This window comes from Priestia sp. BR_2 (assembly GCF_041954005.1).
Classification (GTDB): Bacteria; Bacillota; Bacilli; order Paenibacillales; family Paenibacillaceae; genus Paenibacillus_AQ; species Paenibacillus_AQ lautus_A.
On record NZ_JAVFHM010000305.1, the window covers coordinates 1 to 57,671 of the forward strand.

Annotated in this window: 55 protein-coding genes (1 of these 55 running past the window's edge); 18 read left to right on the forward strand and 37 right to left on the reverse strand. The window is 52.6% G+C overall.

What is annotated here, in order from left to right:
• Window positions 1–852: 852 nt before the first annotated feature.
• Together nfsA and RB298_RS25665 are read right to left on the reverse strand one after the other, a co-directional pair.
• Window positions 853–1,593 (reverse strand): oxygen-insensitive NADPH nitroreductase, encoded by a 741-nt coding sequence (gene nfsA, locus RB298_RS25660; protein WP_375121182.1) that lies wholly within the window; start codon window positions 1,591–1,593, stop codon window positions 853–855.
• Window positions 1,594–1,778: 185 nt separating this feature from the next.
• Window positions 1,779–1,982 carry a cation transporter gene (locus tag RB298_RS25665; RefSeq protein ID WP_009594149.1) on the reverse strand — a complete coding sequence of 68 codons (204 nt, stop codon included), beginning with the start codon at window positions 1,980–1,982 and terminating at the stop codon, window positions 1,779–1,781.
• Window positions 1,983–2,279: 297 nt separating this feature from the next.
• Here RB298_RS25665 and RB298_RS25670 point away from each other — a divergent pair, with 297 nt between their 5' ends.
• The 8 genes from RB298_RS25670 to RB298_RS25705 all read left to right on the forward strand — a co-directional run bounded on the left by RB298_RS25670 (window position 2,280) and on the right by RB298_RS25705 (window position 10,226).
• Entirely contained in the window at window positions 2,280–2,900 is a 621-nt protein-coding gene (locus RB298_RS25670; protein WP_009594161.1) for a DUF5317 domain-containing protein, read from the forward strand.
• A 264-nt stretch (window positions 2,901–3,164) separates the two neighbouring features.
• Complete coding sequence (locus RB298_RS25675; protein ID WP_096774673.1) at window positions 3,165–5,021, forward strand: bifunctional diguanylate cyclase/phosphohydrolase; 1,857 nt, start codon at window positions 3,165–3,167, stop codon at window positions 5,019–5,021.
• Window positions 5,022–5,118: 97 nt separating this feature from the next.
• Window positions 5,119–5,349: a hypothetical protein gene (locus tag RB298_RS25680; protein ID WP_486049175.1), complete on the forward strand. Its 231-nt coding sequence runs from the start codon at window positions 5,119–5,121 to the stop codon at window positions 5,347–5,349.
• Window positions 5,350–5,491: 142 nt separating this feature from the next.
• Complete coding sequence (locus RB298_RS25685) at window positions 5,492–6,628, forward strand: ArnT family glycosyltransferase (RefSeq protein WP_404563605.1); 1,137 nt, start codon at window positions 5,492–5,494, stop codon at window positions 6,626–6,628.
• A gap of 168 nt (window positions 6,629–6,796) precedes the next feature.
• Window positions 6,797–7,423 (forward strand): hypothetical protein, encoded by a 627-nt coding sequence (locus RB298_RS25690; protein WP_486049177.1) that lies wholly within the window; start codon window positions 6,797–6,799, stop codon window positions 7,421–7,423.
• Between the two features lie 55 nt (window positions 7,424–7,478).
• Window positions 7,479–8,240, forward strand: a complete 762-nt coding sequence (locus RB298_RS25695) for a stalk domain-containing protein (RefSeq protein ID WP_096774931.1) — start codon at window positions 7,479–7,481, stop codon at window positions 8,238–8,240.
• A gap of 241 nt (window positions 8,241–8,481) precedes the next feature.
• A complete protein-coding gene (locus RB298_RS25700) occupies window positions 8,482–8,982 on the forward strand; it encodes a sigma-70 family RNA polymerase sigma factor (protein ID WP_096774676.1) in 501 nt (166 codons plus the stop codon).
• Complete coding sequence (locus RB298_RS25705) at window positions 8,979–10,226, forward strand: anti-sigma factor (RefSeq protein WP_486049180.1); 1,248 nt, start codon at window positions 8,979–8,981, stop codon at window positions 10,224–10,226. The genes RB298_RS25700 and RB298_RS25705 overlap by 4 nt, the downstream gene beginning before the upstream one ends.
• A 206-nt stretch (window positions 10,227–10,432) precedes the next feature.
• On the opposite strand, the gene RB298_RS25710 is transcribed toward RB298_RS25705, so the two are convergent.
• Window positions 10,433–10,630 (reverse strand): hypothetical protein, encoded by a 198-nt coding sequence (locus tag RB298_RS25710; RefSeq protein ID WP_486049182.1) that lies wholly within the window; start codon window positions 10,628–10,630, stop codon window positions 10,433–10,435.
• A 243-nt stretch (window positions 10,631–10,873) separates the two neighbouring features.
• Here RB298_RS25710 and RB298_RS25715 point away from each other — a divergent pair, with 243 nt between their 5' ends.
• The 4 genes from RB298_RS25715 (at window position 10,874) to RB298_RS25730 (ending at window position 16,610) form a co-directional block, all read left to right on the forward strand.
• Window positions 10,874–13,342, forward strand: coding sequence for a UvrD-helicase domain-containing protein (locus RB298_RS25715; protein ID WP_486049183.1), 2,469 nt, complete (start codon window positions 10,874–10,876; stop codon window positions 13,340–13,342).
• Between the two features lie 384 nt (window positions 13,343–13,726).
• Window positions 13,727–14,134 carry a VOC family protein gene (locus RB298_RS25720; RefSeq protein WP_192569872.1) on the forward strand — a complete coding sequence of 136 codons (408 nt, stop codon included), beginning with the start codon at window positions 13,727–13,729 and terminating at the stop codon, window positions 14,132–14,134.
• Window positions 14,135–14,509: 375 nt separating this feature from the next.
• Window positions 14,510–16,024, forward strand: a complete 1,515-nt coding sequence (locus tag RB298_RS25725; RefSeq protein ID WP_096774682.1) for an MDR family MFS transporter — start codon at window positions 14,510–14,512, stop codon at window positions 16,022–16,024.
• A gap of 4 nt (window positions 16,025–16,028) precedes the next feature.
• Complete coding sequence (locus tag RB298_RS25730; protein WP_486049186.1) at window positions 16,029–16,610, forward strand: PadR family transcriptional regulator; 582 nt, start codon at window positions 16,029–16,031, stop codon at window positions 16,608–16,610.
• 97 nt (window positions 16,611–16,707) lie between these two features.
• Here the strand turns inward: RB298_RS25730 and RB298_RS25735 are convergent, their stop codons facing one another.
• The 3 genes from RB298_RS25735 to RB298_RS25745 form a co-directional block, all read right to left on the reverse strand.
• A complete protein-coding gene (locus RB298_RS25735; RefSeq protein ID WP_375121196.1) occupies window positions 16,708–17,538 on the reverse strand; it encodes an aldo/keto reductase in 831 nt (276 codons plus the stop codon).
• 224 nt (window positions 17,539–17,762) lie between these two features.
• Window positions 17,763–18,134 carry a hypothetical protein gene (locus tag RB298_RS25740; protein ID WP_012818768.1) on the reverse strand — a complete coding sequence of 124 codons (372 nt, stop codon included), beginning with the start codon at window positions 18,132–18,134 and terminating at the stop codon, window positions 17,763–17,765.
• A gap of 97 nt (window positions 18,135–18,231) precedes the next feature.
• A complete protein-coding gene (locus RB298_RS25745) occupies window positions 18,232–18,816 on the reverse strand; it encodes a nitroreductase family protein (RefSeq protein ID WP_012818767.1) in 585 nt (194 codons plus the stop codon).
• A gap of 328 nt (window positions 18,817–19,144) precedes the next feature.
• Here RB298_RS25745 and RB298_RS25750 point away from each other — a divergent pair, with 328 nt between their 5' ends.
• Entirely contained in the window at window positions 19,145–21,145 is a 2,001-nt protein-coding gene (locus tag RB298_RS25750; RefSeq protein ID WP_486049188.1) for a S9 family peptidase, read from the forward strand.
• 76 nt (window positions 21,146–21,221) lie between these two features.
• Here RB298_RS25750 and RB298_RS25755 read toward each other — a convergent pair whose 3' ends face one another.
• The 15 genes from RB298_RS25755 to RB298_RS25825 form a co-directional block, all read right to left on the reverse strand.
• On the reverse strand, window positions 21,222–21,410 hold the full coding sequence (locus tag RB298_RS25755; RefSeq protein WP_486049334.1) for an amidohydrolase family protein: 189 nt from the start codon (window positions 21,408–21,410) through the stop codon (window positions 21,222–21,224).
• Window positions 21,411–21,511: 101 nt separating this feature from the next.
• A complete protein-coding gene (locus RB298_RS25760) occupies window positions 21,512–22,375 on the reverse strand; it encodes an N-acetylglucosamine-6-phosphate deacetylase (protein WP_486049190.1) in 864 nt (287 codons plus the stop codon).
• Between the two features lie 13 nt (window positions 22,376–22,388).
• A complete protein-coding gene (locus tag RB298_RS25765; RefSeq protein ID WP_486049192.1) occupies window positions 22,389–23,126 on the reverse strand; it encodes a glucosamine-6-phosphate deaminase in 738 nt (245 codons plus the stop codon).
• Between the two features lie 46 nt (window positions 23,127–23,172).
• A complete protein-coding gene (locus RB298_RS25770) occupies window positions 23,173–24,447 on the reverse strand; it encodes a Gfo/Idh/MocA family protein (protein WP_486049194.1) in 1,275 nt (424 codons plus the stop codon).
• The gene (locus tag RB298_RS25775) at window positions 24,440–26,560 is read right to left on the reverse strand and encodes an alpha/beta hydrolase family protein (protein WP_486049196.1); all 2,121 of its coding nucleotides are present in this window, start codon (window positions 26,558–26,560) and stop codon (window positions 24,440–24,442) included. The genes RB298_RS25770 and RB298_RS25775 overlap by 8 nt, the downstream gene beginning before the upstream one ends.
• Window positions 26,557–27,798: a Gfo/Idh/MocA family protein gene (locus RB298_RS25780; protein WP_486049198.1), complete on the reverse strand. Its 1,242-nt coding sequence runs from the start codon at window positions 27,796–27,798 to the stop codon at window positions 26,557–26,559. The genes RB298_RS25775 and RB298_RS25780 overlap by 4 nt, the downstream gene beginning before the upstream one ends.
• Window positions 27,799–27,814: 16 nt before the next feature.
• Window positions 27,815–28,645 carry a carbohydrate ABC transporter permease gene (locus RB298_RS25785; RefSeq protein WP_486049200.1) on the reverse strand — a complete coding sequence of 277 codons (831 nt, stop codon included), beginning with the start codon at window positions 28,643–28,645 and terminating at the stop codon, window positions 27,815–27,817.
• Window positions 28,638–29,519 carry a carbohydrate ABC transporter permease gene (locus RB298_RS25790; protein ID WP_486049202.1) on the reverse strand — a complete coding sequence of 294 codons (882 nt, stop codon included), beginning with the start codon at window positions 29,517–29,519 and terminating at the stop codon, window positions 28,638–28,640. The genes RB298_RS25785 and RB298_RS25790 overlap by 8 nt, the downstream gene beginning before the upstream one ends.
• 81 nt (window positions 29,520–29,600) lie before the next feature.
• Window positions 29,601–30,914 (reverse strand): ABC transporter substrate-binding protein, encoded by a 1,314-nt coding sequence (locus RB298_RS25795; protein WP_213580096.1) that lies wholly within the window; start codon window positions 30,912–30,914, stop codon window positions 29,601–29,603.
• A gap of 334 nt (window positions 30,915–31,248) precedes the next feature.
• The gene (locus RB298_RS25800; protein ID WP_096774691.1) at window positions 31,249–32,286 is read right to left on the reverse strand and encodes a LacI family DNA-binding transcriptional regulator; all 1,038 of its coding nucleotides are present in this window, start codon (window positions 32,284–32,286) and stop codon (window positions 31,249–31,251) included.
• A gap of 314 nt (window positions 32,287–32,600) precedes the next feature.
• The gene (locus RB298_RS25805) at window positions 32,601–33,821 is read right to left on the reverse strand and encodes an asparaginase (protein WP_375121206.1); all 1,221 of its coding nucleotides are present in this window, start codon (window positions 33,819–33,821) and stop codon (window positions 32,601–32,603) included.
• 386 nt (window positions 33,822–34,207) lie between these two features.
• Window positions 34,208–34,846: a hypothetical protein gene (locus RB298_RS25810; RefSeq protein ID WP_486049205.1), complete on the reverse strand. Its 639-nt coding sequence runs from the start codon at window positions 34,844–34,846 to the stop codon at window positions 34,208–34,210.
• 6 nt (window positions 34,847–34,852) lie between these two features.
• The gene (locus tag RB298_RS25815; protein WP_096774694.1) at window positions 34,853–35,668 is read right to left on the reverse strand and encodes a hypothetical protein; all 816 of its coding nucleotides are present in this window, start codon (window positions 35,666–35,668) and stop codon (window positions 34,853–34,855) included.
• Complete coding sequence (locus tag RB298_RS25820; protein WP_096774695.1) at window positions 35,658–36,200, reverse strand: RNA polymerase sigma factor; 543 nt, start codon at window positions 36,198–36,200, stop codon at window positions 35,658–35,660. The genes RB298_RS25815 and RB298_RS25820 overlap by 11 nt, the downstream gene beginning before the upstream one ends.
• Window positions 36,201–36,353: 153 nt before the next feature.
• Window positions 36,354–37,745, reverse strand: coding sequence for an MATE family efflux transporter (locus tag RB298_RS25825; RefSeq protein WP_486049208.1), 1,392 nt, complete (start codon window positions 37,743–37,745; stop codon window positions 36,354–36,356).
• Between the two features lie 156 nt (window positions 37,746–37,901).
• Between RB298_RS25825 and RB298_RS25830 the strand changes: the two genes are divergently transcribed.
• Window positions 37,902–38,771, forward strand: coding sequence for an AraC family transcriptional regulator (locus tag RB298_RS25830; protein WP_096774697.1), 870 nt, complete (start codon window positions 37,902–37,904; stop codon window positions 38,769–38,771).
• 187 nt (window positions 38,772–38,958) lie between these two features.
• Entirely contained in the window at window positions 38,959–39,111 is a 153-nt protein-coding gene (locus tag RB298_RS25835; RefSeq protein ID WP_009591875.1) for a hypothetical protein, read from the forward strand.
• 135 nt (window positions 39,112–39,246) lie between these two features.
• Here the strand turns inward: RB298_RS25835 and RB298_RS25840 are convergent, their stop codons facing one another.
• The 5 genes from RB298_RS25840 to RB298_RS25860 form a co-directional block, all read right to left on the reverse strand.
• On the reverse strand, window positions 39,247–39,798 hold the full coding sequence (locus tag RB298_RS25840) for a hypothetical protein (RefSeq protein WP_096774698.1): 552 nt from the start codon (window positions 39,796–39,798) through the stop codon (window positions 39,247–39,249).
• Between the two features lie 115 nt (window positions 39,799–39,913).
• Window positions 39,914–40,318 (reverse strand): ester cyclase, encoded by a 405-nt coding sequence (locus RB298_RS25845; protein WP_375121210.1) that lies wholly within the window; start codon window positions 40,316–40,318, stop codon window positions 39,914–39,916.
• A gap of 56 nt (window positions 40,319–40,374) precedes the next feature.
• Window positions 40,375–40,722, reverse strand: a complete 348-nt coding sequence (locus RB298_RS25850; protein ID WP_486049210.1) for an ester cyclase — start codon at window positions 40,720–40,722, stop codon at window positions 40,375–40,377.
• 50 nt (window positions 40,723–40,772) lie between these two features.
• Window positions 40,773–41,969 carry an SGNH/GDSL hydrolase family protein gene (locus tag RB298_RS25855; protein ID WP_486049212.1) on the reverse strand — a complete coding sequence of 399 codons (1,197 nt, stop codon included), beginning with the start codon at window positions 41,967–41,969 and terminating at the stop codon, window positions 40,773–40,775.
• A gap of 127 nt (window positions 41,970–42,096) precedes the next feature.
• Window positions 42,097–42,648 (reverse strand): NADPH-dependent FMN reductase, encoded by a 552-nt coding sequence (locus RB298_RS25860; protein ID WP_486049214.1) that lies wholly within the window; start codon window positions 42,646–42,648, stop codon window positions 42,097–42,099.
• Window positions 42,649–42,900: 252 nt separating this feature from the next.
• On the opposite strand from RB298_RS25860, the gene RB298_RS25865 reads away from it, so the two are divergent.
• Complete coding sequence (locus RB298_RS25865) at window positions 42,901–43,668, forward strand: ArsR/SmtB family transcription factor (RefSeq protein WP_486049216.1); 768 nt, start codon at window positions 42,901–42,903, stop codon at window positions 43,666–43,668.
• A 146-nt stretch (window positions 43,669–43,814) separates the two neighbouring features.
• Here the strand turns inward: RB298_RS25865 and RB298_RS25870 are convergent, their stop codons facing one another.
• From RB298_RS25870 to RB298_RS25920, 11 genes are all read right to left on the reverse strand, one after another.
• On the reverse strand, window positions 43,815–45,398 hold the full coding sequence (locus RB298_RS25870) for a response regulator (RefSeq protein WP_486049218.1): 1,584 nt from the start codon (window positions 45,396–45,398) through the stop codon (window positions 43,815–43,817).
• Complete coding sequence (locus RB298_RS25875) at window positions 45,373–47,376, reverse strand: cache domain-containing sensor histidine kinase (RefSeq protein ID WP_486049220.1); 2,004 nt, start codon at window positions 47,374–47,376, stop codon at window positions 45,373–45,375. The genes RB298_RS25870 and RB298_RS25875 overlap by 26 nt, the downstream gene beginning before the upstream one ends.
• 105 nt (window positions 47,377–47,481) lie before the next feature.
• A complete protein-coding gene (locus RB298_RS25880) occupies window positions 47,482–49,152 on the reverse strand; it encodes an extracellular solute-binding protein (RefSeq protein ID WP_486049222.1) in 1,671 nt (556 codons plus the stop codon).
• Between the two features lie 140 nt (window positions 49,153–49,292).
• Window positions 49,293–50,174: a carbohydrate ABC transporter permease gene (locus tag RB298_RS25885; protein WP_096774705.1), complete on the reverse strand. Its 882-nt coding sequence runs from the start codon at window positions 50,172–50,174 to the stop codon at window positions 49,293–49,295.
• A 22-nt stretch (window positions 50,175–50,196) separates the two neighbouring features.
• A complete protein-coding gene (locus tag RB298_RS25890) occupies window positions 50,197–51,192 on the reverse strand; it encodes an ABC transporter permease (protein WP_192569890.1) in 996 nt (331 codons plus the stop codon).
• Between the two features lie 333 nt (window positions 51,193–51,525).
• Window positions 51,526–51,699, reverse strand: coding sequence for a hypothetical protein (locus tag RB298_RS25895; RefSeq protein ID WP_176502456.1), 174 nt, complete (start codon window positions 51,697–51,699; stop codon window positions 51,526–51,528).
• 188 nt (window positions 51,700–51,887) lie between these two features.
• Window positions 51,888–52,124, reverse strand: coding sequence for a cold-shock protein (locus tag RB298_RS25900; protein WP_012818739.1), 237 nt, complete (start codon window positions 52,122–52,124; stop codon window positions 51,888–51,890).
• Window positions 52,125–52,220: 96 nt separating this feature from the next.
• Window positions 52,221–52,421, reverse strand: coding sequence for a cold-shock protein CspD (cspD, locus tag RB298_RS25905; protein ID WP_006207896.1), 201 nt, complete (start codon window positions 52,419–52,421; stop codon window positions 52,221–52,223).
• 304 nt (window positions 52,422–52,725) lie between these two features.
• Window positions 52,726–53,190: a pyridoxamine 5'-phosphate oxidase family protein gene (locus RB298_RS25910; RefSeq protein ID WP_096774707.1), complete on the reverse strand. Its 465-nt coding sequence runs from the start codon at window positions 53,188–53,190 to the stop codon at window positions 52,726–52,728.
• A 19-nt stretch (window positions 53,191–53,209) separates the two neighbouring features.
• Window positions 53,210–54,862 (reverse strand): glycoside hydrolase family 5 protein, encoded by a 1,653-nt coding sequence (locus RB298_RS25915; RefSeq protein ID WP_375121217.1) that lies wholly within the window; start codon window positions 54,860–54,862, stop codon window positions 53,210–53,212.
• 226 nt (window positions 54,863–55,088) lie between these two features.
• The gene (locus RB298_RS25920) at window positions 55,089–56,270 is read right to left on the reverse strand and encodes an acyltransferase (RefSeq protein ID WP_375121218.1); all 1,182 of its coding nucleotides are present in this window, start codon (window positions 56,268–56,270) and stop codon (window positions 55,089–55,091) included.
• Window positions 56,271–56,417: 147 nt separating this feature from the next.
• Between RB298_RS25920 and RB298_RS25925 the strand changes: the two genes are divergently transcribed.
• Window positions 56,418–57,191 carry an amino acid ABC transporter ATP-binding protein gene (locus tag RB298_RS25925; protein ID WP_096774710.1) on the forward strand — a complete coding sequence of 258 codons (774 nt, stop codon included), beginning with the start codon at window positions 56,418–56,420 and terminating at the stop codon, window positions 57,189–57,191.
• Window positions 57,192–57,305: 114 nt separating this feature from the next.
• Window positions 57,306–57,671 carry the beginning of a transporter substrate-binding domain-containing protein gene (locus RB298_RS25930; protein WP_486049226.1) on the forward strand. The gene runs 444 nt beyond the window's last position, so the window shows 366 of its 810 coding nt (coding positions 1–366); it begins with the start codon at window positions 57,306–57,308; the stop codon falls past the right edge of the window.

A 57,671-nucleotide genomic window follows, 5' to 3' on the forward strand; every position in this document is an offset into this window, starting at 1 on the left:
TGTGGACTCTGACTGACCGCTACATACTTTACTTTCTTCGTGGCGTGGGTGAGATGTGATTACGGGTAGGCTTCTTTTGTTGTTCTTCGGTTCAGGGGTCGTACTTGGCGGCCACGCTTAGCTTGTTTTGATTTACTTTTAGGCGTTGTACATTGCGCCACGTTTAGCGTGTTGTGCGTTACGTGCGGGAGTTGTACATTGTGGAACGCTTCCTGTGTTGTGCTTACGTTCAGGAGTCGTACATTGCGGCCACGCTTAGCGTGTTGTGACTTACGTTCAGGCGTTGTACATTACGCCACGCTTCCCGTGTTGCGACTTACGTTCAGGCGTTGTACATTGCGCCACGTTTCCTGTTTTGCGACTTACGTTCAGGCGTTGTACATTGTGGCACGCTTCCTGTGTTGTGCTTACGTTCAGGAGTCGTACATTGCGGCCACGCTTAGCGTGTTGTGACTTACGTTCAGGCTTAGCGCCGACCAGCCATCCAAGCATGCCCCGAACCACGCATCGTGTTCACAGGGAGCACGATGTACAAAATAACTGCACATTAGCGGACTCAGCGGACCTTATTTTGATCAAAAGCGCCATTTTTCGAATATTGGCGGACATGAGGTCCGCTATTCACCGAATTAGGCTCTCATTTTTCGGATTATACGCTGCTTAACGGATCATGTGTCCGATAGATCCGGCAAACACGAGCCCATAGCGAAAATAACGGATCTGAGGTCCGATAGATACTGCTGCTGCCGTCCGTAACTCGTTCCGGCTTGCGGCTTGGAAGCTAAGGCAAGCTTTCGAAGCACGGCGTCTCCCACGCCACCGGTCCGTACCCGCTCCTCTCTCTACTCATGTCTAACGCCCCATAAACCCCTTCCCCTTCAGGAAGTCCTTCATGTGCAGCCTGACCGGCTCCGCCAGTCGTTTGGCCATAAGCTCCGACCAAGGAGCGCTGTTCTTGCCATGGGTGCGTTTGGACAAATAATCGGAAGAGATTCGGTCGTAGTTCTTCACTTCTTCCAGGGCCGCCGGATCATAGCTGTCACGGTGCAGGACAGCCTCCACCGGAAGCCGGGGACGCAGCCCCGGCTCCTGATCCGGGTACCCGAGGCACATGCCGAATACCGGATAAACCAAATCCGGGAGCTCCAATGCCTCGGAGAACTCCGCAATGGAGTTGCGGACTCCGCCGATATACACAATGCCAAGACCGAGCGATTCCGCCGCGATCGCGGCATTCTGCGCAGCCAAAGCGGCATCCACCGTGGCCACGATGAAATTCTCGGTCGAATCTTCGTACGTCTCTTGATCCGCCACATGCGCCTCTGCGCTTTTTTTCAAACGATACAGGTCCGCGCACCATACCAGAAATACCGGGCATTCCACGATATACGCCTGATTGCCCGCCAAAGCGGCCAACCGCTGCTTTTTCTCTGGTGAGGTCACGGCAATCACGCTGTATGCCTGGACGTTGCTTGAGGTCGATGCCATCTGGCCTGCTGCCACGACAGCCCTCAGCTGTTCCTCGGACACGGGCCGATCCGAATATTTACGAATCGATCGATGGTTCATCAGCAGTGAAATCGTGTCATTCATCGGGTATCCACTCCTTAGGCTCTTAAGAATCGCTCCATTTATTATGAAACTTCGGCTTGGGCAGTGCAAGCTTGATTGCCTGCAACCGCAGCGCAAAAAAGCCGGCATGCTGTCGATCGCCTTCAGCAGCCGGCTCTTATTTCAGCCAAAGTTCGCGGCTAGGGAATATGGCAGGAAGTCTGTCGTTAAGACACGATATCGTAGCCCTGCTCTTCAATCGCTTCCTTCAATGCGTCAAGGCTGACTTTGGTTTCGTCGTATTCGACGGCTACCGTGTTGGATGCAAGATCGACTTTGCCAGAAGCTCCCGCACTCTTCAGCGCGCCTTCCACCGAGTTTACGCAATGATTGCAGGACATGCCTTCCACCGTCAATGTCACTTGTTTCATGCTGTCGCCCTCCTATCGTAAAATGTCGTACATTATCACTTTACTATACCCCCCGTAGGTATGTAAAGTTGGCGAATTTGCTCCTTTCTGCAACAGAAACACGAAAAAAGTAGGAAGATTTATCCTTTTGATCTGTTATAATGTACATGAATCATAAGATTTATACAGGATGGGACAAGCTTTTTACTCCCCTCCGAAATTTTTCCATAAATTTTGATTATTGTTGCAGGAATTACCAATTCGCTGTCGAACTATCTTATTACAGAGATAACGAACTATGAAAGTAGGAACTCTATCATGGTATTTGACGGCATTATACTAGGGTTAATTGTCGGACTGATACGCGGCGGTTTCCGTCACGGACTGCAGCAATTCAGCAAGATCCGCCTGAAGGGCGGCCTCATCTTCCCAATTCTCCTGATCGTACAGCTGCTCATATTCCGTTTTCAAGCGAATTCCGACTGGCTGGCATCCGCAAGCAGCTACGTGTTTATGTTCATCTACGTCGCCGGCATGATCTTCCTTTGGATGAACCGGGACCAGAAGGGCTTTGGCAGCATCTTGGCCGGCGTCTTTCTCAATTTCCTCGTCATGGCGGTTAACGGCGGCAGAATGCCCGTATCGATGAGCGCCGCTTCCGTTCTGGATCCTTATTACGTGGACATGCTGAGCAACAGCACCGTTATCACCAAGCATTATCTGATGGACGCTTCTACCCGCCTTCCGTTCCTGGGTGACATTATACCGTTATCCCCGCCGTATCCAAGAACACAGGTGATCAGTATCGGAGATATCATCATGAACGTCGGCATCTTTCTCTACATTTTCAACCTGATGACCGTGGGGAAGAATACCGCCAACGTGCAAGCATTAGGACCGAAATCCGATACCAATGAACGTGTTGAACCACAAAATTGATCATACATCATACCACCTGGAAAGGAGGGAGAACTGTGAAGAAAACTGATAAAATCAAGTATTCCCGCATCGTATTGAATGCCATCATCGTTGCTTCTGTTGTTGTCGCTCTGACTTCCGGTTACAGATTCGGATAATCGACTTCCATAAGAAACAGGCTGGAAAATTCAGCCTGTTTTTTTACATCTTTTTCGTTGTTTTGCATCGCAATATACCTTAAAATGTGGAGAATACACCATTGATTTTATTGAGGAGAAATCATTTATGTCCATATTTAAGCGTCCTAGGTTCTCTCAAGGCTTTGCGGGACAGCTGTATTTTGTTTTTCTTTCTCTTCTGGGCTGTTCCACCTTCCTGCTGGTGCATCAAGGGGAAATCTTCCAATATACTCCTTCCCAGTGGGTATGGGTCTATGCGATGTTAGGCGCCGCCCTCATCTTAAACTACTTCACCTTCCAGCTGCCGCCAGAGGGTAATTTACAGTCCATGGATTCCTCTGTTTACCTGGCATGCATCTTTATCTATGGAGCACCGTTTGCGCTGTCCGTCATCCTGTTCGTCTCCCTTGCCATGGCGCTTTACGACAGAAAAATCCCCTTCTGGAAGCATTTTGTTAATTTCTCCGTGTATACCGTGATGATTGTCGGGTCCTCCTTCATTTTCAAAATGGCGGGCGGACAAGCAGGCCCTATTCACAATGATCAATTTGGTGCGTATGTTGCAGCGTTGGTTGTTTATTTTGTTATCAACGTATTCCTTGTCGGCTTCTACTATTACCTGTTATACAAGGGATCGTTATATGATATTTTGAAAACCTTCATGAAAGATACACTGCTTGTTTACCTCAGCACGCTCATTCTTTCGCTGGTTCTCTCCATACTCATCGTACATAACGGCGTTTTCGGGCTGACCCTGTTTATAGGTCTCAGCGTGATGCTGTCCTATTCCTTCAAGCAGCTCTTCACGATGTATAAACAGGTACAAGAAAAAGCCATCAAGGATCAACGAACCGGATTATACAATCACAGCTATTTCGAAAATTTGCTGGAAGACGAAATCAAGAAGGCCAAAACCAATGAAACGCCGTTGTCGCTGGCCATGATCGATATCGATGATTTCAAAAAATACAATGATCAATTCGGACACCTGAAAGGCGACATGCTGCTCGGATTTCTCGGCAATTACCTCAAGGTGGAATCCGAAACGGCCGAGGTGGTGGCCTCCCGCTTCGGCGGCGAGGAATTCACGATCCTGATGCCGGGTTATGATGACCATAGGGCACGTTCCTTCATTAACAGGCTCCGCAAAAAGCTGAACGATACCTATTTCGACGGCGTCGAGATTTTTCCGTCCGGCTGTCTCTCCTTCTCTGCCGGCGTTGCCTCGTACCGGATTGATATTCATGACAAGTCGCAGCTTGTCGAGCTTGCCGACCAAGCGCTGTATTATGCCAAGAAGCAGGGCAAAAACAACGTGCATGTATATGGAAGCGGCGCCGAAAAGGAATCCGAGATCGACTTTGCGGAGGACGTCCGCGACATCGAGCAGCAGCTGAAGCTGTTCCTGTATAAAGACGTGGATACGTTCAAGCACTCCAAACGGGTCTTCCGCTACGCCATGGACATCAGCGAAGTGCTTGGGCTTGACAGCGTGGAGCGCCGCAATTTTGTGCTCGGGGCGCTCATTCACGATATCGGCAAGCTGGAGATTCCTTGGGGAATCTTGAACAAACGGGACAAGCTGACAGCCGGCGAATGGGAAACCGTCAAACGGCATGTCAGCTGGGGCAAGCGCATCGCGGAAACGAACGAGAAGTTCAAGGAACTGGTTCCTTACATCGAACTGCATCATGAACGGTATGACGGCGGCGGCTATCCTCACGGCTTCAAGGGCAGCCAAATCCCCAAGCTGTGCCGGATGCTGACCATTATCGATTCCTTCGACGCGATGACAACCGAGCGGCCTTACCAGAAAACGAAAACCTTCGAGGAAGGGATTGAAGAGCTGCTCCGCTGCTCGGGCACGCAGTTCGATCCGGAGCTCGTTGAGCTGTTTATCCGTTATTTAAGGCTCAAAGCCGAAGCGCAGCAGCAGCCTGCAGCCGGCCTGGAGACCTCTTAAAGACCACCTCCCCTCTGCCTTTCTCATCTCTTGGGATGTTTGATACTTCCTCAAATAAGGTATAAAGGTAGTATCCAACTTAAATGAGGTGAGATCGGTGGCTGACAAGAAAAAGGATCTTCCGCTTCACAATGGTCCCGGCAACATGGATCACCCTGAACAATATCCGACGGAACAAGAAAGCCTGTTCGACAAATTCGAGAGCGAGCAGCATGTGGACCCGATTCCGATGGAAGACGCCAGGCTGGAGAGCCAGGAAGAAAAGCAGCGGGATGGCACGTCGAAGAAGCGTTCATCCAGCGACGATAAGTATCACAGCGGCTTTTAAAAATGGGACTGGCCTTATCACTGCAGCGTAACTTGAACTTATGGGCTCCGTTTTGGCGGAGCCTTTTTATTTCCCCGTTTTTTCTTTAATATAGAAGGGTATGTATTCTGAGCTAAACCCTAGAGATTATATAAAGAGTGGAGTGGACCCTTTGTTTTCCATATGGACTTTAAACCGTGTGCAGCGAAGGATGCTGTTGGTACTGATAGCAGCGGTTCTGGTGATGTCATGTTTGCTGGTGCTGACCGGTCTTCATGAACGTTCCCCCAGCATCAGCAGCGTGATCGAAGAACGGTATATCCAAAGTGCGGCCATGATCAGCCACCCCGGTGGAGACCTGGAAGAGCATGCCACCAGCGTCATGCCCGGTGTGCCGCTTATGATTGCCGGACTTACCGCCATATTCGGAAGCATGGAAGCTGCCCTGATCGGCTATCAGCTGCTCCAATGCTTCTTTCATGCATTTTCCGTCTACTTGGTGTTTGTGCTGTCCCGCTACATGTTCAATACGCGGATCGCTTTTCTCTCTTGCATGATTTATGCGCTATTCTGGCCGGCTTATGGCGCCGTTCGCCTGATCCTGCCGGATACGACCATGCAGACTTTGATGCTTCTTCTTGTCTGCGCCATCATCGGAGCGCTTGAATTGAAGCAGGCGGGATGGTACGCGGCTGCCGGCGCGCTTACGGCGCTTATGGCCTGCTACAATCTCCAGGCGCTGCTATATCCTGTATTGTTCATTGCCTTCTGGATCAAATACCGCAGTCCGGTCAAGATCGTAACCGGGGGGATCCTTCTCATTAGCGCGGGATACCTGCTCATCTTGTCTCCATGGTGGCTGAACATCCCACTGTTCAATAAATTGAGGTATATGTCCGGTCCGTGGAATCTCGCCGCGCTGTGGCTGGAATCCAGATACATCGAGGGCAATCCGTTGGTTCATCTGTTCCGAAGCATATTTGCGGGCCGCACCTCCAAATATGCGGCTGCCATCGGAAACGAGGAAGCAAGAAAAATCGTGCAATCCGCATTGGATGCAGTCCGTCTGGTCATGCTGTTTGCCGGGGTCGCCGGCATCATCTGGTCCGTCTGGAAATACCGTCTGAAGCGGCAGCTGCCGGTGCTGCTGACGCTGCTGTATTTCATTGCCGCCGAATGGCTCGTTCCGAGCCTGGACGGCACCGGATTTCCCTATGCGGTCTTCCTGCTGCTCTACGCGGCATTTCTCGCGGACAAAGCGATCATTTACGCGCATAGAACTCGCCTGCTTCGCAAATAAGCATCGCTCCCGAAGCCGGTCCGATCACGGTGGCCGCCTGCGCCTGAAAGCACTTTGATGTTGTGCTTTCAGGCGTTTTTTTCATATTTTTGTTGAACCTTTCAGATTGATAAAACGTCTATATTAGTATCGAAGCTTCCATACCTTCATGCCAGGAGGAATGACTGCATGAAATTAAACCGTAAATTCATGGCCATCCTTAGCATCGCCATAGCAAGCGTCCTGACGATAAGCACCATCCTGTACTTTACCGATGCTTCCGATCGCTCAGGCGGGAAGCACCGCATGAACGACAGCCTGAACGGTCAGGCGCTGATTCAAGTCGGCGCCACCTACATCACGCGTACACATTTAACCGCCTACAAGGATAACCTCACTAAGAGTGACACCCCCCTACCTGATGACTCCGCGATCCTTAGAGAAATGGCAGCAAAGGAATTGATGCTTCAGCTGGCTGACGAAGAGGGCGTTGCGGCAAGCCTGGAGGATGGGGCTCAGAGGGCAAGGCAGCTTCGAGAAACGCTCGAGCGCCAGCCGCGACAAGTGCAAGAGCAGCACTTGAGCATGCTGGATGCGATGGGCATCAGCGAAGATCAGTACTGGGAAGATTACTCCCCGCCGGAATATCGGGACATGCTATCGATCGAACGTTTCATGAATAAACGGACGACGGAAATGAAGACAAACCAGCCTGACGTCATAACCAGTACGAAGCAGCTGAAGGAAGATCTGCTGAAAAAGGCTGTCGATGAGCAGAGAATCGTCCTATTGGATCCGGATATTCAATGGAGATAACGCCGCATTGGTATATAATGGAGTAAAAGTCCATATGCGATCATGGGAGGATATTATGAAAAAACGTTTCTCTTCTGTTCCTGCTTTTGCACTCGGCGCGATCTTCGGCGTGGCGCTGACAGCCGGTACGGCCGTTGGTGCCGCCGTTTATCTGAAGGCATTTCCATCCCAATCCAAAATTGTGGTCAACGGATCGGAAGCCCGGCTGTCGGATTCTCCGGTAGTCATACAAAACAAGCTGTATGTCCCCGTGCGGGACTTCTCGGAAGCGCTTGGATATCGGGTCGGCTCCGTCGGTCCCGAGGGAATCGGAATTATTCCCCAATCCTCGAATGGAGAGGCGATCCCGGTCGGCCCGACTGCGCCTTCCGAGTCCGAAGGAGCGCCTGCTCACGAGCGTCATTTGGTGAAGAACCTCGGCAAGCTGATCGAAGTCAACGGCGAATTGAATATGCAAAAGATTTATATCGTTATCGCTGCCGGTGAAGCGAGGCTGTATTCGCAAGATGAAGCCACCGGCAACGGGCTGCTGCATTATTTGATTCTAGACGGCGATTCTTCCCTTTACGCCCCGTTTGTACAGATGGACGGCCAAGCCGGCGAGCTTGATTACAACCTGCCGAATTTCGAAGGTCAGACGCCGCTTCATCTGGCGGTCATCCACAAGAATGACTTCTACATCGACAAGCTGCTGAACCAGCACAAGGCAGATGCCTCCCTTCAAGACGCTTCCGGAAAGACGGCGCTGGACTATGCCGAAAAAGACAGCAAGCAGTACAAATTGCTTACGGCCTACATCAACAAGAACAGCCAGTGATGTCCGAATCTGCAGAGGCGTCGTGAGCCCCACCGTTTACGGCAGCCTCCTTCTCTATGCAGCCCTTCATATGCTATCGGAAGCCCGCTCATTTGGCGGGCTTTTGCCTTTTCTTTTGTTTTTTGCTTTTGCTTTTTGCTTTTGCTTTTGCGATTTACGGGTTAAAGCCCCGTGTCATTTTTTCACAGCCTAACTGTAACTTTATGCCCTGGTTATACGTGTGTTACATAGAGGGGAGGACATGAAACTGAACAGTCTGGAATCGATTTATCAATATTACGTGAAAGACGTGTATCGTTACTTGTACTCCCTCTCTTACGATCACCATACGGCCGAGGACCTGGTGCAGGAAACCTTTTACCGGGCTTATTTGTATCTCGAGGATTGTAAGGAAGAACGAATCAAGCCATGGCTGTTTCGGGTTGCCCATAACGCTTACGTGGACTATCAGCGCAAGGCGAGCCGCAGCATCGTCCGGGACGCAGAATTTTTCGATCAGATGATAGACCGGAATACGCCCGAGAACATCCTGCTCCAGCAAGAAGTCCACAGAGAAATCGGACGGATGCTGGCCGATATTCCGGAGAAGCAGCGGCAAGCGGTGCTCCTGGTCGATTTTCATCAATTCACCTACCAGGAGGCGGCGGATATTATGGGCATCACCTTATCCCATATCAAGATCACGTTATTTCGGGCCAGGCAGCGGCTGCGGGACATGAAACGAAAGGACGGGAATTTATGAGCGAAGAATTCAAGCAGCGGCTGAAGGACTATGCGGATGGCAAGCTGAATGACGAGGAAAAAAACGTAGTCGAACGGGAAATGGAGAAGCTGGAGGAATACCAGGCTTACGTGAACGAGATGATGGATAACGAGCGTTCGAGCGATGCCGGACCCCCGCATGCCGCTGACGGTCAGACCGGCCTCTCGCCCAAGAAAGAAAAGCGAATCGTTCGCCGGGGCAAATGGCGGGCCCGAATCTCCAATACGTTGACGGTGATATCGGCGTTTCTGGCGATATTCGTCATCAGCTCGATCATTACGGCGCTGTTTTACGGGGTCGGCGATCCCAGCCGCAACGATAAATATCGGGATGCCATCGCTTCCGCCATCTCGATCTCGAAACCTAATATCGATGTCCCGCTAAGCAGTCAGGGTAAAGCCTTCTTCATGCAGGAAATGTACGGGGATATGGTCAAGCAAGTCGGGAGTGAACGCGTGACCGTCGGCGAATACACCGTCAACTTCCTGTTCGGACTGCCCTCCGTCGATACGGATTGGAAGAATGGCAGCTCGGGTTCATCCCAGATTTTCTACCGGCCGGATAGCTCTGCGGAGACTTCTTCCGCGAATCAAGAAGAACCCAACGAACAATCAAAAGAGCAGAACGCTAGCGCCTCCTCCGCAAAGAGCGGTGATTGGTCCAGGCTTGAAAAGCTTCCCGAAGGCACCGTGGCCGAGGCTTATGTATCGTTTAACCGTTTCTTCACGACCGACGAACTGCTGAAGCAGTTCGAGAACCGGAATATGGAGGCCGTCTGGTTTGCCGTCGATACCGGGCCGGATGATCGATTCGGCGACGGAGACGGCGTAATCTCTCATCCTGCCGGCTTTCCTTCTTATCCCGTCTGGCATCATGACGATTTGACAGTGACCTCTTATCAGGAGCAAAAAACCGGATGGTTTAGCAAGACCACCCTCAGCGGGGGACAGTACCCTTCTGTAGACACCTACTGGGACGGGGAGCTGCGGAACGAGCACTTCCTCAAATCGCTGCGGCTTCTGCAGGAGTATGACCTGATTGCCGAACGGGTGGCTCCCTTCATTGACGTGGACGCTTCCGTAGCTTACGTGGAACAGAACGGCGTTCGCCTCTACGGTGCCGTCATTACCGGCCCTGTCAAAGAGCTGCTGACCTTGCGCGAGGTATCCTGGGTCCACGATCTGCGGGTCGGGGAAGTGCGGCTGTGGAATTGGATCGAGTGATGGTCGATGGCGAGTGCCCTATACTGCAACTGGCTGACGAACATGAAATGAGGGTCGACAGCCATCCAAGCATGCCCCGGCCACGCTCCGTGCGTACAGGGATCGATGCGCACGTTATACAAGATGACTATTAGGGCGCAGATATCCCGGACTTCTTCCTTCATGGCAAGTCCGGGATTTTTCCTTAGTCATATAAAAGATTCAGTTCATGAATGATCCCTGCTGCCTGCGCTTGCCTCGTGGTGTGACCATTGCTCCATCTGCTGCTTCTTCTCCCGCTCCTCCCGGACTCGGCGGTCCCTCTCCATCGCGTCAGCAATATAATCGCGCGGTTTCAGCTTGCTGTTGATGTTCAGCAAAATGCCGATCATGATGAGCTGCAGCAAAGCAATAACAACCAGCATGACATCCCTCCTCCTACATGGATTATGGATACTCTTGAACATTCCTACTTAATATAACACCTTCTCCCTCTATCAAGTTGGGAGTGAAGCTTATTGCTCATAGCCCTCATGAACGATGATTCATGCCATGAATCATAAGAGCTTCGCCCATGCGTTTACCCATATCCTGCACTTTGCCAGACTTCCGAGAATCCGTTAAACTGGTAAGACGATAAACGAAATACGAAATGATTGGTGAATTTCATGACATCCATACCCTTTTATAAACGCCCGTACGGCGGTGAGCGTCAGGATATTCCGTTTGCGAAGCTGGCTTCCTTCGAGAACAGCCGGGACCTGATCCGCGATGACGCGCCGGATGCGGCTTTTTTTCGCGGCTTGGAATCCCAGGGACTGCTGCTGAACCGCGCCCAGATCCAAGCCGTACGACATACGCAAGGACCGCTGCTTACGCTTGCCGGCGCAGGCTCCGGCAAAACCTCCGTGCTGGTCAGCCGGACAGGCTACCTCATTGCCGCCAAGAGCGTCGACCCTTCTTCCATCCTGCTTGTCACCTTCTCCTCCAAGGCGGCGGCCGAGATGAAGGAACGCATCATGGCGCTTCCCGGCTTGAGGTCCAGCGAAACCGCCAAGGTAACGGCCAGAACCTTCCATTCCTTCTTCCTGTACTTGCTGCGAACCCGCGGCTACAAGCAGGAAATCCTGAGCAACGCCAGGCATCAGCAATTTATCATGAAGCGCATCCTGCGGGAAATGGGCTTGCAAGATAGCTACGAAGCCGAGACGCTGCTATCGCTGTGGTCCGCCCACCGGATGAGTATGACCGGACTTGACGAGCTGCCTGTCAAAACGCCTGCCGAGGTTGAGCAGCGGCAGATTTTTGCCCGGTATGAAGCATGGAAGGAAGAGCATGGCCAGATGGATTTCGACGACATTCTGGTCTTGTCCTATCGTCTGCTGTCCCATGATTCCGGACTGCTCGCCTCCCTTCAGAGGCGGTACCGTTATGTCATGGTCGACGAGTTTCAGGATACGGGACTGCTGCCTTATGAGCTGCTCAAAAAAATCGTCGCCCCGCACCGCAATTTAATGGTTGTGGGTGACGATGACCAGACCATATACGGCTTCAACGGGGCGCGCAACGAATTCATCCTGGAATTCGACCAGACGTTTCCCGGGGCCAAGGTCGTGACGCTCGATATTAATTACCGCTCCCTCTCCTCGATCGTCGGGCTGGGGAACGAAATTATCCGCGTCAATGAACGGCGGCGCCCCAAGCAGCTGCGGTCGACCCGCAAGAGCAGCAGCGTGCCGCTCTACCTTCGACCCGGCGATCCCGATCAAGAAGCGGAGCTGCTGCTGACCCATATCACCGAGCAGGTCCGGGAGCACGGGAAGCAGTACCGCGACCATGCCATTCTCTATCGCACCGCAAACAACAGCCGGGCGATCTTCGAGCAGCTCGTGATGCGGGAAATCCCGTTCATACATTATGAGAATGGGGATCTGTTCTACGAGCAGTGGATCGTCAAACCGCTCATGGATCATCTGCGGCTGTCGCTGGACCGGCGCAATTTCACGGCGATGGAGGGCATGCTTCATACGCTGTACATCAACCGCGACAAGGGCATGGCTTTCATCCGGCAGCAGGATGCTCCGCGGCCCAAGAAAGGGCCTCTGTCGCACCTCCTCTCCTTCCCCGGGCTGAAGGATTTCCAGATCGAGAATATAAGGGAACGCTCCAAGCTCATCAAGAGCCTGAAGGCGATGGAGCCCCTTCAGGCCGTGCAGGAAATGAGACGCCAATTCTACGACAAATTCCTGGAGGCCGACGAGCGGCAGGAGATCACCCTCCATAAGGAATTCATTCAAGAAGGGCTGGATGAACTGGAGGCTTCCGCGAAGCGCTTTGGCGATATCGCTGAATTCGTCGGATTTGTCGACCGGCTGATCATCATCCATAAGGAAATGGCGGCCATGAAACGGGATGAGCATGCCGATGCCGTCCGCTTAATGACCATCCATAAATCCAAGGGGCTGGAATTTCCCTCCGTGTGCCTGATCGGAGCTAGCGAGGGCATTCTGCCGCATACGTCCGCTTTGGACGCTGAGCGCAGGGACGATCAGCGCCCGCTGTCTGACAAAGAGGATAAGGCCTTGGATGCGCTGGAAGAGGAACGCAGATTGGCTTATGTAGCCATCACCAGAGCACGGGATGAACTGGTGATCAGCTCCCCGGGCTTTTATCGCGGACGGAAAGCGGAGGTTTCCCGCTTCTTCCGGGACGTGTTCCTCACGGATGAACAGAGCAAACAGGGCAACAGCATACCGAACAAGGGCGCAGGGTCAGCGGCCCGCACAGCCTTTACGGCGCAACGTACGATCCGCATAGAAACCTCGGCCAAGCCTTCATCGCCTTCCGCTTCTGCCGGACGAAGGACCGGGAGCGCCGTTAACCAGACGAGCCAACGTTTCGGTTCAGGTTCACGGTCAGGGTCGAGCTCTGCTCCCGAGCCGCAGTCTCCGGCTGCTCCCGCAGCGACGGAAATCGTCGACGTATGGCTGTGCACCAGCCCTAATTGCAAGGGCTGGCAGCGAGTCAACGCACGTATCCCTGTTAACACAAGGGATCGGGAGAGCAAGTCCTGTCCATTATGCCAGGCACCCATGAAACAGGGTCGCAAAGAAGTCCCGGTGCATCACAGGCGCTAGGGGCAATTCGTTCTACTAAATAGCTCGATTTACAAAGCGGTTAGGTGAAACATAGCGGTTTCTGGAATCATGAATACAACGATTATCGCAGCTTTTGCCATTCCTACGCAGCATGATACCCGCCTGAATGAATTGTCGTGCCGCAAGCGCACGTCGATGTCCCCAAACCCGAAGCCTGTTATCGCAGGCCTCGGGTTTTTGACATTCCAAGACGGCATAACGATAGTAGGCTTTCCATTGCATAACGGATCGGCTCAGTCAGGATTCCGGTTTTATTTTTCCGATGCCGCAAATAAATATGGAAGCGTATACAGAATGCGTTACAATGGACATAAGAGATCATCTTATTTCATGTTTTGATACATACCGAGGAGGAATGCCGTCATGATTAAAGGAATTGCCCATCTGGCGTTCGATGTTGCCGATATGGAGAAATCCCTGCATTTTTACTGTGATGTGCTTGGTTTTACCCGTGCTTTTGATATTCCCAATGATCAGGGCGAACCGTGGATCGAGTACATTAAGGTGCGTGATGGACAGTTTATCGAGCTGTTTTACGGCGGACAAAATAAACCGGCCCGTGTAGAGCGGCCCGTCGGATTCTCCCATCTCTGCCTTGAGGTGGAAGACATCGAGCGCATCGCGGAGCATCTTCGCAAGCAGGGCGTGAAGCTGGACGTTGAGCCGGTTCAAGGAAAAGACTTCAACTGGCAGTGCTGGGCCAGGGACCCGGACGGCAACCGGATCGAATTCATGCAGCTGGATCCGAAATCGCCCCAGATGAACTGTTAGTCGCTGCCATCGCCAGCCGTATCTCTGTCATACCTCACCCGAGGCCCCTGTCGATACAAGCCTCCGCTTGATCGTTGTGCACTACCACACGAAACATGCAGAGCTGAAAAATTTCCGCACCACGCAGCCGCTTCCCGAAACGAATCTGCCGACAAAGGCCTTGACTGCAACGGCATTCCGGCGGTTGTCGCCCGATAATATCAAGGTCATCCCGTATACAGGGTTGACCTTGTTTTTTCTTGTGCAAAATGTAGAGACAGGCCTTGCATTCAACATCTTGCCAACTTCTGTTAATCCGGCTACAATATAACCACCGAATTATTCAAATTTGAATAATATGTACATAGTTGAATAAGGAAAAGGAGTATCCTTAACATGAATGCACAACAAAGCAACATCAAATTGGTCGTGGCCGGATTGCTGCTCGGCATCTTCATGGCCGCCATCGATAACACGATTGTAGCGACCGCGTTATCGACGATTATCCGCGATCTTCAAGGCTTCGACCAAGTCGTCTGGGTAACCTCGATCTACATGGTTGCCGTTATGGCCGGCACGCCGATATTCGGCAAGCTGTCCGATATGTACGGACGGAAGCGGTTCTTTATCTTCGGACTGGTTGTCTTCCTGATTGGTTCTGCCCTCTGCGGGATGGCAAACAATATGACAGAGCTTATTATTTACCGGGCGATTCAAGGAATCGGCGGCGGTGCTCTTATGCCGATTGCCTTTACCATCGTGTTTGACCTGTTCCCGCCGGAGAAGCGCGGCAAGATGACAGGTCTGCTCGGCGCCGTATTCGGCACCTCCAGCATCATGGGACCGCTGCTGGGTGCTTTTATCACCGACAGCATCGGCTGGGAATGGATATTCTATGTCAACGTTCCGATCGGAATCGTGTCCTTTATCTTCATTATGACGTCTTACAAGGAATCGCGTTCCCATGCCAAACAGAAGATCGATTGGACCGGGGCAGCGACGCTTGTTGGCGCGATCATCTGCTTGATGTTCGGTCTGGAGCTGGGCGGGCAAACCTATGCATGGGATTCCCCGCAAATTCTGGGCTTGTTCGGGGGATTCATTGCTTTGTTTATCGTGTTTCTGTTCGCAGAGACCCGAGCAGCCGAACCCATTATTTCGTTCCAAATGTTCCGTAAACGCCTGTTTGCTTCAAGCAATATCGTTGCCTTGTTCTATGGAGCAACGTTTATCGTGGCAACCATCTACATCCCGATCTTCGTCAGCGGAGTGTACGGTGGATCGGCAACCAATTCGGGCCTCATTCTGATGCCGATGATGCTCGGCAGCGTATTCGGGAGCCAAGGTGGCGGTATGCTGACGACCCGGACTTCGTTTAGAAACATCATGATTCTGTCCGTCTTGTGCTTTATCACAGGCATTTTCTGCCTGAGCACGATCAGCCCGGATACGCCGCGCTACCTGTTAACGCTCTTCATGGTCCTGACCGGCTTTGGCGTCGGGTTCTCGTTCTCCACGCTCAGCATGGCCTCCATCCATAACTTTGATGCCAGACAGCGGGGCGCGGCAACATCGACGAACTCCTTCCTTCGTTCCTTCGGCATGACGGTGGGGATTACAATCTTCGGGATCATCCAGCGCAACGGCCTGAACAACCGGCTCGCGGAAGCCGGAGGTAACGCGCCGGCCGGTGCCGAGTTAAACGCGGATGCCGTCCTTTCGCCTGAAGTGATGGGGCAGCTCCCACCGAACGTGCGCGAACAGATCACGGCTTCATTGGCCGATTCCATCGCGAACACGTTCATGTGGGCGCTTGTGCCGGCGGTGCTGGCGCTTGTGTTCGTCCTTATGATGGGCAACGAACGGGTGACCGTTCCCGCCAAAGCCCCCGCCAAAGCCAAGGGAGCCTGATGGCATGTCCATGAAGCTGGCCATCCTGGGCTTGCTGCTGGAAGGAGACCATCATCCGTACGAGATCCGGATCAAGATGAAAGACCGGGGCATGGATCAATATACCAAGCTCCAGATGGGCTCCCTTTATTACGCGGTGGACCGGCTCGCCAAGGAAGGATATATCGAGGCCGTGGAAACCATCCAAAGCGACAGCCGTCCGGATAAAACCATCTACCGGATCACGGAATCCGGACGCAAGCTTTTTGAACAGCTGCTGTTCAAGAAATTCAGGGACATCGAGCCCGTGCACCACCCGCTGTATATGGCGCTGCCCTTCTCGCGCCACGCAGACCCCGCCGTTCTGGCCCCGATCCTGCAGACCCGGATCCGGGAAGCCGAACACCGGGTGAACCAGGCGTACCAACTATACGTGGAGCATCAGCATATCGTCCCCCGCAGCACGCAGCACCTGATGATCGGGATGTATGAGCACGCCAAGACCGACCTGAACTGGTTAAGACGGCTGCATGAGGACCTGGTGCATGGGAAACTCGGCACGATCGGCGAGCCGTTGTTTCCCGAGGACGACCAGGAAGGACGATAATGCCAAGGGGGCTTTCCACCTGCTATTGAATACGCAAAAAAAGCGAACACTTCCCTCACTCAGGGTTGGTGCTCGCTTTTTTATATGAAAACGAAATTTAGAACAGGAACTCATCCGGGTTGGAGCCGAAACGTTTGTTTTGGTTCAAGCCGTCAATGGCCGCCATATCTTCTGCGGAAAGCTCGAAATCGAAGATGCCGGCGTTTTCACGGATCCGATGATCTTTAATCGATTTCGGAATGACGATGACGCCGTTCTGAATGTCCCAGCGCAGAATGACTTGCGCCGTGGTTTTTCCGTATTTCTCCGCGATCTTAGCCAGCGCCGGTTGATCGAGGTTGCCCTGCATCAACGGGCTCCAAGCTTCCAGAACGATATGATTCTCGCGTGCATAGCCCAGCAGCTCCTTCTGGGAAAGCAGCGGATGCAATTCCACTTGGTTGACGACAGGTACCACGCCGGTATCCTCAATGATATGCTGCAGGTGGCGGATTTGGAAATTGCTGACGCCAATGGAACGAACGAGGCCTTCTTTTTGCAGATGAATCAATGCCTTCCACGTCTCGAGGTATTTATCTTTACCCGGCCAGTGCACGAGATATAAATCAACGATATCCAGCCCCAGCTTCTTGCGGCTCGTCTCAAAAGCTTGCAGCGTCTTCTCATAACCCTGGTCATCGTTCCATACCTTGGTGGTGATGAACAGCTCGTCCCGCGAAACTCCGGATTCGCGAATGGCTTGCCCTACGCCCTCTTCATTGCCGTAGATGGCAGCGGTATCGATGCTGCGGTACCCTGCAGCGATTGCTGATTTTACGGACTGAATAACCTCTTCGCCTTCTTTGGTCTTCCATACGCCAAGGCCCAGCCACGGCATTTTTACGCCGTCATTCAAAGTAGGTCCATCGGTAAAAGTTTGATTGGCCATTCTGAAATCCCTCCTGTTTATGTAATGCAGCGGATATTTGGCCGCTTATTCCAGTATATCAAAATCCCAGTATCCCGCTCAACGTTACAGCCCTTGCAAGGGCTGCGGACATTTTTTAACTAATCCCATCATTCATCGCCAAAAAGGGCCGTCCTATGGGCAGCATGCTGCTATAGGCTCGGCCCTTTATTAATCGTTACGGCATTTGCATGTAACCTATCGTTTTAAACCTTGCGTCTAAAAATACCGAAGGTCAGCAGCCCGCATGCCGCCAGAAACAGATACGGCCCAGCGGCCGCTCCTCTGATCGTCTCTCCAAAAAAATCAATGGTCTTGGACGACACGTACATCATGGTCAGGAAAATAGCGACCAGCGCAAAGGCGTAGGCAATCAGCTTGTTCATCTTCTTCTCGCGAACCACTTTCAAAAACGGATAGATGAAACATACGATGAACAACACGCCGCCCTGCATAAAGCCGTTCTCCGCAGCCACGCCGATATCCAGCCATTTAAAAAAGAAAGAGGCTATCGCCAAACAGGTTGCGATAAAAATAAATTTGCTCCCCAGATCCCACTGTTTAAACCGAAATTTCATCCATGTACACTCCCCTAGTGTCAATCCCCGGATGCCCAGCACCCTTCGATAAACTTAGGGTCATTATACCGGATTTTTGCGGCCGGGGATAGATCAACTACAGGTCTGCAGCACTATTCAGCCATACCGTCTTGTTTGCGGCCGGTTGACGTTTCCCCTGCTTCGGCTCCATGTCCGGATATCCGATGTACAGGAAACCCAGCATTTTATCGTCAGGCTTCAATCCGAACGCTTGGTTCATCAACGCGTGGAAACACGGCTCGCCGGTTCTCCAAACGGCGCCAAGACCCAGCTCATGAATTTGCAGCAGCATGTTCTGGATGCCGGCGAATACCGCTCCGTACTCTTCCAGCTCAATCACCTTCGGATCCGTCGACGGCTCAACCGCCACACCGATGACGACCGGAGCGCGGTACGCCTTCGTACGTCCCGATTCGCGCGCTGCGTTCACGGCCTCTTCGCTCGTATCGTCGCCGCCGGCCACCTGAATATCCCCCAGGGCATTGCCGAGCACGTCGCGGCCTTCCCCTTGCATGACAAAGAATTTCCACGGCTCCGTCAGCTTGTGGTTCGGCGCCCAGGTTCCTGCTTCGACGATCTGTTCGATCAACTCCTGCGGTACGGCGTCAGGCTTGACCTTGCCAAGGCTGCGGCGCGTGCGGATAGCTTCACTTACGTTCATATTTGATTTCCTCCCGAGCTCTATATAGTTGTTCTTATTTGCATACTCCTAATTGAGAGTCTATCTCAATTATAACAAAAAGAGAAGGGGACACCTATCGAGATTCTCGGGTACGGTTCATGTCATAAATTGACCAGTTGAAGAATAACAAGCTCTTCTCTGTCTCCAAATCCTCGATTATAGCCTAGAATTATTGTAAATCCTCCTCTGTTTTACTAGCATTTGGATCGAAACGTTCACATCCTTCCCCTCTATTTTATCTAGATTTCCATGCCATTACCTGGGATAATGAGGTTTAACTCACACAAGAAGATTAGGAGGATGATTCATGACTGATAAGCGACTTATAACGCCCGAGGATTTGTACCGGATGCACTGGGTGAATGACCCTGTCGTATCCCCCGCAAGCGGGGCCATAGCCTATGTACATAAGTCCGTGAGCGAAAAGCACGACGGCTACCGTTCCCATATCCGCCTGCTTCCCGCAGGGGGCGCTCAGGATATTCCCTTCACTTCCGGCGAAGCCGATGCAGCACCCGCTTGGTCCCCCGACGGGTCTGAGCTTGCCTTCTTGCGCAAAAAGGGCGATAAGCCACAGGTATGGATCATGCCTGCCAACGGTGGGGAAGCCCGCCCCGCTACCGACCTGAAGCACGGCGTCAGCGCATTTAAATGGTCGCCGGACAGCTCGCGTCTGCTGGTTCGGAGCGAAGCCGAAGCGGCTGAATCTACCGAAAGCGAAGAGAAAGACAAAGACGACAAGCACAAGCTGCCGGAAGAAAAAATCATTAATCGCATTAAATATAAAGCCGATGGCCCCGGATTATGGAATGACCGCCGACATCATCTATTTATCGTGAATCCGGCTACGGAAGAATGCAAACCAATCACCGAAGGCGATTTTGACGTATATGCCTTTGCCTGGTCACCCGACGGCGGCAGCATCGCATACAGCAGCACCCTCGCCACGGAGCATTTCCCGGACCCGGATCTTCGCTTGACGAACGATGTGTTTGTCATGGACCTGTCCAGCGGATCGGTAACCGAAATCACGGACGGAACCCTCTCGATCGGTTCCATTGCGTTCACCCCGGACGGGCAGCATGTACTCATGCTTGCCAGCGATCTCAGCTGCGGGTTTGCCACGCTGACCAAAATCCACCTGGTTCCGCTCTCGGGCGGAGAAGCCCGCGTCCTCTTCACGGACATGGACGTTCAGCTCGGGCACGCCGCTGTCAGCGACATGAGAGCCGGGGCGGGAACGCCTCCCCTGTTCAGCAAGGACTGCCGATCGGTTTACGTTCAGCTCAGCCAGGATGGGGGCGTCCATATTGGACGTTTTGCCTTGGACGGCTCCTCCTTCGAGCTGGTGGTGGCAGGTGAACGCGAGGTGTACCAATTCGCACTGACACCGGAAGAAAACGTGGTATTTGCCGCTGCCGACCCGCTGCAGCCGGGCGATCTGTTCAGCTTCACTACAGGCAGCAACGAGGAACGCCGTCTGACGAACTGCAATGAGGAGCTGTGGAACGAACTTACGTTAAGCACGCCGGAGTCCTTTACGTTCCGTACGTCGGACGGCTGGCCGATCCAAGGCTGGATCATGAAGCCTGCCGGCTTCGCGGAAGGCTCCAAGGTCCCGGCCGTGCTGGAGATTCATGGCGGTCCGCAAGCCATGTACGGACACACGTTTATGCATGAGTTCCAGCTGCTGGCAGCAGCCGGCTATGCCGTTTTCTATACCAACCCGCGGGGCGGCCATGGATACGGTCAAGTCCACGTCAATACCGTCAGAGGCGATTACGGCGGGCGGGATTACCAGGATCTTATGGAAGCCGTGGATTATGTTGTGAATACCTACACTTATATCGACGCTTCCCGTCTCGGCGTGACCGGCGGCAGTTACGGCGGCTTCATGACCAACTGGATCGTCGGTCATACCGACCGGTTCCAAGCTGCGGTAACCCAACGCTCGATATCGAACTGGATTTCCTTCTACGGCGTCAGCGATATCGGCTATACCTTTACCCAGGATCAAATCTGGGGCAATCCTTGGGACGATCTCGACAAGCTGTGGAAGCACTCCCCGCTCGCTTACGTGAAGAATGTCAGCACGCCGCTGCTTATCCTTCACGGCGAACAGGACCTCCGCTGCCCGATCGAGCAGGGAGAACAGCTGTTTATCGCCTTGAAGCGACTGGGCCGTGAAACCCAGCTGATTCGCTTCCCCGGCGCGGACCATAACCTGTCCCGTAGCGGCAATCCGCACCTGCGGGTCCGGCGCCTCAGCCACATCGTCCGCTGGTTCGTGGAGCATATCGAAAAATAACATCAAAAGAAAAACCATCCCCGTGCGAGCTGGCGCAATGAACGCTCGACAGGGATGGTTTTTTTGTGTTGCTTCATCAAACAGGACCGTACACCCTCTCGCCCGCTACAACGGTCTCCCGGACCATCATGCCCGATCCGTCCGTATCGCAGTCGAACAGCGTCAGGTTCGCCGGGCTCCCGAGCGCAAGCCTGCCCAACTGCGGCATATCCAGCACCATAGCCGGGCGGACCGTGACCGCGCTTACTGCTTCCGCCAGCGTCATATCCGTATAGCGAATCGCATTCGCAATGCCAACCTCCAGCGAAGAAGCGGATCCGGCCAGTATCGCCGGATTCGCTACCGTATGCAGGCGCCCGTCCGCCGTCAGCTCGACTTCGCCTCCGATGAGTACCTTCCGGGAGCCATGCCGCCGAACATGACGGCATCGCTGACAAGCACCGCTTTGTTCCGTTTTGCCCGCAGCATCGTTTTCAGCACAGGGGGCGCCAGATGGTGGCCGTCCGGTATAAAGGTGGCCCATAACCGGTCGTCCGCCAGCTGGTGCCAAATATAGTTGGGGTGGCGCGGCAAAACGGGCTGCGAGCCGTTCCCCAGATGCGTCGAAACCGTTGCCCCTGCCTGCACCGCCCGATCGATCTGCTCGCCGGTTGCCATCGTATGCCCGATCGCGACGATAACACCTGCCTTGACTACCTTCTCTATAAATGGAACCGAGCCTTCGCGTTCCGGCGCGAGTGTCACCATCCGGATAAGCCCGTCAGCCGCATCCTGAAGCCGTTGAAACTCATCCCAATCCGGATTCCGGATATACTCCCTCGGATGCGCCCCGCGACTGCCGTCTTCATCGGAAAGATAGGGGCCTTCCATATGAATGCCGACTATCGAGGCGCTCCCAAACTGCTTGGACCCGGCATACTTGGACAATGCCTGAAATGCTTGACGCATCCGGTCGTAGCTGCCCGTGATGACCGTCGGCAAGTAGGCGGCGACCCCGCACCGATGGAGCGCCCGCGTCACGCCTTCAATGTCGCTTTGCGACGTCACGGTTCCATTCAAATCGTATCCGCCGAAGCCGTTGACCTGCACATCGATCCAGCCGCTGCTGATCCAGGGCAGCAACGCCGTCTTATCCCCCTGACCTAACCGTCGTATGGCCGCGATCCGTCCGTCTGACGACTCTACCTCAACCGGCTCGCCGGTGTGCGGGAGCTTTCCACGCCACATCATAGGTGCCCCCTGCCTAAGCCCATTGATATATCGGCGCTGCCGATGCTTTATCCAGATACAGCATCCAGCTGGAATGCGTCTTCAGGATGGTAGCCGGCACCCGGTTATCGACCCCGCCTTGAATCGTATTTTGAATGGCTGCCGCTTTCGCCTGATGAGGCACGACCGATACGATATGGCAGCTCTTCAAAATCTGCTTGACCGTCATCGTAATCGCCTGTTTGGGCACTTCCTCATTCGATGCAAACCAGCCTTCCCTTACCTGCTGGCTCTTGCAGGTATCGCTGAGATTCACGATCGTATAAGGCGAATCGTTATCAAAATCGGCCGGCGGATCATTAAAGGCAATATGCGCATTCTCCCCGATCCCGATCAGGGCCAAATCCACGGGCGCTTTGACGATTTCCTCGTTCAGCCGCTTCACCGTTTCCTCGGGATCGCCCTCCCCGTTGATGAGCCAAGCTTGGCCGACGCTCGCATATTTCAGGAAGCGCTCCTTCAAGTACTTGCGAAAGCTCGCCGGATGGGATTCCGGCAGCGCGATGTATTCGTCCAAATGGAACATTTCGATTCGTTCCCATTCCAGATTCAGCTTCACGAAGTGCGACAAAAACTCAAACTGCGACGCGCCCGTCGACAGGACGATTCGCGCTTTTCCTTTATCCGCGATTGTATCGCGGAGAATCGCCTCGCAAGCGCGGGCCGCCTCCAAGCCTGCCTGATCCGCATGTTCCAAGATGTTCAACTGCATAATGATAATTCCTCCTTGTTGTACAACATTGTAGAAATGTAAGCCATTAGGCCAGAACGCCGCTATTCATAAATTCCTCCAGCCTCACCATGCGTTTTTCTACGCGGGAACGCTCGGCGGCAAACGCCATCAGATGACTCTGGATCGATGCTTGGGCAGAGGTTGTGCTGTTATGCTGTCCCTTGGATTGAACCGACTTCACAAAATCGGCGATCAAACGCATATCCCCGCCGCCATGGCCTACATGGCCTTCCGGATCGACGAGCTGGATCACTTCCTGCTTGCCGCTGCCGAAACGGCGGATCTCGATCTCATTAGTCTCCATCGTGGCCCGTATTTCGCCTTCGGTGCCCATTAGCTTGATGGTACGGTTGCATTTCTCCGTGAACGCGCTCATCGTGAACACCGCCGTAATGTCATGCTCGAACTCCATGCTGACGACCTGATGATCCACGACGTCGTTATCGCAGTGGTACACGCACCGGCCAAAAGGACCCTCCAGCATCGCTTGGTAACGCGCTTCGTAACTCGGGTCGTTGCTCGCAGCCTCGCCTTTCCAGCCCGCATTCTCGATCAAATACGTATTCGGCGCATAGTACTGGCATTCGTGCGATACCGGGCATCCATCCAGGCATCGCTTCGGCGCGCCGGGCGGAGCCGACTCCGGACGGAAATGCGACAGGTGGCCATAGGAGGCCACGCTTAGGCATCGGCCTCCCGCCAGCCATTGCATGATGTCCAAGTCATGGCAGGATTTGGCCAAAATCATCGGGCTGGATGACTCGCTGTTATTGAAATATCCCCGCACATACGAGTGGGCCTGGTGCCAATAGCCGACGTTCTCGTTGTGCTGGATCGACATCAGGCGGCCGATTCGTCCTTCATCGAGCAGCCGTTTAAGCTCTTGGAAAAAAGGCGCATACCGGAGAACATGGCAAATCGTTAACGTACGGTCGAAGGCTTCCGCCTGCCGGCCCATATCGATGCATTCCTGCCACTCCGGGGACATCGGCTTTTCCAGAAGCACATGATACCCGGCTGCCAACGCCTTCATGGTCGGCTCATAGTGGTCCCGGTCCCTCGTGCAGATGAAGACCGCATCCGATTGACGGGGTCCGGCAAACAGCTCATCCCAGCTTGCAAAGCATTGCTCATCCGCTATCCCGAACTTCGCTTGGCAGCGGCTGCGCCGCACCTCATTCGGATCGGCAACGGCAACAATCTGCATCTCCTCCGGTCGCTGGAGCGCATATCCGCTGTAAATCATGCCGCGAAGGCCGGCTCCGACCAGCGTGACCGTTAGTGGTTTTGGTTTACTCATGTCCTTCCACATCCTTTCCCTCTAGTTGCCCGCGATATTCTACCCGCGGTTCGTTCAGCTCGGAGGGATCAAGCATCTTGAAAATGCCGGGAAACACGACGCTCATCGCTTCCTCCTCCTCAAGCTGCCGAGCCCTGACCAGATCGGCTGCGCTGCTCACAGGATGAATGGCCGTAATCGTGCCGATTCTATGGTCAACCTCCGCGGCAAGCTGCACATACAACCCTTCCCGACCTACCGTATAGAACGGGACCGCTCCCGCCTGCCACTCATCAAAGTGGGAGATAACCTCCATGCACCGGATGACATCGTACGTGCGCAGCGCAGCCAAACTGTCCCCGAGCCAGATCAAATCATCGGCAAGCTTATGCAGCACCCCAAAATAAGAACGCGCGGGCTTACCATAGATCGGATAGGGCTCATGAGGACCGACCCCGGACGTGTTCAGCACCAGCACGGCGCGGCCGGATCGGCAGGTTTCCTGAATCCAGGCCCAATGCGCTTTCAGCTGGCGGGTCCCTCCCCGCCAAACGGCAACGGTCAGCGGCCGCCTTCGTTCGGCTGTATCCTCGGCCAGTCGGAATACATAACCGCTGTTCATGATGCCCTCCTGCGACCACCACAAGCGATAATCGGCCTCAAGGCCCTCCACTGCGCCCAGCCCAATGATGCGCGGGTTCAATTCGCAAGGCTTCCGGGAGGCGTAAATCTTCTCCTGCAGCCACTGCCTTGCTTGATCCCGTCTTTGCTGCGTCGGCAGCAGCGAACGGGCTGCTGCCAGCTGGTCGCAGCGATCGGCATTGAAGTCCCGGATCGTCCTTCCGTCCGCCTTATCCCGGTACACCTGACCGCCGGGACTGCACCACAGTTGTTCCGGAGGCAGCGCCTCGATCTTCATGGCATCGTTGGGAACAGCCTTCACCTCGAGATGCCGGACGAAAAATGCCGCGGCCGCCGCGGCCAGCCGATCCGTATAGCGGTGCGTCGAGGCGTCGGTCACAAGCTGCAGGTCGCCCGGGTGACCGAGCAGCTCCCAGAAGCGCCTGCAGCGATCAACGGTGCGCCGCGTGCCTTCAATCGGGAAGAAATCGTATTCTGCCGCCAACACGATCAGCGGCTTCGGCGCAAAAGCGATAAGCAGATCCTCATGGTCGTAACCCAGCCCGGACAGGCCCGGCCATACCTGCTCGGCATCCTGCACGCCGCCGGCATGCATGTACAGCTGCCGGTTCATGATGAAGGTGGCGGGAGCCGCCGCCGCTATGCGTTCATCGCAGACCATCATCATGGCCGTCTGCGTTCCGCCGCCGGAATTTCCCGTTACGCCGATCCGCGAAGGATCGACCTCGGGCCGTTCGCACAAGTAGTCGATGGCACGCATGGCATCGTGAACGAAATATCGGGCTACGCTGTCGCCGAGCATATGGCACTGAACGCCGTACTGCTGATGCTCCTTCGTTCCCCATAGGACGCTCCCTTCCAGATCCTCGAAATCATGAAGGCTAAGGCGCTCGCCCTGCCCGATCGGATCGATGGCCAGCACGATGATGCCCGCCCGGACGAAGTGCTGGATGACGCGCTGATAATAGGCATCATGCTTCGCCCCCAGCTCGTGCCCGCTCAGAAACAGGACGGCCGCGGAGCGTTCTTCCCGGTGATCGGGCAGATACAGATTCGACGTGACATCATACCCCGGGAGGGACTCGAACATAACCTTCTCTACTTGAAATCCGGTTCCGCGAATGCTTCCCGTTGTGCGTCCGTTAAGAAGGGAATCGGTTCTGCCACCTGACATGTTGCCGGCGTCCCCCGCGGACCAGCGCGAACGTTCCTTAAGCGGAGAGCTGTCAGGCGATGTTTCCTCCCCGAATGCCGCCCCTTCCTCCCTTTCCGGTTTCGCGAATGCTTCGGGAAGACCGCCGATGGACCTCAGGAAGGCCGCCTTGATGTCCTCCTGCCGCTTTCTTGCCGCCTCGGCCGTGACGATGGAATCGCGGATAGCATCTCCGGCGGCAAATGAGGCATCGGAACGCTCGAACACATGCGCTTTCAACTGATCCCGCGTGTCGTATAACGTGCAGACATACTGCTCCAGTTCCTGAACGCTGTTCATCTCGATGAACTCCTGTTGACGAGCGTCGGCAAAACGTCCGGAAGCTTCATCGCCCGGCCTTCGGCAATGGAGCGATTGGCCGTGGCGCCGATCAGAAGGGATTCGGCGCCTACCGAGCTGTCGGCTTGTTGACCTAGCGGATCTTCGATCCCGCCTTCGAACAGCGCCTTGCGCAGCTTCGCATCCCCGCCGCCGTGACCGGCGGCCGATGTATTGACCTCGACCAGCTCTTCCGTGCCATCGGCTCTATAAATATGAATCCGGCTCGCTTCCCCTTGCTTCATATCCGCGTTGCTGTATACATTCGAGACCTCAATCCGGCCTTTGCTGCCGTTGATCGCGGCGCGCCAACCCTCATACGGGCTATAGGCGACGAGGGAATAGGTCAGCATCGCATCATTGTCGTACCGGACATTGACCGACATCGTGTCATAAATGTCGATCCGGCCGTCAAACAGGCAGCGGTCCCGCAAATAGCCGTCGGCTTCTTCCGCCTGGCGATAGTATTTTTCAAGAAACGGATCCTTTTCGTTATCCATATAGAACTCGCACTCGTCTTTCCGGTGGCAAGTCAGGCATCGTTCTCCATGGTCCTGCCGGTCGTCCCCGTACACCCGTCTCGTCCCAAACGCATGAACTTCCGCGGGACGGCTGTTCATCCACCAGTTCACGATGTCGAAGTGATGCGTGGACTTGTGAACCAGCAGCCCGCCGCTGTTCTTCATCTCGGCGTGCCATCTGCGGAAATAGTCCGCGCCATGCCGGCGGTCCAAAAACCACTCCAGATCAATATGGTAAACATCTCCGATGGCTCCTTGCAGCAGCAGTTCCTTCACGGTCGCAAAATAAGGCGCAAACCGAAGGTTGAACGTGACCGTCACCTTCTTGCCGCTCTCCGACTCCGCCTGCAGGATCTCCCGGCACTTGTCTTCGTCAATCGTCATCGGCTTCTCGCTAATGACGTCGCAGCCTGCCCTCAAGGCTTGCACGATATAAGTATGATGCGTGTAATCCGTACTCGCCACGATCACGACATCCGGCTTCGCGTCGGCGATCATTCCGTCAAAATCATCGTAGACGGGGATTCCCCCGCACTCCTCGCTCAGAAAGCGAGCCCGCACCGGATTGGCATCATACACGCCTTCAAAGGCAAGGACGCCTCTCCAGTCGGTAACCATCGGCTTAGCAAACATATACAGCGCTCTCGATCCAGCGCCGACCAGCACGTACTTCTTCATGTCGTAAGTTCCTCCTTCAGCCTTTCATCCCTGTCGAAGCGATGCCTTGAACAAATTGCTTCTGCGCGAACAGATAGACGATGACGACCGGCAGCGTCGTAATAACGGCCCCCGCCATCAGCAGCGCTTGATTGACGTTGTCCGATTTCAGGTAGAGCAAGCCGAGCGGCAATGTGTACAATTCCTTGTCTTGCAGGTAAATCAACGGGCCCAACGTGTTGTTCCACGCGCCCATGAAGGTGAATACGCCCAGCGCGGCCAGCGCCGGCTTGCACAGCGGCAAATAAATTTTGAAGAATATGCCCGGCGGGCTGCAGCCGTCGATCGTAGCCGATTCATACAGCTCTTTGGGCAAGGATTTAATGAACTGATGCATTAAGAAAATACCGAACGCCCCGCCCAGGAAGCTGGGCACGATCAAAGGGTAATACGAATTCAACGCCCCGAATTCCTTCCAGATGAAATAGGTCGGGATCATGGTCACTTGTGACGGAATCATTAGGGTAGCCAGCATGATCATATAGATGAGCCCCCGCAGCCGAAAGGTAAACATCGCCAGCCCGAAGGCCACGAAAGCGCTGGAGACCAAGGATCCCACCATCTCGATCGAAACGATGAAAAAGCTGTTCAAGGTATATCGGCCGAAGTCGACTTTATTCCATATCGTCACATAGTTATCCCAATTCAGCGGATTCGGGATGAGCTGCGGCGGCATCTGCGAGATGGCGCCAACCGTCTTCAGCGACGTGGACAGCATCCATATGAAAGGGAACACCATGAAAACCGCACCGGCAATCAGCAGCAGGTACATCAGCACCTTAAGCAAGGAGTGAGTCGTCTTAGTCATAGTGCACCCACTTTTTCTCGAAATACTTCTGGGACAACGTGAAGCTCAGGATGATGACAAACAGCAGCCAGGCCGTTGCCGATGCCGGTCCCATCTTGAAGAGCAGGAACGCGTCCCGGTACACCAGCAGATTCGGCACCATATTTCTCTCCGGTATGCCCGTGGTGATGGAGCCGAACAGACCGAGGAACACGTCGAATGCCTGAAATGCCGAGATGGTAGACAAGATCATGACGAGATACACCATCGGCGTTACCATCGGGAACACCACCTTCGTCAGCTGCTTCCAGCCATTGGCGCCATCGATCTGCGAGGCTTCCAGCACCTCTTTCGGAACGTTCTGCATGCCGGCCAGAATCATGATCATGGATTGGCCCACACCCTTCCATACCTGAACGATCGCGATGCTGGAGATGACCATCAGCCAATGGCTGCTGTCTATCCATTTGACGGGGGCAAGGCCGACAGACTCCAGCACCCAGTTAATCACGCCGTATTGATAGTTGAACATCCACACCCAGACCACGCCGCCGGCGATCCACGGAGTCACGACGGGGAGGAAATAGAACAGCCGGAACAAGCCCTTGGCCCGGATGGCCTGATTCAGCATGAATGCGATCACGAATGCCATCAACGTCTGAATCGGCACGAAGATAAGCGCAAACACAAACACGTTCCGGATGGACACCCAGAACTCGTGCTTGTTCAGGACGCGCACCCAGTTGTCCAGTCCGATCCACCGCGGCGGGTTAAACAAATCCCACTCCGTGAAGGAAATATACGTGGAGAATAGGATCGGAAATAAGAGAAAAACCACGACATTGATGACAAACGGCAATGTGAAGATATAACCCCAGTATCCCTGTTTCTGCATGACACACCTGCCTTTCGTTAACGGAGCAGGGATGCAATCCGACACGTCGCCAAGACTGCATCCGCCCTGATCCCATGAAAGCTATTTACCGGAGTCCAGCACATCCTGAACCTTGGCATGAATATCCTTCACGCCGTCTTCCACCGAAACGTTGCCCACCATGATTTCATTGACCACCTGCTGAACCAGAATCCGCCATTCGCTCCAGGTAGCATTCTCATCAAGGGTAACGCCGCCTTCGTTAATGCCGTCCGTGAAAGCCGCTTTGTTCAGCGGTTTGGTTGTGCTGTCCTTCAATTGATCCAGCGCCGACTTTTTCACGGGCAGCGTGGATCCCGTCTTGACGATGATATCCTGCACTTCATCGCCGAGGTAATATTTCAGGAACTCCCAGGCGGCATCCTTCGATTCCTGCTTGGCTCTGGAGGAGACCAGCCACGTGTTGGCTACCATCGGAACATAGCGCTTGCCGTCAACCCCTTTCGGAATTTTGACGACATCCCAGTTCGTATCGGCAAAGCTCTCGTTCATATTCACCTGCAGGCTGTATTGAAGGAAATACATCGCGGCCTTGCCGCTCGCGAATACTTCGAGCTCGCCGCCGTTCGCTTTCAGGTAATCGATATCGGCAAAATAGCCTTGATCCAAACCGTCATACAGCTGCTGTAATCCGGCCGCGGTTTTGGGATCGTCAAACCGCGATTTGGTCAGGGTGTCGTCCAAGGCCGAGCCGCCTGCCTGCTTGATCCAAGGAAACCAGCCGTTGGTTATGGAAAAGGAACCGATGAATCCGAATTGGCTGGTTCGGTCTCCTTCCTTGATCGTCAGCTGCTTGGAGGCTTCAATGAGGTCGTCAAAGGTCCAGTCGTCGGTCGGTACCGGCACGCCGGCCTTCTCGAAGACATCCTGGTTGTACGCTAGCGCAATCGGGTTAATGCCGTGGGGGACGCCCCAGATCTTCCCTTCCGGCGTTTTGGCGGAGAACAGGCCGTCGATGTATTCGTCCGCTTTCAGGTCGGATTCAATGTAGGAGGACAAGTCCTCTGCCACACCGCGTTCCCCGTAGCTAAGTATGGTGGCGTTCTCTTGGAACCAGACGTCCGGCATCGTGTTGCCTGCAATCTGCGTGGCGATCTTGGACGTAAAGTCCCCCCACGGCGCTTCTTGGATTTCAACGTTGATGTGGGGGTGGGACGCAATAAAACCGTCGATAATTTCTTTGCTCGTCACCTCATAGCTGCCAGGGAGCCCAATCTTGAGCGTCACCTTCTCTTTGCTGCCTTCCGCTTCCCCCGGCGAGACCTCCCCATCGGTTGACCCGCCGGATGAGGAGCATGCGGTGAACATCATCATAAACGCCAGCATCAAAGAGATTACCTTTACCTTTTTTGACATTGAAAACCCTCCTTTTTAAGTTACAAATAGAGATAACGTGTTTTCTGCTCCAGCTCATTCCAAAGGCATTCATTCTATAGTAATCGATTTCTGTAACGAGTATAGCATGGAAGCCCTTTCTTGAATAGAGTTTTCTATGTTAGCATCGATTATTTTTCTACTATATGTCTGACTTTCGAGCGTTATATAAGGTGTTCCGAGGTTTTACAGGAATTGTTTTCCACATGCTGAATCAAGAAACGGATAGGAAAAAAGTTAGTAATCGATATCTTTATTAACAACAAATAAAGCCCGAGCGTTTTTTGAAATGCCGGGCTTTATGCCATCCTTGTATTCACTTGTTCTCCCGAATATCCCGGACCGATTTTCGCTCCAGCAATTTAGGCTGCAGCATAACATCAAACATCGGGCTATCGTCGCCCTGCATCATATCCAGCAGCATTTTGCAGGCCATCTTCCCCATCTCGTAATCGGGCTGCTTAATCGTTGTGAGCGGCGGATGAATCATCTGCCCCACGTCAATGCCGTCAAAGCCCATTACCGAAATCTGCTCCGGCACCTGAATGTCGCGCTGCGACAATTCGTTGATCACCCCAAAGGCCATCATGTCATTGCACGCAAATATCGCCGTCGGCTGCGGCGAATGTTCCAGCAGTCTCTGCGTGAGCTGCTTGCCCGTATCGAATTCGGTGATCGCATTATACACTTCCTCGGTCGAGGACTCGACCACCAGCGGTTTGAGACCTGCATCCTTCATCGCCGACATATAGCCCTGATGAATGCTTCGGCGGCTTGGACGATCCAGCTTGGAAGTGACGTAACCGATGCGCGCATGCCCCTTCTCCTGCAGATGCTTGGTTGCGATGTAACCGGCCTTGTGGTAGTCGAACTCGATCTGGTTAATGTTGTCCTCATCGATCTTCTGATCGATGGCGATGACGTTCAGGCCAAGCTTCATCAGCTGGGTCAACTGGCTCTTATCCTTGGAGATCGAGGAGATGATCAGGCCTTTGACCTGCTTCTCCATGATCGTCCTTAAATATTCATCCTCCAGCGCCGGATCTTGCAGGGAATTGCATACGATAACCGTAAAATTATTCTGCCGGGCCACCTCTTCGATCCCGAAAATGACGGAAGAATAAAATGGGTTCACAATAGAAGGAATGATGACTCCGATTGTATTGCTGCTATTCTTCTTCAGCTGTTTGCCGAGCATATTCGGAATATAATTGGATTCCTTCGCGATTTGCTGGATGCGCTCTTTAAGCTCCTTGCTGACAGGATAACTGCTGTTGCTTAACACGCGCGAAACCGTTGCCGAAGAAACGTTTGCCATCTTCGCTATATCATGTATCGTGGTCGGCTTCTTCATAGGATCCCTCACTTATAGTAATCGTTTACTATTGTAAAGTATACAAATAGCTGACATAGAAAGCAATAAACCGATGAAAATATCCATCAAGCTCACGCCCCGTTACATCTGCAGATCCCAATTTCTCGGCGCTAGCCCCAATGCCCGGAACGCTATTCAGTCGCTGGATGCGACGAACGCCAATATCGATTTGTCCTCCGTGCTTGCGAACAAAAAAAGACCGCCGGGTCATCCCCGGCGGCAAATATATTGGTGGAAGGAATTTCATCGTTCAGTAGGAATAAGGAGCAGCTAAAAAATGACTGAGACTGAGATTACACTTCAGGCGTTCCGTAGGTTGCGAACCAACCCTTGATCGTATCGAAATCATCCGTAAAGGACAGGGAGAGCAGCAGCAGAACGCGGGCTTGTTGAGGACTCAGGTTGTCGCCTGAAATGATGCCCTCTCCGCCGCCGTATACGCTGCCAGAGCCTGTACGGGTCGTAGTTACGAAGACCACCCCCTTTTCGATGGCTTCTTTGCGGGCGGCGCTCATCTCTCTCGAGATGCCGCCTGCGCCGGTACCGGAGGTGACGATGCCTTTAGCTCCATCTGCCACAAAGCCTTTGATCGCGCCGCCGCCGGCCTCCTGATAAGAAACCGCAATTTCGACCTTCGCCAGATCCCCTTTCGAGATTTTGCTCAGATCAAACACCGGTTTGCCCTGACCTTCCTCTTTCATTGCACGGAGGGGAGCCCGGTAGATACGGATATTCTCGTCATCGATATATCCGACCGCGCCCAGCATAGGCGTTTCGAACGTGTCGGTGCGGTAGTCATTGGTTTTGGTTACGCCGCGCGCCAGATGAATCGTGTCATTCAGCATCAGCACCGTGCCGAAGGATTCCGTACGGCCGCTTCCGGCAAGCTTGATGGCGTTGTACAGGTTCGCTTGGGCATCGGAACCGATCACCGTCCAAGGTCTCATGGAACCGGTGATAACGACGGGTTTATCGCTTTGCACCGTCAGATCGAGGAAGTACGCAATCTCTTCCATCGTATCCGTCCCCGTTGTCACGACGACGCTATCGTACACCTCCAGCGCCTTGTCGACGGTCCGGGAAAGATCGTATAAATCGGCCATGGTATAGGCGCTCGACCCGGAGTTGCCGAACTGGAGCGTACTGATATCCGCAATCTTGTCCGTATTCGGAAGCTCGCCCACCATGTCTTCAATCTTCAGCGTACCTGCCCGATAGGATTGAAAGCTGGTAGCATCCGTCGATTGGCCCGCCAAAGTGCCGCCAGTCGCAACCACCAGCACGTTCGGCTTCGCCGATTGTTTAGAGGCCTCCGACAGGGGAGGAACCGTCGTATTCCGGCCTGGCGCCGCAGGAGTTTGCACGGGTGAAATCGCACTAACCGTCCCTTTCACTTCCGTTACCGTCGCAGCATGGGCCGCATACGTCCCAACAGGCGATAAAGAAATCACAAAAGCGGTAAATGCAGCGGTACTCCATACTGCTAACGGGCGTTTCGACTTTGGTTTCATCATGGCACTCTCCTCTGATGTTAATGTAATGTTATCTAACATAAATCTATGTATTCGTTAGAATCATTCTATTTAATGTTATTTAATATAACAAATATTACATGCGGTAGGAAAAGCGTTTACAATGATAGTTTATAGATGATAATCCCTATTATTTTGCCTTTTTTGATAGATTTAATTAAATAAAATCCAGAAATATATGGAGCCCATCATCAGACAGCTAGATCATTAATGTTATATAAATTAACACTAGAAGCCGTCTGCAAACGATTCTATCCGAGCTATAAACAACAACAAGGGATAGTCCATCACCTTCCGGTCGGACTATCCCTTGCACTTGTTATCATTCATTGCGCTTGCTGCGATTATCTTGTAGAAACGCCTTCTGCTTAATCCGCCTGTCCCGGTTCCTCCACAGCCCCTGCCTCGGTGACGCGGTACGCCATAATTTCACCATCGACGACATGATAGATGGAATAAGAGTCCACCAAATTGTTCTCGTTAAAGCTAATCATGAGCTGCGCCTTCATGCTTCCGCTATCGAGGCCCTGAACATCTACCGAAACGGCGGTTTCGGGATAATGGTAGCCTGCCTTGCCTGGATGATCATACTGCCACGAAGTGAATCCCCCGCCTTTAGCCGTCGTCTTCGCCTCCCCAAGCTGTTGCCGGATTTCTTCCATCGTCTTGCTTATCAGCGACAGCTCTTTCAGGGAAGAAACAACATCTTCTCCCTGCTCTTTCGAGGTTGAAGCGTCTGCTTGAGGGGTTGCATTTTCCGCGGAAGGGGCCGGAACAGACGGCGACGGATCGGCTGCCTTCGCTACCAATTGATCTTCTGAAGCCTCGTCACTCTCTCCGGCAGGAGTTGCCTCTTTCTTCTCCTCCGGCTGCGGCTGCTTGGATAATTCAAGCCCTTGCACGGATGTGTTCACCGGCTCGCTCTCCACCAGGGGAGTTTCGTTGCTGCAGCCTCCGATCACCAGCACGGCCACGACAGCAATCCATATCACGCTAATCTTGTTCATTGCTCACTACTCCTTCGTTGTCTCTCCATTATGATTGGAGGTAATATGGAATTCCTTCATCATGTTATGGAAGCGTGCACCGAAGCCTTCGGAGGCCTCCAGGAAGTACTGCTGCTTCACGACAAAGCTGCCGCCTTGCCCGTTATCGAACACGTAATACCGTATGACCGGATCATCCCACTCTTTGCCGCCGGTGCCGCCTACCGCACGCACCTCCCAGCCTTGAATCGGTTCATCCACGAGATTTGCCTCGACCTTCGGATACGTTTGCAGCTCCTTCTGAAGCTGCTCCGCTGCGCTCTTCGGATCAATGCCCTCCTGCGAAATTTCCATGAACACCTCCGGATAGCGGTCATCCGTCGGCTTCTCCTTCAATTCAATGCGGTCCACGCCCGATTGATGAACCATCTTAAACCGGCTCTCATCCATATAAATCACGTAATCCGCTCCCTCATGCAGCTGATCCACGCTTGTTTCCGGCATGCCTTCCAGCTCCTGTTCAACCGTCTTCTGAGGAGCGAACCATTCCTTCACCTGATCAATGAACGCTTGGACAGGCGCCGTCTGAAAGCTGACGGTCAGCACGATGGCTGCCGCAGCGGCGGTTCCCGCAATCCATCCGGCCGCTCTTCGTCCCGAACGGCGGCGCCCTTTCGATTCCCTTGGCGCGAAGCGGGTCTCCGGCTCCGCCGGCTGCTGGGCTTGCTCGTTATGAATCCGCTCCTTGATCGCCATCCAAATCTCGTCTTTATGTCGCATCGCGTCATCCGTCCCCTTTTTCAGGCCGTCTGCAATCTCTTGATCCCATGGATCACGTCCCATGCTGATTCCCTCCCCTATTCTGCAGCATCCATTCCTTTAATTTCTTTCTCGCTTTGAACAGCCTGGACTTCACCGTGTTGACGTTCAGCTCCATCATGTCCGCGATATCCTTCTCGGCTACATCATTCAAATATTTCAAAATAACGGGAATCCGGTGCGGATCATCCAGCCGCTGCACCAGCTCATATACCTCGCCGTGCCGGTCAAATTCATAGGTGTCGCTCTCGGAGGGAAGATCCCTCTCCTCGGAAATTTCCGAAGGCACCATCTTCGCATGTTTCTTCAAATACCGGTTGCACTCGTTATAGAGAATCCGGTTGAACCACGGCTCAAAGGGTCTGCTCAAATCATAGGACCCCAGATTGCGGTAAACCCGGATAAACGTTTCCTGGACCACGTCGGCGGCGCTTGCCGAACTTCCGGTGACTGCGGCTGCCGTTCGAATCGCCCGATCCGCATATAAACGATACAATTGTTCAAACAGTTCATCGCTGTACTCCGTCTTTAATCGTTGTATAAGGTCGTGTACCAAACCGTGCTTGCCTCCTTTCACTTGGCCAATCACTTACAATACCCCGGCATGCAGGCAAAAAGTTTTCGAGTACGTTATTTTTTTAGTATGTAAAAAAAGGATACCCCGATGCCGCACGGCCGAAGTATCCTTTTTCTATATTATAACCAATCATTAAGCTTGCGCCGGGATCGGTTCCATTGAGCGTGCCTGATGGCTCCCCGGCTCGACTTGCTCTGCCTTGCGGAGGTGCTTCTGCCCCCGCCAGCGGAAGAAAGACAACACGCCGCGCAAATACTCGTCGGCAATCATGCAGGAGTAGATGCCGATAAGACCCCATCCCATGTGTATGCCAAGCACATAGGACAGCCCGGTGGCGACAAGCCACATCGAGCCAAGGGAAATGTACATGGTGAACCTGGTATCTCCGACGGCATTAAGCGAGTTGCCGAGCGCCATGTTGAGCATTTTGCCGGGCTGGAGAATCAGGTTCATCCCAAGAAGCGATGCCCCGATCGCAACGATCGTCTTATCGTCCGTAAACAGCCCCAGCAGCTGTTTTCCGAAAACATACAGGATGAACGCATTGACGACCACGTAAATTGCCCCGATACCCAGTGCGCGGTACGCGCTTCGGTATGCCTCCCGGATCCGGCCTGCGCCGAACAGATGCGCGATCTGGATCTGGGCCGCCATCGCGATCGACGAGCCAAGCAGGAAGCAGAAGGATTCCAGCGTATTCATGTACGTACGGGCTGCCAGCTCGGCGGCACCCAGCGTTGCAATGAAGGAGTAGATGATCAGCTGCGTAAAGACCCAGCAGGACATATTGATGCCGAGCGGCCATCCGATCTTCAGGATTTCGCCGAACAGCGGGCGGTCGAACACCCCGAATTCCTTCCATTTGATTCGGTATTCAAAGGAACGAAGGAACATGTACAGCAGCAAGAGAACGGCAAGCAATCGGCTGACCACCGTCGAAATCGCAACGCCGGTAAGCCCCCACTGCGGGAAGCCGAAAGCCCCGAATATAAACCCATAGTTCATAATGACGTGGATGATATTCATCCCGATGGCCACGTACATCGGCCCGCGCGTGTTGCCGGTATTGCGGATGACCGTGCTCATCGTAGCCATCATGGCAATCAATATCATTCCGCCGCCGACAATGGAGATATACGTTCCCGCAAGCGGAAGCAGATGCTCCGGCAGCTGCAGCACCGAGGCGATAGCCTCCGGCATTGCAAACAATATCACGCTGCACGCCAAGCCGATGATGGTGGTGGCGCTTACCGCCATGATGCCGATCGTTCGGGCATCCCCCGTCCGATGCGAGCCGATCTTTTGGGCAATGAGAATGCCGGCACCGCTGGCGACCGTCATGAACAGCGTCGTCATCGCCTGAAACAGCTGATTGGAGAAGCCGACCACGGCCACCGCATCGTCGGAAATCCGGCTGACCATCAATGTATCCACCGCTCCCAACAGAAACTGCAGGAACAGCTCGATAAATATGGGCCATGCGAGAACCCATAATGTAAATTTGTTTGTGTTTTTATCCAACATTCCAACCTCCACCCATGATGTAAGGGTTAAACACAATTCATGATGAAACGGTCTTTAACCTTTTCAAATTATAGATGGTATACTGGAGTTATAATATCATTTTCCGAACGAAAACTTTCAAAATTCAAACCTCGCGAACCACGAAAGGGCTTTCTTATGACGATCCTGAATTTTACCGTTCCGCCGCTGCCGGAATACATCAATAGCGGGCTTACCCGGGCTCCGATTCACAGTGGACATCCCAACCGCAAAAACATCGGCATCTTTGATCTGCTCGTCGTTAGGAAGGGAGAGCTGCATGTCACCGAGAACGGAAATCCTTATGAGATCAAACCCGGCATGTTCCTGATCCTGCGTCCCGATACCCATCATTTCGGTACGAAAGGATGCACCGAGGAGACCGATTATTACTGGCTCCATTTCCAGACCTCCGGGGATTGGCACCCGGACGAGGCCTGCCAAGCGCCTAGAAGAGAGGAAGTTCCGGAGCTGAAGGCGATGACGCCGAACTATTTTTCCGTCAACATCCCCCAGTTCGGCACCCTGCCTCAGCCGGAAAAGGCCATGGAGCTCCTGGCCACCCTGTCTTCGCTGGTTCAGTACGGTCACCAGGCCAAAATCCTGTGGCGGCAGCAGGTGGTGTTCCAAGAGCTCATCGAGTTGCTGGCCGCCGCATTGGATACGCCCCTCTCCTCGCCCTCCTCCGCTTGTGCCGAACGGGCCGCAGCTTATCTGCGGAAGCATTATCGCGAGGAGTTCAAGGTACAGGAGCTCGGCGACCGCATCAACTTCCACCCTGTCTATATCGCACGCTGCATGCAGAAGGAATTCGGCTGCTCGCCGGTTGAATATTTGCAGCGCTATCGAATCGAGCAGGCCAAGATGCTGCTGATGCAGACGGACTTCAGCGTCAGCCGGGTCGCGGAGGAGGTCGGTTTCAATCATGCGGCCTACTTCACCTCCTGTTTCACGAAGCAGGAAGGGATCTCGCCGCGCAAATACAGGCAGCGGTTCTTCATGAATTAATTCATTTTTACGCAAAATCCAAGAAAGTGGCTTGCAACCTGGGCGGGAAGCCTTTATAATGAGAATTAATCACATGATAATGATTATCATTACCGGACAAGTGAGAATGTGTTGAGAATGTATTTATACTCAGGTTTACACGCTTTTCGCTTGAAGAGTTTATATACAAAGGAGAGCCGATTGACTTATGAAAACGACTTCCCGCCGCTGTTCTCTGCAAATGGATGATTATTTGGACCTGCTGAACCTCGCGATCCAGCTTGGAGACGTGAAGTGGCAGAAAGAAATCACCCGCAAAATGGAAATGACGCTGTCCACATTAGAGACCGCAGCTCAATAAATAACACAGGGATTACATAATCCTGCATATAGGAAAGACACCCGATCACTATTCCAGGCATGTCCTTGAAAAGCAGATCAGGTGTCTTTTTTCCATCATCACTATCGTTTCTTCTCCGGGTTCCGGCATTCTAAATTACTTCTTCGCAAATCCATCCAAATCATGCTTCAACCGGTTGTTAAGCGCTACCAATTCGTCGTGATCGGAGATGTCCAGATTGACTTCTCCCCCCTCAACCGAATCCGAAACGTAATACACCTTGTACATCAGGGAAATCAATGCTTCCGAATCCTTCATGATGATCGCATATTTCTTGACGTCTTCCTCCGAGAATTCCCCGTTCTCCGCATAGCTTTCCCGTATACTGTCCGACAGAGCCAGGAACTTTCCCGCGATGGGGTTAAGCAGCTGCGAACGGACGGCTTCATCCGCTGTCTTGGAATACGCTTCGATGGCCGCCAGCTTCAGCCGCACTTCCGCAAGGCGCGCTTCATGAAGGGGCATGGACTTCAGCTCCAAAATGTCGGTGTAATGGCTCCATATTTGAAATAGAGATGTGCCCAATATGCTTTGCAAGGTCATTTTCGTTCCCTGTTCGATCTTCTTCTGATGTTCAATCAGAAACACGGTGCAGGCCAGCACCAATGCTACCATCCATACCCAGATCCATTTTGCTGAATTCGTCATAACGCACCTCCGACTCCTCTATTTTACCATATTAAGGATAAAATGAGATGGAATATATCATGGTCAGAGGGCAAAATAAACGACCCAGTCCATAAGACTGGATCGTGCCGAATCTTTAGCTGCCTCGAATTTGGCGCCACATCGTCACCATGTCGATCCAACCGCGATGTTCGGTTATTTTACCATCGGTTACCCGATATTGACGGTACAGTGTCACATCAATGGTGTTGCCTGTTGGAGAGTTTCCAAAAAACATGCCGGTATGCGTGCCTTTTACCCCCATTCTTACTAATACCTCATCCCCTTGGGCGATCATCTGTTCCACGGTATAGTGTTTATCTGGAAATGCCCCCAGTATGGTTAAGGCAAATTGTTTCAAGCCTTCTTTCGATTGATAAGAATGCTCTTGATAACCGGGCGATAAAAATTGATCCGTGCTGTCCATATCACTCTGATTCCAGAAACTCTCGATAAACGCGGATACCGTTTCCATATTGTTCTGTTCTATTGTTTTCATCATAAAACATCTCCTTTGTTCGTTGGGTTTTCCGATTGCTTTACCGTGAACATCCGCAGCTACTTTGCCTGGATTTGGGGCAGCAGCGTTCCTGTATCGAACCAACCAATGTGATTCGTAATTTTGCCATCTACGATATGAAATTCCCGGAACTGGGTAATCTGAACGGATTTGCCCGTCGGCGGATTTCCTGCAAAGCTGGCATTATGCGTTCCTGTAATAACAATTCTTGCTATGACCTTCTCCCCTTGGGCTAAGGTATCGGCTAGCATATAGTGTTGATCCTCGAAGGCTTCTGCGATCTGTTCGGCAAAAAACTGATCCGTCTGATAAATATCCCCTTCATTCCATATCTCCTCGATCTTTGCGGTCACCATTTCGATATTGTTCTGCTCTATGGTCTTCATGAAAAACATCTCCTTTGTTGGTTATTTTCATTATGAAAGCAGGCTGCTCTTTATCCCTCAAATAGAGACAATGGGATACTATCAGCTAATGCTTTATATCCTGCATCGCTAAGATGCAGATGATCGCCAAAATCATAGGCGGGAAGCAGTTCGTTTGGAGCTTCGGGATTAGCTAAGGCCTTGTCAAAGTCAAACATTCCATCGAATACATGTTGAGTACGAATCCACTGGTTGACTTCTTGGCGAACTCGTTCCTTTTCCTCCGAGTAATACGCTGCATTGCCGAACGGGGTGAGGGTGCCTATATATATGCGTACTCCTTTCGCACGCGCTTCGACAGCCACCTTCTTCATGCCCGCGATAATTTGATCTGCGGTCGCATTCCCAAGGCCGATATCGTTGATGCCTTCAAAAAAAATCATGTCTGTAATTCCAGGGTGAGAGAAAACGTCGCGAACTAAACGCGAAAGCACATTTTCTCCGGCTACGGGCAGACCAACGTCTGGACCGCTCTTTAGAATCTGATTCCCGACGATGCCGGAATTAAGGACCGCAATTTCCTGGTCAGTCTTTTCCCGAACAAGACGATCGTAAAATAAATCTGGCCACCGGTGGTTAGATCCTGCGGTAGACGTACTCCCCTCTGTAATCGAGTCGCCTAGTGCAACAATCACTCGTGAATTCCTTCCCTGGGATAATACCTCCATACCGGATATCCAATAGCAGGAGTGGGTCTTTTGCTTGAAGAATTCTGTACTGTTATCCGAAGCGTGATCCCCATCGGCGATATAGCTGATTTGGGGTGGGGAAAAATGCCAAGTAGATGTTTTAGTTGATTGAGGAACATATATGCTTATGGCTACATCCACAGCTCCACTCACGTTAAGATCCACGGGATCAGTATAGATTTCTCGTCCGGCAGGAATGATGATGATTGATTTCCGTTCGAATGTGACATGTCTATCGCTACCTGGAATCGTATAACCATCTTTATTGGAAAGCGCTAAGTTTACGCTGCCGAATACTACCTGTTCGGAACCATACAGATTGGATAACTTCAATCGTATGGTAGAGCCGGCGGTATGGGGGTGTACGATCATGCGAATCGTCTGGTTATCCAATGTATCGATGGCGGTGAATCTCACATCATAGTAGGTCTGGCTTGCAAACCAGGAACCCAACCAACGTTCGCCTGCCTCTACAGTTGTTCCTGCCGTCTTCTTTATACCTGGCTGAATTGCTTTCACATGTATTCTCCTTTCCACCTAATACGTAACTAAATGGTCACGTATTAGGCGCATCGTTATACAGTCATCCGTAAAATGCACAGTTACCCATAGGATGGATCGCAGTTTAGAAATCCGTGAAGTCCTGTTACCGTAGTGACATGACACCAACAGAAAGCGACCGGGTCAGAACGAGAAACTTCTCTACAGCAGCAGCAACCCTCTCCCTCAGCCCAGCATCTAATGGAACCCCCTCCGCATCAAAGCCTTGCGATCCCGCTCCGATAGAAACCCACTCCGGGCTGTTAACCCCATGCAAGTTGCGCATAATACTCTGAAGATGGGTCAGCGAGCTTACTCCGACCGGTCCGCCTGCAGAGCTCACGGAAAGCACCGGTTTCCCCGATATATGACTTACATTCATGTAATCCAGGGCATTTTTGAGCACCCCTGAAATCGAACCATGATATTCCGGTGTCGCGAAGATCAATCCGTCCGCACCTTTGACTATATCCAATACATACTGGACATTCGGGCTCAGTTCCACGTTGTCAGGCGAATAAAGCGGTAATTCCAATTCATTCAATTCGATACATGCGGCTGAAATTTGATGACCTTGCAGCAGCCTCCCGATATAGCGAAGCAATAACGTACTTGTAGCTCCTTGACGATTACTGCCCGCGATCATAACAATTTTCATATGTTTCCTCATCCTCCCTGTACTTTTTAACCACTATGGATTCTTAATCATCCAGACCTATGCTGTTTACTATGCTGCTTCGTCACTTTCATACCTCCCCATTCGTCCATTCAAAATGCCGTAAGCTGACAAACGATTCGTTGTATGATAATATGTGACTATACTGTCACGTTTATAATACGTTACCATTAGGTCACGTGTCAATAGCCATTTGAATTTTCTTAGCATGCTGTTAAGAAGGAGATGTCACGATTGGAAAATGAAATATTTAAAGCACTGGCGGATCCCAGCCGGCGAACTCTCTTGGATCTGCTGTATAAATCAGATGGGCAAAGTTTAAGCGAGCTGTGCGTTCCCCTTGCGATGACCCGATTCGGCGTCATGAAGCATCTTCATATACTGGAGGAAGCCGGCCTTGTCACAACGAGAAAGGTAGGCCGGGAGAAGCTGCATTATCTGAATTCCGTGCCGATCCGTCAAATATACGACCGGTGGGTCAGCAAGTACGCTGAGCCCTGGGCGCTGGAATTAACATCCCTTAAAAATGAATTGGAGCGTGAACCGGATATGGAACAGAAACCCCGTCATGTAAACCAGATTGCTATTAAAGCATCACCCGAGCAAGTATGGCGCGCCATAACCGATCCAGCCAAGACATCAAAGTTCTGGTACAACTGCTCGATCCAATCCAACTGGGAAATCGGTTCGCCATTCAACCTAAAGAACCCCGAGGGCAAGGTTCAAGCAGAGGGGACCATAATAAGTATAGATCCGCCGCATAAGCTGGTTCTGAGTTGGAGGATGTTAATAACCGATGATACTGCCGGCGAAAAGCCCTCGCGCATTACGTGGGAAATCGATCCCCATGCCGAGCTTAACGGCGTAACCCTGGTAACGGTTATCCATGATGAGTTTGATCAGGCGCTGCATACGGCTAACACGCTGAAGTTAGGCTTGCCGATCGTACTGTCGGGATTGAAGACCTTACTTGAAACGGGCTCAACGCTCACTAGTCAATAGTGGCGTCAACCTTGAAAAAGGGATCGGATGTAAAATAACAGTCCCCGGTTCATATAAGAGGGAGAACCCTGCCGCTTGACGGACAAGGTTCTCCCTTCATAGACAATATCATTTTGGCGTCTGGTCCTCCCAGCGTTTTTTTGAAATCATTCCTGCTGCAAGCCTGCATCCGTCTGCACCTTGATCCGGTATTCATGCGGCGAGATGCCTTCCAGCTCTTTGAAGACGCGCGAGAATTGCTTGGTGTTCTCAAACCCGACCGCTTTGCCGATGTCGGCAAGCTTCATGTCACCGTCCTGAAGCAGGTCCTTGGCTTTCGTTATTCGCAGCTTTTTGAGATAAACCACGAAATTTTCGCCCGTATGGGCCTTGAACGCTTCGCTGAAATACGAATAATTCAATGATACATAATTGCTGACCATTGCCATGTTCAGCGGCCTGTGATAATTCTCCTCCATGTAGCTGACCGCTGCCTTGATCTCGGAATGCTCGCTGTGGGCGGAACGGATCCCTTTCACATATTCGTTCACGTGCAGCAGCAGATGCTCCAGATTCCTGAAATACGTATGGAAATGACGGTAATTGTCCATCGTCCCAACCTTGCGGTACAGCTTCAACACTTCCACCATGGAGTCTCCGTACACGCGGAACACTTCGTCCAGCACCCGTTCATTAATCCGTTTGCTGACAAACTCCAAATAATCGATGGCCACATGGGGCATGTCATCGATATGGAAAATGTCCAGCAGCAGCGCCTTGATCTCCCGTTCCCGTTCCGTGCCGAGCATGTTGCCGAGCTTGCGGATATTCTCTTCCGGCACCGGGTACGTGTTCAGCTCCCCTTGAATGTCATCGTGGCTCATCAGTTTGACGTTGGGGTGAATGAACGTATAACTCAAAGCGGTCAGCGCCTGGTTGTAACAGCTCCGAATATCCTCGAACCGGAAGCCTTTCCGGCTAATTCCGACGAAGAGCCCGTCCATCTCCCGCTCGGTAAACTGCCGTGCCAGCTTCTCGAATTGTCCGTCCGGACTGCCGATGAGCACGACCCTCCCCTTTCCGTCCAGGAAACACGCATTGATCCGCCCTTCCACCGAAGCCGTCATGTTATCAATCAGCTGCTTCAGCTCGTCCTTGTTCATGGAGTTGCCGTCTTCGTATTTGTATTTCATCACCGCTACCCGGAATGGCTTTACGAAGGAATCAAATCCGATTTCAGCCGCGGCAGCCTCCGGCTCCCCATCCACACTTTGGGGCCGCTCCAGGAGCTCCTTCAGCCGATGGGTCTGCAGCTGTTGAAGATATGCGTCACTGGCCGCCATGCGGTCACGCACGTCCGCTTGCCGGATCAAAACTTCTTCTGTCTTTCGGAGGGCAGCGAACAGTTCATCCCGTCGAATCGGCTTAAGAAGGTACTCTTTCACCTGGTACCGGATTGCCGCCTTCGCATATTCAAAATCGTCATACCCGCTAAGAATCAGAAAGACGGGTTTAACTCCCAGCGGACCCTCTCGTTCAGCCAACGCCTCGATCAGGCGTATTCCGTCCATGACCGGCATCCGGATGTCCGTAATGACGATATCGGCCGGTTGTTCGTTGTAGGCATCCAGTGCTTCCTGCCCTTGGGCAGCCAAACGGATCTCGTATTGATCCGGGAACTCCCGTTCAATCATCGTTTTCAGGCCATACCGGATATTCTTCTCATCATCCACGATCATCAGACTTCTCATGTCCACTGCCTCCTCCTGTTAACAGCACTTTAGGGAATGTCATGGTCACCTGCGTAAACTTCCCCTCTTCGCTCTTCACTTCGATTCCATATTCATTCCCATAGAACAACCGGATTCGCTGGTGCACGTTTCGAAGCCCGATTCCACCGGCCTGCACGCCGCCGCGCCCATAATCTCCCGAAGGGAGCTCCTCGTCGTCCGCCGTTCGCAGAATCTCGCCCAGCCTGCCCAGCCGATAAGGCTCGATCCCGATTCCGTTGTCCGTGACGTTAATCGTAATCTGCTCCTCTTCCCATGCGATGACATCGATCTTGATCTGTTTCCCCTGATCCGGAAACTCCGGCCAGGCATGCTTGACGGCATTTTCCACGATGGGCTGCAGCGACATTTTCAATACCTCGAGCTCCATGAATTCGGACGGAATGTTGAGTTCAAGCCGGATCGGCTCGTCGAACCGGATATTCATCACATCGATATAGTTGCGGATATGGCGAATCTCATCCCTCAGCTTGACGTACTCTCCCGACCATTTGAAGTTATAACGCATCATTCCGCCCAGGGAGGTCAGCGCGTCCGAAATCGTCCGCTGTCCCTCGATTTCGGCCAGCATTTTAATATTTTCCAGCGTGTTGTACAGGAAATGGGAATCGATCTGGCTGTGCAGCGTGCGCAGCTCCGCCTCCTTGGTCACCGCCTGCTTGCGAACCCCTTGGGCAATCAGTTCATTGATGGTGCGGATCAATTTGTTAAAATGATGCGCCAGTTCACCCACCTCGCCGCCGCCTCGGATCGCAATGGCCGCGGTAACCTCTCCCTTGCGGACTCTCTTCATCGTCTCCGTTAAACGACGCAGGCTCTTCAGGATAATGGAATTCAAGTAATACGTAATAATCGACAGCAGAATGATCAGCACGACGTTCGCGGCTATAATCTGTCCCTGGGCCTTGGATACGTTATTCAGCGCCCCTTCCAGGGAAACGACATTCAGCACGTGGGCATGAAGCCGCTCCATCGGCGTCGCAATCAGCAGGAACGAGGAACCGTCCAGGCTGAACCTGGCATGCATGGTCTCCTCGGAGTCGCCCGTCTGCAGCTTCAGCTTAGCGAATTGAAGCTCCACCTCGTCCCGGAGTCCCTCGTGACTGGTCATGAACGATTGGCTTCGATCCATGAACAGCTTCCCTTCCTGATCCACGATGACCATCTGCGAGCTGTCATCCACGATACCGGCAAAGGTCTTCGGGGCAAAATACTTGAGCAGCATATCCACCTGAATCACGCCGCTGTAATTCCCGTTATGGACTTGGCGGATCAAGGACACCTTCGGCTGCTCCTCGGACACGTCGGCGGCGTAGCGCTGCAGAATATCGGGATCGCGGTGGTTGAATACCCACATCTCCCCGCCGTCCAACTCCTTGACCTTGGGAAACCACGGCTCGCTTGCGATCCGTTTCTCATGGAAAATGATCGGCCACATCTCCGTCACGTTCGAGTTGTTGGTGTATAACCGAAGATGCGTAATATTCGGATTGTTCGTTTGGATCCGTTGTATATCCTTGAAAGGCCCCCATGCCAAATCGATCAGCCATGCCGGCTCGGGCTCTTCATTGATCCGAAGATAATCCTTGATCCCGTCATCCGAAATCGCCAGCTGTGCGGCCATTTCGATCGCCTCGATCTGGTTCAGCATGTTCATCTTCTCGATTTCCAGCAGGAACGAGTTCTGGTTAAGCGCATCGCTGATATAGGTATCCCGAATCTGCTTGAAAAAATAATTCGACACGATAATGCTCGGAATCAGCAAAATCAAAATATAGGCAGCAACCAAACGGCTCTGCATCGACCTGCGGCCAATCCAATAGGTAAACGATTGTATAAGCGATGCCATTCGTTTCATCATGACTGTCACATCCCGTTTCATGAAATAACCGTAACCGAGTCCTGGATGGAAAGGCAGCATCAGCCGATCGGATACCATCCTATATTAGCTCGTGATGCGACAAAAGGCACCCTATTTCGACAAAATCGATCATAGGGTACCTTGCGCCTGCATTCTGTTTTTTTTGCGCTCGAGCGAGAATCCTTATTTCAGGAATTCCTCAAGCTTCTTGACGTTCTCTTCGTATTCCTTCTGTCTGTATTCCTGAACCTTCGCGAACCCGAGCGATTCGCGTTTCGCTTGGTAATCGCTCCAGATTTGATCGAATTCGGCATCCGTTTTGGCAAAGATCAGCTTCGGCAGGATTTTGCCCCACTCGTTCAATACTTTGTCGTTAATGATGCCTTCCTCGGAGCTGGCATCCGGATCCAGCTGATCGAATTGCGAGAAGCTCTGGGTCTTGCCGCGAGTCCAGTCTTCCATCTGCTTGAATGGCTCTACGGCCGGAGGCGCCCAAGCCGGCGTGATGTTGGTATCCATCATCATCCAGAAGGTATGGGATGCTCCGTACTTCTTGTCGAATGCGCCGCGGTCGCTGTTCAGCAGCTCTGCAACCTCAGGCAGGAATTGGTCTTTGCCGTCAATCGTATCCCATGTCACGCCTTTTTCGCCCAAGTAGGTATCACGCTGGCCTTCTTCGGAGATCAGGTAATCCAGGAAGCGAATGGCACGTGCTTTGTCTTTTACGTTCTTGGAGATCAAGGTTACCGTCCAGCCGGAGATCGAAGGGCCCGACAAGGTCGGCTGATCCAGATTGGAGTTAGCCGGTCCGTCCACCGCGATGTAGACGGAGTTCGGATCGTTTGCATACAGCGCGTTCTGCTGGTTCGCCATATCGCTGCGTTGGTACAGCATCGCGAAATAGCGGCCTTGTGCGATTTTTTCTTCCATCTGCGGACGTTTATCCACGAAAATATCCTTGGACATCAGACCTTTTTCATTCGCTGTACGTAACGTCTTCAACCATCTTACATATTCCGGATCGGTGCTGCGGTCATACAGCTTTCCGTCTTTATCCTGCGGAATGGCGAGGAAGTTCTGCAGGTAGCCCTCAAGGGAGCTGTTGCCTTTTTCATGGAAATCATGCAATCCAAACGGAATGAGCGGCTGTCCGTTCACGTCCGGGAACATTTTCTTGGCGTCCTCAAGCGCTTTCAGGAAACCTTCCGGCGTGCGCATATCCGGGCTTCCGAGCGCCTCATACATGTCTTTGCGGACCAGGAACGTTTGGTTGGAGGTAATGTTATCGCCAAACTTCTCATAGTCCTTCGGTGAAGAGGAGGCATTCGGATAACCGTAAATATTGCCGTCATCCTTGGTGTACCACGACACCTTCGCAGGGTCGGTTACTTTATAGAAATACGGATCGTATTGGTCGGCCAATTCGTTCAGCGGCAGAACGAGGTCGCCTTCGATCATTTTTTTGACAGCGTCTTCATACCATCCCAGCGTAATAAAATCAGGCAGTGTGCCGGAAGCGATCATCGTATTCATCTTCTCGGCTTCGTTACCGGCCGGTACGATGAAGTTGACGTTAACCCCCGTCTTCTTCGTTACGTATTGCGACGTAATGTCCTCGCCCCATTTGTTCGGGAACCAGGCGAAGTTGATGTACCAATCAAACGTAATCGGGGAGGTATCGACTTCCCATCCCGGCTGATCCTGAGTCAATTTCACTTCTTCTGCCGGCTTTTCTTCCCCTTTTTCTTTTTCCGACGCGTTATTGTCACCGCCGGACGAGCATGCTGTTGTAAAGGCCATGACCAGTGCGAACATCAACAACAGAAGGCTCTTTGGCTTAAGCATCTTGCTCATGTGTTTACCCCTTTTCTTATTTAAAAATATGATTATATAGAACTCCCGCCACATTCGGCAAGAGAAGCTACCTGTAAGATTTCCCCTCCCCCGGGTCTCCCCTGGAGATGGAAAGGAAGGCTAACAACGAATCCCGTGAATCAACCTTTAATGGAGCCGATCATCATCCCTTTGACGAAGTATCGCTGCAGGAACGGATAAACGAATACGATCGGCGCCGTCGTTACGACCATGGTCGCCATTTTGATCGATTGGGAAGTGACCGTCTTGGCTACGCCGCCCGGCACCTGGGCCATCATCTGATTGGAGCTCGATTGAGCGACGACCTTATACAGATATGTCTGTATCGGCTGCAGGTCGGTATTGTTGATATAGATGACGCCGGTGAAATAGTCGTTCCACTGATAAACTCCGTGAAATAAGGCGATCGTTGCGATAACCGGCATGGATACCGGCAGCACGACCCGGAGGAAGATCGACCAGTCGTTGGCCCCGTCAATCTTCGCCGCCTCCTCCAGACCGTCCGGAATTTCCCGGAAGAAGGTCATGAAGATGATGAGGTCAAAGAAACTGAACATGGCAGGTATGATGTACACAAGGAAGCTGTCGAGCATATTCAGATCCTTGATCAACAGATAGGTTGGAATCAGTCCGCCGCCGAAAAACATCGTTACCGTCCCGAGCAGAATATAGAATTTGCCGCCGATCAGACCTTTCCGCGAAAATGCATAAGCGACCATCGCGGTGAAGAGGACGTGGATGAACACGCCGATCACGGTTTTGGCTACGGTGATGCCCATCGCCGTCATGATGCCGGAGCTCTGAAACACCGCGCTGAAATTCTCGAAACTGAACATCCTCGGCCACCAGTAGATCCCTCCGCGCATGGCGTCCTGCCCGTCGTTAAAGGCATTTACCAGGACATACCAGATCGGGTAGATCGTCAGGAAGCATACGATCAGCATGCCGAAGTTATTGAATATATCAAAGAAGGCTTCGCCTTTGGTTCTGCGTTTAAGCATGGAATATCATTCTCCCTTCTCGTTAGAACAGCGAGGTGTCGTTCAGTTTTTTGGTCACCCTGTTCGCGATCAACAGCAGGATGATCGCAATGACGGACTTGAACAATGCAACGGCTTGCGCGTAGGAATAACGTCCGTTCTGCATCCCGGTGTGGTATACGAAAATATCGATGACGTTGCTCGCGCTTTCGTTCAGCGAGTTCCGCAGCACCAAAATCTGATCGAAGTTGGAGTTCAGCACACCACCGACCGCAAGAATGAAGAGGATGGATATGGTCGACTTGATGCTGGGCAGCGTGATATACCACATTTTTTGAAACCGTCCGGCGCCGTCAATCGTGGAGGCCTCGTACATTTCCGGCGAAATACTGGCAATGGCCGCCAGATAGATGATCGCGGACCAACCGAGCTCCTTCCAGATATCCGAAGTGATAATGATTCCCCAGAAATATTTCGGTTCGGCCAGATACGTGATCGGCTCGTCGATAATATGCAGGGCCAGCAGGATATTGTTGATGATCCCGATATCCGCTAGCCAGGTCATCAGAATGCCTCCCAGGATGACCCATGACAAGAAGTGAGGCAGATAGGAGATCGTCTGGATCGTTCGCTTGTAGCGAACTGACCGGATCTCGTTCAGAAAGAGCGCAAAAATGATCGGCAGCGGAAAACCGATAAACAGCTTCAGCAAGCTGATCCCGAGCGTGTTTCGCATAACGTTGGTGAAGTCCTCGTCCGAGAAAAATTCCTTAAAGTGCGCAAGCCCTACCCATGGAGCTTCGCCGATGGATTTGACAATGTTGAATTCTTTGAATGCAATGATGACACCGTACATGGGAATGTAGTTGAAGATGATCATCCACACAACGCCGAGCAGCGCCATAATTTGAAGATGTCGTTGGCCGTAGAGCTTTCTGAGCCACCTTTTTCTGTCGAGCTTCCTCTTATCCTGCACAGAAGGCTCCATCGAGGGACCGACACCGGTTTCGGATGCGTCGGCATGAAGTTGATTTTGCATGGTTATGACCTCCAAGTTGATCCTTTCATTTTGAAAACCCTTACATTCTCTATATTTCTATTGTAAATCGTACATGGTCTGCATGTAAGGTTTCAGATTTCGTATCCAGGTGCTCATTTTTCGGGTAAACAACGGCAAGAACGAAAATTGCGCCCCCCGAACGAAATATCGTTCCCCTTCCTGACCGGGACACAAAAAAAGGCATGAACAGCAGCCTCAGTAGCTGACATTCATGCCTTCCTTCTTGCCGATGATGTTCTGCCCCAAGCCGATTCTCTGATCGCCGCGGCTTTCATCATCCTTGTTACTAACGTATATCAAACGGTTTCCCCGTTATTCCTGTTTGTCTTCCTCGCGCTGTTCCTGTTTGCTCTCGTGTTCCTGCTGGTATTTCTCACGCATTAGCTTCTGCATGATGAATTTTTCCTGATCGTTCAAGCCGCCTTGGTTCTCCTGAATGATCATGTTGTCAATGTTTCGCTTCAGTACCTCGGTTTGCGTGTTCAATACATTTCACTCCTTTGAATTTTGCGTCCCTTATGCTGCGAAATCATTCTGACCCAGAATGTAAGGGTACACGTATTACTAACCATTCTCCTTCCAATGAAACAGAAATAGACGGATTCACCATAAAATCCGAAGGTAGCTTCAAGAAGAATTAGTGTTTGCCCAGCGCTTTCTCTAGGTATTAGCTGCTATTTGCGCTCGATCTGAATCCCCTTAGCAAGAGATTTCTGTTGTTTATTGGTATTAACTAGCTGCGGCAGGCTTCTCGTTTCCTTGACCATAGGGGAATGACACAAATGGCATACCGGTTCCGTGTCGAACGCAAAATCGTCCCGCATCCACCCTTTGCAGTCTTCCTTCGTGCATGCCCACACTTCCGTTATTTCCTCAGGAATACTCTCCATCGAGTTTTTACGCGAATACATGAACGCTCCTCCTTATTCTCGTCTTAGAAAATAGAAACGCCGTATAAAAGAAAACTGCCCTTAATGTCGCACATTAAGGGCAGTCTTCAATTGTAATTACAATTTAACAACGTTCTCAGCTTGTGGTCCACGGTTTCCTTCAACGATGTTGAATTCAACGCGTTGGCCTTCGTCAAGCGTTTTGAAGCCGTCGCCTTGGATCGCGCTGAAGTGAACGAATACATCGTTTCCGCCTTCAACTTCGATGAAACCAAAGCCCTTTTCAGCATTAAACCATTTAACAGTTCCTGTTTGCATGGGGGAATCCTCCTTGATATATATTTACATGACCTTTTTTCTTCGCAGACGGAATAAAAAAATTCACATATTGCACAAGGTTACCAGAAATGACAACCCTCTACAATATGTGAATTCAGGTCGATTTCGATATTCATATCTTAACACATTTGAATGACGATAGCAAATACCTAAGCAAAAGATTCTGCGGAAAAATTAAAGTTGTCTTCTTCGGCATCATTCCGATTAAGCACAAGCAGGCATATATAACTCCCGGCATATACCGGGAGTTATATATGGAGTAGGAATTATGCCAGTAACACCGCTACTTCCGCAATTCCTCAAGCGTTTCCTTCCACCGTTCCAATGCTTGATCCGGCTCGTGCAGCTGAAACCTGATAGCCGACGTAATATCCGCATACTTCGCGATATCCTCGCGAACGGCGACTACCTCGGCATCGAAACGCTGCCGCGGATGCCGGGCATCGGGCAGATCAGGAAGCGCCTGGAGGCGCAGCCGAACATAATGAGCCGCACCATCATGAATGGCTACCAAGGTTGCCTGTCCGGACCGAAGGAGATTGCCTGTCGTAACCGTTCCCTGCCATAATGCAATCCGAATCCGGTTCCGGTCCAAGGCCAGAACCTCCCCTACGCTAAGCATGGCCGTATTCGGCCATCCATCTTCCGTTACGCTCAATAGCAGCATCGCTTCGTACTGCTTCGACTCCAGATCGGAGCCGTCCAGCCATTGGCACAATCCTTCTGATATTGCCGCCTGTTCCTTCACAGCACCATCTCTCCTCACCTTATCCATTTAACGCGCTTTTGGTAAATTCCAGCCAATCCAGCTCGATGCGGCCCTTATTCACCATGAAGACCAGATCCACGGGGCCTTCCTCAATCGGCATCCCCCCGGCCAGCCTATGAACATGCCACTGTCCTTCGCCCGGGCCCGACGACAAGGAGATGGCTTCAGGCTCCCGATCCCCGACCTGCAGCATGATATCCACCGTACCTTCCGGAATCAGGGCCCGAACATCCAGATGAAAGATGCCTGCGCCAGCGCAAAGCGCATCATAAGCAAGCCAATCGCCCTCCCGGAGCTGCACGCATACCAGGTTATCCTCTGCCCACGGCTTGCCGCCTTCCGAAGCGTAGCTCGGCTTCTCCGCCTTGCCCGTCATCATCCGCATCGGAACGCCGTCAGAAATGCGGAAGCCGATATCCTGGCTGGCCTTCGTCTCGACATGATACGAAACGCCCTCGCCCCGATACCCGTAAAACTCCGCCGGAATCTGAATGGGCAGCCGACGCAGCAGCGACCGGGCTACGTTCGGGTAGGCATCGCAGGCTTCCAGCGGAAGACGGTCCAGGTATTCGCCAAGAATCGCTTCCGCTTCGGCTGGAGACGGCTTCGCACCGCCTTCCAGGTAACCCGTCAGCTTATCCCACCCTTCCGGCATGCGAATCGAGAACGGCGAATTCCGGGTGTTCATCTTCTTCCAGGTCCAGAAGTTCCAGGATATGTTATGGTCCTCGAACATCCGGAAGGCCCCCGTATACCACTGCGGGTTGTTCTCCCCGCCTTCTCCCATGAAGATCGGCACATTCCACTCCTCGCGCAGATCGATATACTTCTGAATGCTCTCCGTGTCGGGATTGTTCCAATATTTATGGAACTGCAGCATCAGGTTATCATCGAATTTATCGTCAAAAATACTCCAGTCCGTAGACCAGTGCACACCTTCCAGAATGATCATATGACGCTTGTCCACTTCGCGTATGGCCGCGGTGATTTCCTTATACAGCGGCATCACCCGGTCATTGTACTCGCTGAACCAGTCGGGCAGCGGTTCGTTAAGCAGGTCGTAACCGGCAACGATCCACTCGTCTTTATATCGTTCCGCCAGCATACGCCACAGCGCCACGGTCCGCTCCGCGTTCAGCCGATCCGTGAACAGCTCCGGCAAATCCCGCTCGGAATCGTCGATATTGGCGCCAGTCTGCCCGCCGGGCGCGCCATGCAAATCCAGAATAACATACAGCGAATACGTCCTGCACCAATCGATCACCCGATCGATGAGCCTCAGATGGCCTTCATGATAGGCAAACGGCGGATGCTGCCCTTCCTCCATGATAAACCTGGCATTGATCGGCACCCGGATGGAATTGAAGCCTTCCGCTGCGATCTGCCGGATATCGGCTTCCGAGATATACCGATCATAATAGGTCTCCCAGAATGCGGCCGCCTTCTCCTCGCCGATCAGTTCCCTGATCATGCCTTCGATGCGCCGCGGGCGGTCTCCCTGCTCCGGCATCTTCCACATGTAGCCTTCCGGCAGCAGCCAGCTACCAAGCCCGACCCCCTGCAGCAGAATTTCCTGCCCGTCCCCATTCACCACGCGTTTGCCGTCCGCCTTAACGAAACCGCTTACCAAAGGATTTCTGCTATCATTCATATTGGCATTCCCTCGCTTCCATGTCTGTAACGAATGTAATTGACCTGTACCATCTCAACGACAACATTCCACCCATAGGCCAAACATCAAACAAAATATAACATGTCATGCAGGGCAATAAGCCTCATTCCGAAAATCAGGGAATCATCCTGAAATATCGGCCGCCGGCCAATAGAAAAAGGCGCTCTCCTCCTATCGAAGATAACGCCTTTCCAATAATCCAAAATTAGGATGACACCTCCGTCACTGGCTTGACCGGAACCGAAGGAATGGATGCTTTTCCCTTCCGCAAGCTGCCCGGCAGCTTACCGAAGAAGATCCAGGTCCAGCCTCCCAGGCGGCTAATGCCGTAGACCGCTATATACGAAACCGCGACCGCGCTGACAAGCCCGCCGGCATACCACGCAAGCAGCAGCCAGGAGTTCTCCGTCCGCGGAGGAAAGTCCCGGTAAAAGAGCAGCACCAGCGGATGCACCAGATAAACGCCGAAGGAATACACCCCGAGCCGTCTGAACCCGTTCAACCACCAAGCGCTCTTATTCCCGAACAGCAGCGCGACCTGGAGCATAACCAGGGCGGTGGTTAACGTATGCACATTCCAAAAGGCATCGTAAAGCAGCGGGTGATATTCCGTCCCCAGCAGCCGCTGATTGTATCGAAGGCCGATATGTGCCAGCGCGGCGCCCAGCCATACCGCCCAGAGCAAGATCCAGCCCAGCTTGCGCAGCGCCGGTCTTGCAGCCTGCTGCGCTGAAGTCAGCCAGTTCTTAACCCGGTCATAGTAGATACCTATCCATGCCCCGAGAAAATAATACGACAGAAACGACAGCGACCAACTGTTCCGGTTCGTTACGTCCCACCAGGCATCATTGCCGATGTAGAACAACCACTGCAGTACAATGCCGACCAGCACGCAGACCGCCGCGAAGCCGCGGAATCGCTTGAGCAGCATCAATACGAGCGGGAACAGCACGTAGAACTGAATGTTAATGAAAATGAAATACAAGTGCGTGTAGGATTTTCCCGTCGCCAGCTTGGGCCAGAAGCTCTCCAGCATCGCCGCCAGATCGGACTCGCCCCCGCGATGATACCAGGCCACCGTAAAGAACAAAACCGAGAACAGCACATACGGCACCAGGATATACATCAGCCGGTTTTTGAAGAAGCGCCCAAGGTCACGGCCCTTGAACGGGCGGTGATAATAGTTATAGAACAGCACGAAGCTGCTCAGAAATATGAAGGTCGTCGTTCCAACCTTCGAAAATATGTTCAGGAAGTTATACAAGCCAAAAAAATCGTCCCCGCGCATCTGAACTGTGGCGAACGACGTCGCATGCACCATCAGCACGCCCATCATCGCAAAGCCCCGAACCAGGTCGATTTCGGTTAATTTTGCACGTTTCTCCATGTTGCCTCCTTCATAAGATTACGCCCCCTATTATATCTCACTCCCCACCGCTTGGATACTAAATTTTCCTAAAAGTGGCATGGAACAAGCTCCCTTTGCCATACCAGTGTAAAAAGGGCCTGGCACCCAAACAGGACAATAGCTTACATGCATGCAGGCGTCCAATTCGAAGTGAATAGGAGGGGATTTCTACTGATTGAATTTAGCCGCGTCAACAAATTTTTCGGAACCTTCCATGTTCTGAAAGAAATCGACCTGACCATTTCCCAGGGGGAAGTCGTTGTCATCGTTGGACCTTCCGGCTCCGGCAAGAGCACGCTCCTGCGCTGCATCAATCGGCTTGAAAGCATTACGGATGGCGAGCTCGTCGTGAATGGCGTCAAGCTGCATGACAGAAAGATCGACATCAATACATTCAGGCGGGATATCGGGATGGTCTTCCAGCACTTTAACCTGTATCCGCACAAAAAGGTGATCGACAACATCATTCTCGCGCCCATGAAGGTGCTGGGAATGTCGAAAGCGGAGGCGACGGAAAAAGCGATGACGTACCTGCAGCGGGTCGGGATCGCGGACAAAGCGAACAGTTACCCTTCCCAGCTCTCGGGCGGCCAGCAGCAGCGGGTCGCGATTGCCCGCGGATTGACGATGAATCCGAAGATCATGCTGTTTGACGAACCGACGTCCGCGCTTGACCCGGAGATGATCGGCGAGGTGCTCGATGTTATGCGCTCGCTCGCCCACCAAGGCATGACCATGGCCGTCGTTACGCATGAGATGGGCTTCGCGCGCGAAGCCGCGGACCGGATCGTCTTTATGGACGAAGGTCGGATCATCGAGGACGCCCCGGCTGCCGAGTTCTTCAATCAGCCGAAGGAAGAAAGAGCGCGGGCGTTTCTGAGCCGCCTGCTGCATCACTAGCCGGTGACCCTTCGGATATGGCAGTACGGACGAAGATGGAACTTCGCCAATGCTGCTCCTTCGGGGCCTTACGCATGAAGAGAAAATAACTTTTTTAAGGGGGAAGCGAAAGATATGAAGAGAAGATTTACGGGGACCTTCAGGTGGAGCGCGGCCCTGCTGGCGCTCGTCATCATGCTGATCGCATCCGGATGCGGGGGGGCCGGCAGCACGGACACCCTGGAGGCGATCAAAAAACGGGGCAAGCTGGTGGCCGGCGTGAAATATGATACGAAGCTGTTCGGACTGCAGGACCCGGCCACTGGCAATGTAGAGGGCTTCGATATCGACATCGCCAAAGCGCTCGCCAAAAAAATTCTCGGCGACGAGACCAAGGTCGAGCTGAAGGAGGTCACCTCCAAGACCCGGATCGACATGCTGAAGAACGGGGACATCGACATCATTATTGCCACGATGACCATTACGGAGGAACGCAAGGAA

What these genes read in the sequence shown, in the direction of transcription:
- RB298_RS25915 (WP_375121217.1), bottom strand. Translation starts at nt 54,862, where the DNA reads ATGAATGATAGCAGAAATCCTTTGGTAAGCGGTTTCGTTAAGGCGGAC.
- RB298_RS25730 (WP_486049186.1), top strand. Translation starts at nt 16,029, where the DNA reads ATGTCCATGAAGCTGGCCATCCTGGGCTTGCTGCTGGAAGGAGACCAT.
- RB298_RS25890 (WP_192569890.1), bottom strand. Translation starts at nt 51,192, where the DNA reads ATGCAAAATCAACTTCATGCCGACGCATCCGAAACCGGTGTCGGTCCC.
- RB298_RS25850 (WP_486049210.1), bottom strand. Translation starts at nt 40,722, where the DNA reads ATGAAGACCATAGAGCAGAACAATATCGAAATGGTGACCGCAAAGATC.
- RB298_RS25770 (WP_486049194.1), bottom strand. Translation starts at nt 24,447, where the DNA reads ATGAGTAAACCAAAACCACTAACGGTCACGCTGGTCGGAGCCGGCCTT.
- RB298_RS25775 (WP_486049196.1), bottom strand. Translation starts at nt 26,560, where the DNA reads ATGAACAGCGTTCAGGAACTGGAGCAGTATGTCTGCACGTTATACGAC.
- RB298_RS25735 (WP_375121196.1), bottom strand. Translation starts at nt 17,538, where the DNA reads ATGGCCAATCAAACTTTTACCGATGGACCTACTTTGAATGACGGCGTA.
- RB298_RS25830 (WP_096774697.1), top strand. Translation starts at nt 37,902, where the DNA reads ATGACGATCCTGAATTTTACCGTTCCGCCGCTGCCGGAATACATCAAT.
- RB298_RS25860 (WP_486049214.1), bottom strand. Translation starts at nt 42,648, where the DNA reads ATGAAAATTGTTATGATCGCGGGCAGTAATCGTCAAGGAGCTACAAGT.
- RB298_RS25840 (WP_096774698.1), bottom strand. Translation starts at nt 39,798, where the DNA reads ATGACGAATTCAGCAAAATGGATCTGGGTATGGATGGTAGCATTGGTG.
- RB298_RS25665 (WP_009594149.1), bottom strand. Translation starts at nt 1,982, where the DNA reads ATGAAACAAGTGACATTGACGGTGGAAGGCATGTCCTGCAATCATTGC.
- RB298_RS25765 (WP_486049192.1), bottom strand. Translation starts at nt 23,126, where the DNA reads ATGCAGTTGAACATCTTGGAACATGCGGATCAGGCAGGCTTGGAGGCG.
- RB298_RS25725 (WP_096774682.1), top strand. Translation starts at nt 14,510, where the DNA reads ATGAATGCACAACAAAGCAACATCAAATTGGTCGTGGCCGGATTGCTG.
- RB298_RS25740 (WP_012818768.1), bottom strand. Translation starts at nt 18,134, where the DNA reads ATGAAATTTCGGTTTAAACAGTGGGATCTGGGGAGCAAATTTATTTTT.
- RB298_RS25925 (WP_096774710.1), top strand. Translation starts at nt 56,418, where the DNA reads ATGCATGCAGGCGTCCAATTCGAAGTGAATAGGAGGGGATTTCTACTG.
- RB298_RS25870 (WP_486049218.1), bottom strand. Translation starts at nt 45,398, where the DNA reads ATGAGAAGTCTGATGATCGTGGATGATGAGAAGAATATCCGGTATGGC.
- RB298_RS25810 (WP_486049205.1), bottom strand. Translation starts at nt 34,846, where the DNA reads ATGAACAAGATTAGCGTGATATGGATTGCTGTCGTGGCCGTGCTGGTG.
- RB298_RS25885 (WP_096774705.1), bottom strand. Translation starts at nt 50,174, where the DNA reads ATGCTTAAACGCAGAACCAAAGGCGAAGCCTTCTTTGATATATTCAAT.
- cspD (WP_006207896.1), bottom strand. Translation starts at nt 52,421, where the DNA reads ATGCAAACAGGAACTGTTAAATGGTTTAATGCTGAAAAGGGCTTTGGT.
- RB298_RS25760 (WP_486049190.1), bottom strand. Translation starts at nt 22,375, where the DNA reads ATGATGTGGCGTGGAAAGCTCCCGCACACCGGCGAGCCGGTTGAGGTA.
- RB298_RS25835 (WP_009591875.1), top strand. Translation starts at nt 38,959, where the DNA reads ATGAAAACGACTTCCCGCCGCTGTTCTCTGCAAATGGATGATTATTTG.
- RB298_RS25800 (WP_096774691.1), bottom strand. Translation starts at nt 32,286, where the DNA reads ATGAAGAAGCCGACCACGATACATGATATAGCGAAGATGGCAAACGTT.
- RB298_RS25795 (WP_213580096.1), bottom strand. Translation starts at nt 30,914, where the DNA reads ATGTCAAAAAAGGTAAAGGTAATCTCTTTGATGCTGGCGTTTATGATG.
- RB298_RS25720 (WP_192569872.1), top strand. Translation starts at nt 13,727, where the DNA reads ATGATTAAAGGAATTGCCCATCTGGCGTTCGATGTTGCCGATATGGAG.
- RB298_RS25880 (WP_486049222.1), bottom strand. Translation starts at nt 49,152, where the DNA reads ATGAGCAAGATGCTTAAGCCAAAGAGCCTTCTGTTGTTGATGTTCGCA.
- RB298_RS25690 (WP_486049177.1), top strand. Translation starts at nt 6,797, where the DNA reads ATGAAATTAAACCGTAAATTCATGGCCATCCTTAGCATCGCCATAGCA.
- RB298_RS25875 (WP_486049220.1), bottom strand. Translation starts at nt 47,376, where the DNA reads ATGGTATCCGATCGGCTGATGCTGCCTTTCCATCCAGGACTCGGTTAC.
- RB298_RS25700 (WP_096774676.1), top strand. Translation starts at nt 8,482, where the DNA reads ATGAAACTGAACAGTCTGGAATCGATTTATCAATATTACGTGAAAGAC.
- RB298_RS25750 (WP_486049188.1), top strand. Translation starts at nt 19,145, where the DNA reads ATGACTGATAAGCGACTTATAACGCCCGAGGATTTGTACCGGATGCAC.
- RB298_RS25785 (WP_486049200.1), bottom strand. Translation starts at nt 28,645, where the DNA reads ATGACTAAGACGACTCACTCCTTGCTTAAGGTGCTGATGTACCTGCTG.
- RB298_RS25790 (WP_486049202.1), bottom strand. Translation starts at nt 29,519, where the DNA reads ATGCAGAAACAGGGATACTGGGGTTATATCTTCACATTGCCGTTTGTC.
- RB298_RS25755 (WP_486049334.1), bottom strand. Translation starts at nt 21,410, where the DNA reads ATGACGCTGGCGGAAGCAGTAAGCGCGGTCACGGTCCGCCCGGCTATG.
- RB298_RS25920 (WP_375121218.1), bottom strand. Translation starts at nt 56,270, where the DNA reads ATGGAGAAACGTGCAAAATTAACCGAAATCGACCTGGTTCGGGGCTTT.
- RB298_RS25745 (WP_012818767.1), bottom strand. Translation starts at nt 18,816, where the DNA reads ATGAACGTAAGTGAAGCTATCCGCACGCGCCGCAGCCTTGGCAAGGTC.
- nfsA (WP_375121182.1), bottom strand. Translation starts at nt 1,593, where the DNA reads ATGAATGACACGATTTCACTGCTGATGAACCATCGATCGATTCGTAAA.
- RB298_RS25845 (WP_375121210.1), bottom strand. Translation starts at nt 40,318, where the DNA reads ATGATGAAAACAATAGAACAGAACAATATGGAAACGGTATCCGCGTTT.
- RB298_RS25705 (WP_486049180.1), top strand. Translation starts at nt 8,979, where the DNA reads ATGAGCGAAGAATTCAAGCAGCGGCTGAAGGACTATGCGGATGGCAAG.
- RB298_RS25675 (WP_096774673.1), top strand. Translation starts at nt 3,165, where the DNA reads ATGTCCATATTTAAGCGTCCTAGGTTCTCTCAAGGCTTTGCGGGACAG.
- RB298_RS25670 (WP_009594161.1), top strand. Translation starts at nt 2,280, where the DNA reads ATGGTATTTGACGGCATTATACTAGGGTTAATTGTCGGACTGATACGC.
- RB298_RS25715 (WP_486049183.1), top strand. Translation starts at nt 10,874, where the DNA reads ATGACATCCATACCCTTTTATAAACGCCCGTACGGCGGTGAGCGTCAG.
- RB298_RS25900 (WP_012818739.1), bottom strand. Translation starts at nt 52,124, where the DNA reads ATGTATTCGCGTAAAAACTCGATGGAGAGTATTCCTGAGGAAATAACG.
- RB298_RS25710 (WP_486049182.1), bottom strand. Translation starts at nt 10,630, where the DNA reads ATGCTGGTTGTTATTGCTTTGCTGCAGCTCATCATGATCGGCATTTTG.
- RB298_RS25805 (WP_375121206.1), bottom strand. Translation starts at nt 33,821, where the DNA reads ATGATGAAACCAAAGTCGAAACGCCCGTTAGCAGTATGGAGTACCGCT.
- RB298_RS25815 (WP_096774694.1), bottom strand. Translation starts at nt 35,668, where the DNA reads ATGGGACGTGATCCATGGGATCAAGAGATTGCAGACGGCCTGAAAAAG.
- RB298_RS25825 (WP_486049208.1), bottom strand. Translation starts at nt 37,745, where the DNA reads ATGTTGGATAAAAACACAAACAAATTTACATTATGGGTTCTCGCATGG.
- RB298_RS25695 (WP_096774931.1), top strand. Translation starts at nt 7,479, where the DNA reads ATGAAAAAACGTTTCTCTTCTGTTCCTGCTTTTGCACTCGGCGCGATC.
- RB298_RS25780 (WP_486049198.1), bottom strand. Translation starts at nt 27,798, where the DNA reads ATGAAGAAGTACGTGCTGGTCGGCGCTGGATCGAGAGCGCTGTATATG.